Origin of the sequence: uncultured Mailhella sp. (genome assembly GCF_963931295.1) — a bacterium.
Taxonomy (GTDB): domain Bacteria; phylum Desulfobacterota; class Desulfovibrionia; order Desulfovibrionales; family Desulfovibrionaceae; genus Mailhella.
On sequence record NZ_OZ007001.1, the window covers coordinates 169,651 to 227,321 of the forward strand.

General features: G+C 63.5%; 48 protein-coding genes (1 of these 48 running past the window's edge). 37 read left to right on the forward strand and 11 right to left on the reverse strand.

Annotated features, from left to right (window positions below):
• Together ABGT79_RS00795 and ABGT79_RS00800 are read left to right on the forward strand one after the other, a co-directional pair.
• Positions 1–1,076: the 3' portion of a cytochrome c biogenesis protein CcdA gene (locus tag ABGT79_RS00795; protein WP_346664563.1), read on the forward strand. 973 nt of this gene lie to the left of the window's left edge; 1,076 of the gene's 2,049 nt are visible here — the last part of the coding sequence; the start codon falls outside the window, past its left edge; the stop codon is at positions 1,074–1,076.
• A gap of 38 nt (positions 1,077–1,114) precedes the next feature.
• A complete protein-coding gene (locus ABGT79_RS00800) occupies positions 1,115–1,468 on the forward strand; it encodes a hypothetical protein (RefSeq protein WP_294488978.1) in 354 nt (117 codons plus the stop codon).
• Positions 1,469–1,920: 452 nt separating this feature from the next.
• Here the strand turns inward: ABGT79_RS00800 and ABGT79_RS00805 are convergent, their stop codons facing one another.
• On the reverse strand, positions 1,921–2,910 hold the full coding sequence (locus ABGT79_RS00805) for a D-2-hydroxyacid dehydrogenase (protein WP_346664564.1): 990 nt from the start codon (positions 2,908–2,910) through the stop codon (positions 1,921–1,923).
• Between the two features lie 209 nt (positions 2,911–3,119).
• Here ABGT79_RS00805 and ABGT79_RS00810 point away from each other — a divergent pair, with 209 nt between their 5' ends.
• Both ABGT79_RS00810 and ABGT79_RS00815 read left to right on the forward strand, forming a co-directional pair.
• Positions 3,120–4,307, forward strand: coding sequence for an ATP-binding protein (locus tag ABGT79_RS00810; RefSeq protein ID WP_346664565.1), 1,188 nt, complete (start codon positions 3,120–3,122; stop codon positions 4,305–4,307).
• Between the two features lie 120 nt (positions 4,308–4,427).
• Positions 4,428–4,709: a hypothetical protein gene (locus ABGT79_RS00815; RefSeq protein ID WP_346664566.1), complete on the forward strand. Its 282-nt coding sequence runs from the start codon at positions 4,428–4,430 to the stop codon at positions 4,707–4,709.
• 678 nt (positions 4,710–5,387) lie between these two features.
• Here ABGT79_RS00815 and ABGT79_RS00820 read toward each other — a convergent pair.
• Both ABGT79_RS00820 and pyk read right to left on the reverse strand, forming a co-directional pair.
• The gene (locus ABGT79_RS00820; protein WP_346664567.1) at positions 5,388–8,159 is read right to left on the reverse strand and encodes a dynamin family protein; all 2,772 of its coding nucleotides are present in this window, start codon (positions 8,157–8,159) and stop codon (positions 5,388–5,390) included.
• Positions 8,160–8,770: 611 nt separating this feature from the next.
• The gene (pyk, locus tag ABGT79_RS00825; protein ID WP_346664568.1) at positions 8,771–10,192 is read right to left on the reverse strand and encodes a pyruvate kinase; all 1,422 of its coding nucleotides are present in this window, start codon (positions 10,190–10,192) and stop codon (positions 8,771–8,773) included.
• Between the two features lie 418 nt (positions 10,193–10,610).
• Here pyk and ABGT79_RS00830 point away from each other — a divergent pair, with 418 nt between their 5' ends.
• From ABGT79_RS00830 to glpQ, 23 genes are all read left to right on the forward strand, one after another.
• Complete coding sequence (locus ABGT79_RS00830) at positions 10,611–11,102, forward strand: division/cell wall cluster transcriptional repressor MraZ (protein ID WP_346664569.1); 492 nt, start codon at positions 10,611–10,613, stop codon at positions 11,100–11,102.
• Positions 11,103–11,117: 15 nt separating this feature from the next.
• Complete coding sequence (gene rsmH, locus ABGT79_RS00835; protein WP_346664570.1) at positions 11,118–12,146, forward strand: 16S rRNA (cytosine(1402)-N(4))-methyltransferase RsmH; 1,029 nt, start codon at positions 11,118–11,120, stop codon at positions 12,144–12,146.
• Positions 12,143–12,448 (forward strand): hypothetical protein, encoded by a 306-nt coding sequence (locus tag ABGT79_RS00840; RefSeq protein ID WP_294489006.1) that lies wholly within the window; start codon positions 12,143–12,145, stop codon positions 12,446–12,448. The genes rsmH and ABGT79_RS00840 overlap by 4 nt, the downstream gene beginning before the upstream one ends.
• A 36-nt stretch (positions 12,449–12,484) precedes the next feature.
• Entirely contained in the window at positions 12,485–14,629 is a 2,145-nt protein-coding gene (locus tag ABGT79_RS00845; protein ID WP_346664571.1) for a penicillin-binding protein, read from the forward strand.
• Between the two features lie 4 nt (positions 14,630–14,633).
• Positions 14,634–16,148: a UDP-N-acetylmuramoyl-L-alanyl-D-glutamate--2,6-diaminopimelate ligase gene (locus tag ABGT79_RS00850; protein WP_346664572.1), complete on the forward strand. Its 1,515-nt coding sequence runs from the start codon at positions 14,634–14,636 to the stop codon at positions 16,146–16,148.
• Positions 16,148–17,542, forward strand: coding sequence for a UDP-N-acetylmuramoyl-tripeptide--D-alanyl-D-alanine ligase (gene murF / locus ABGT79_RS00855; protein ID WP_346666640.1), 1,395 nt, complete (start codon positions 16,148–16,150; stop codon positions 17,540–17,542). Before ABGT79_RS00850 ends, murF begins: the two co-directional genes overlap by 1 nt.
• On the forward strand, positions 17,532–18,614 hold the full coding sequence (gene mraY / locus ABGT79_RS00860) for a phospho-N-acetylmuramoyl-pentapeptide-transferase (RefSeq protein WP_294489017.1): 1,083 nt from the start codon (positions 17,532–17,534) through the stop codon (positions 18,612–18,614). Before murF ends, mraY begins: the two co-directional genes overlap by 11 nt.
• Positions 18,615–18,625: 11 nt before the next feature.
• Positions 18,626–19,945 (forward strand): UDP-N-acetylmuramoyl-L-alanine--D-glutamate ligase, encoded by a 1,320-nt coding sequence (gene murD / locus ABGT79_RS00865; protein ID WP_346664573.1) that lies wholly within the window; start codon positions 18,626–18,628, stop codon positions 19,943–19,945.
• The gene (ftsW, locus tag ABGT79_RS00870) at positions 19,942–21,072 is read left to right on the forward strand and encodes a putative lipid II flippase FtsW (protein ID WP_346664574.1); all 1,131 of its coding nucleotides are present in this window, start codon (positions 19,942–19,944) and stop codon (positions 21,070–21,072) included. The genes murD and ftsW overlap by 4 nt, the downstream gene beginning before the upstream one ends.
• Positions 21,073–21,074: 2 nt before the next feature.
• Positions 21,075–22,193, forward strand: coding sequence for an undecaprenyldiphospho-muramoylpentapeptide beta-N-acetylglucosaminyltransferase (gene murG, locus ABGT79_RS00875; RefSeq protein WP_346664575.1), 1,119 nt, complete (start codon positions 21,075–21,077; stop codon positions 22,191–22,193).
• Positions 22,194–22,205: 12 nt separating this feature from the next.
• Positions 22,206–23,588, forward strand: a complete 1,383-nt coding sequence (gene murC, locus ABGT79_RS00880; RefSeq protein WP_346664576.1) for a UDP-N-acetylmuramate--L-alanine ligase — start codon at positions 22,206–22,208, stop codon at positions 23,586–23,588.
• A complete protein-coding gene (locus ABGT79_RS00885) occupies positions 23,585–24,523 on the forward strand; it encodes an FAD-binding protein (protein ID WP_346664577.1) in 939 nt (312 codons plus the stop codon). Before murC ends, ABGT79_RS00885 begins: the two co-directional genes overlap by 4 nt.
• The gene (locus ABGT79_RS00890) at positions 24,511–25,434 is read left to right on the forward strand and encodes an FtsQ-type POTRA domain-containing protein (protein ID WP_346664578.1); all 924 of its coding nucleotides are present in this window, start codon (positions 24,511–24,513) and stop codon (positions 25,432–25,434) included. The genes ABGT79_RS00885 and ABGT79_RS00890 overlap by 13 nt, the downstream gene beginning before the upstream one ends.
• Before the next feature lie 178 nt (positions 25,435–25,612).
• The gene (gene ftsA / locus ABGT79_RS00895; protein ID WP_346664579.1) at positions 25,613–26,863 is read left to right on the forward strand and encodes a cell division protein FtsA; all 1,251 of its coding nucleotides are present in this window, start codon (positions 25,613–25,615) and stop codon (positions 26,861–26,863) included.
• Between the two features lie 28 nt (positions 26,864–26,891).
• On the forward strand, positions 26,892–28,151 hold the full coding sequence (ftsZ, locus tag ABGT79_RS00900; RefSeq protein WP_346664580.1) for a cell division protein FtsZ: 1,260 nt from the start codon (positions 26,892–26,894) through the stop codon (positions 28,149–28,151).
• Positions 28,152–28,705: 554 nt separating this feature from the next.
• The gene (locus ABGT79_RS00905; RefSeq protein ID WP_346664581.1) at positions 28,706–29,107 is read left to right on the forward strand and encodes a rhodanese-like domain-containing protein; all 402 of its coding nucleotides are present in this window, start codon (positions 28,706–28,708) and stop codon (positions 29,105–29,107) included.
• A 1,269-nt stretch (positions 29,108–30,376) separates the two neighbouring features.
• The gene (locus ABGT79_RS00910) at positions 30,377–32,392 is read left to right on the forward strand and encodes a proton-conducting transporter membrane subunit (RefSeq protein WP_346664582.1); all 2,016 of its coding nucleotides are present in this window, start codon (positions 30,377–30,379) and stop codon (positions 32,390–32,392) included.
• Positions 32,392–33,321: an NADH-quinone oxidoreductase subunit H gene (locus tag ABGT79_RS00915; protein WP_346664583.1), complete on the forward strand. Its 930-nt coding sequence runs from the start codon at positions 32,392–32,394 to the stop codon at positions 33,319–33,321. Before ABGT79_RS00910 ends, ABGT79_RS00915 begins: the two co-directional genes overlap by 1 nt.
• Before the next feature lie 3 nt (positions 33,322–33,324).
• Complete coding sequence (locus ABGT79_RS00920; RefSeq protein WP_346664584.1) at positions 33,325–33,969, forward strand: hydrogenase-4 component E; 645 nt, start codon at positions 33,325–33,327, stop codon at positions 33,967–33,969.
• Positions 33,970–33,973: 4 nt separating this feature from the next.
• Positions 33,974–35,473 carry a proton-conducting transporter membrane subunit gene (locus ABGT79_RS00925; RefSeq protein WP_346666641.1) on the forward strand — a complete coding sequence of 500 codons (1,500 nt, stop codon included), beginning with the start codon at positions 33,974–33,976 and terminating at the stop codon, positions 35,471–35,473.
• The gene (locus ABGT79_RS00930) at positions 35,473–36,963 is read left to right on the forward strand and encodes an NADH-quinone oxidoreductase subunit C (RefSeq protein WP_346664585.1); all 1,491 of its coding nucleotides are present in this window, start codon (positions 35,473–35,475) and stop codon (positions 36,961–36,963) included. The genes ABGT79_RS00925 and ABGT79_RS00930 overlap by 1 nt, the downstream gene beginning before the upstream one ends.
• 9 nt (positions 36,964–36,972) lie before the next feature.
• Positions 36,973–37,779: a 4Fe-4S dicluster domain-containing protein gene (locus tag ABGT79_RS00935; protein ID WP_346664586.1), complete on the forward strand. Its 807-nt coding sequence runs from the start codon at positions 36,973–36,975 to the stop codon at positions 37,777–37,779.
• An 881-nt stretch (positions 37,780–38,660) separates the two neighbouring features.
• Positions 38,661–39,689, forward strand: coding sequence for a glycerophosphodiester phosphodiesterase (gene glpQ, locus ABGT79_RS00940; RefSeq protein ID WP_346664587.1), 1,029 nt, complete (start codon positions 38,661–38,663; stop codon positions 39,687–39,689).
• Between the two features lie 834 nt (positions 39,690–40,523).
• Here glpQ and ABGT79_RS00945 read toward each other — a convergent pair.
• From ABGT79_RS00945 to ABGT79_RS00955, 3 genes are all read right to left on the reverse strand, one after another.
• Entirely contained in the window at positions 40,524–41,348 is an 825-nt protein-coding gene (locus ABGT79_RS00945) for an EamA family transporter (protein WP_346666642.1), read from the reverse strand.
• Positions 41,349–41,403: 55 nt separating this feature from the next.
• Complete coding sequence (locus tag ABGT79_RS00950) at positions 41,404–42,900, reverse strand: cation diffusion facilitator family transporter (protein WP_346664588.1); 1,497 nt, start codon at positions 42,898–42,900, stop codon at positions 41,404–41,406.
• Positions 42,901–42,976: 76 nt separating this feature from the next.
• Complete coding sequence (locus ABGT79_RS00955) at positions 42,977–43,312, reverse strand: hypothetical protein (protein WP_346664589.1); 336 nt, start codon at positions 43,310–43,312, stop codon at positions 42,977–42,979.
• Positions 43,313–43,331: 19 nt separating this feature from the next.
• Between ABGT79_RS00955 and ABGT79_RS00960 the strand changes: the two genes are divergently transcribed.
• A complete protein-coding gene (locus tag ABGT79_RS00960) occupies positions 43,332–44,084 on the forward strand; it encodes an SDR family oxidoreductase (protein WP_346664590.1) in 753 nt (250 codons plus the stop codon).
• Between the two features lies 1 nt (position 44,085).
• On the opposite strand, the gene ABGT79_RS00965 is transcribed toward ABGT79_RS00960, so the two are convergent.
• A complete protein-coding gene (locus ABGT79_RS00965; protein WP_346664591.1) occupies positions 44,086–44,475 on the reverse strand; it encodes a hypothetical protein in 390 nt (129 codons plus the stop codon).
• Positions 44,476–44,525: 50 nt separating this feature from the next.
• Here ABGT79_RS00965 and ABGT79_RS00970 point away from each other — a divergent pair, with 50 nt between their 5' ends.
• From ABGT79_RS00970 to ABGT79_RS01005, 8 genes are all read left to right on the forward strand, one after another.
• Entirely contained in the window at positions 44,526–44,960 is a 435-nt protein-coding gene (locus ABGT79_RS00970) for a thioesterase family protein (protein WP_346664592.1), read from the forward strand.
• Positions 44,961–45,702: 742 nt separating this feature from the next.
• A complete protein-coding gene (locus tag ABGT79_RS00975; protein WP_346664593.1) occupies positions 45,703–46,446 on the forward strand; it encodes an ABC transporter substrate-binding protein in 744 nt (247 codons plus the stop codon).
• A 159-nt stretch (positions 46,447–46,605) separates the two neighbouring features.
• On the forward strand, positions 46,606–47,280 hold the full coding sequence (locus ABGT79_RS00980) for an amino acid ABC transporter permease (protein ID WP_294488738.1): 675 nt from the start codon (positions 46,606–46,608) through the stop codon (positions 47,278–47,280).
• 14 nt (positions 47,281–47,294) lie between these two features.
• The gene (locus ABGT79_RS00985) at positions 47,295–48,089 is read left to right on the forward strand and encodes an amino acid ABC transporter ATP-binding protein (protein ID WP_346664594.1); all 795 of its coding nucleotides are present in this window, start codon (positions 47,295–47,297) and stop codon (positions 48,087–48,089) included.
• 2 nt (positions 48,090–48,091) lie between these two features.
• Positions 48,092–48,781 (forward strand): amino acid ABC transporter permease, encoded by a 690-nt coding sequence (locus tag ABGT79_RS00990; protein WP_346664595.1) that lies wholly within the window; start codon positions 48,092–48,094, stop codon positions 48,779–48,781.
• A gap of 252 nt (positions 48,782–49,033) precedes the next feature.
• A complete protein-coding gene (lepA, locus tag ABGT79_RS00995; protein ID WP_346664596.1) occupies positions 49,034–50,848 on the forward strand; it encodes a translation elongation factor 4 in 1,815 nt (604 codons plus the stop codon).
• 333 nt (positions 50,849–51,181) lie between these two features.
• The gene (locus ABGT79_RS01000) at positions 51,182–51,751 is read left to right on the forward strand and encodes an N-acetyltransferase family protein (protein WP_346664597.1); all 570 of its coding nucleotides are present in this window, start codon (positions 51,182–51,184) and stop codon (positions 51,749–51,751) included.
• Positions 51,752–51,947: 196 nt separating this feature from the next.
• A complete protein-coding gene (locus ABGT79_RS01005) occupies positions 51,948–52,235 on the forward strand; it encodes a hypothetical protein (protein WP_346664598.1) in 288 nt (95 codons plus the stop codon).
• A gap of 508 nt (positions 52,236–52,743) precedes the next feature.
• Here the strand turns inward: ABGT79_RS01005 and ABGT79_RS01010 are convergent.
• From ABGT79_RS01010 to ABGT79_RS01025, 4 genes are all read right to left on the reverse strand, one after another.
• The gene (locus ABGT79_RS01010) at positions 52,744–53,811 is read right to left on the reverse strand and encodes an LptF/LptG family permease (protein ID WP_346664599.1); all 1,068 of its coding nucleotides are present in this window, start codon (positions 53,809–53,811) and stop codon (positions 52,744–52,746) included.
• Positions 53,808–54,980, reverse strand: a complete 1,173-nt coding sequence (lptF, locus tag ABGT79_RS01015) for an LPS export ABC transporter permease LptF (protein WP_346664600.1) — start codon at positions 54,978–54,980, stop codon at positions 53,808–53,810. Before lptF ends, ABGT79_RS01010 begins: the two co-directional genes overlap by 4 nt.
• Entirely contained in the window at positions 54,977–55,171 is a 195-nt protein-coding gene (locus tag ABGT79_RS01020; protein WP_294488718.1) for a hypothetical protein, read from the reverse strand. The genes lptF and ABGT79_RS01020 overlap by 4 nt, the downstream gene beginning before the upstream one ends.
• A 736-nt stretch (positions 55,172–55,907) precedes the next feature.
• Positions 55,908–56,606, reverse strand: coding sequence for a metal-dependent hydrolase (locus ABGT79_RS01025; RefSeq protein ID WP_346664601.1), 699 nt, complete (start codon positions 56,604–56,606; stop codon positions 55,908–55,910).
• A gap of 248 nt (positions 56,607–56,854) precedes the next feature.
• Here ABGT79_RS01025 and ABGT79_RS01030 point away from each other — a divergent pair, with 248 nt between their 5' ends.
• Positions 56,855–57,562, forward strand: coding sequence for a hypothetical protein (locus ABGT79_RS01030; RefSeq protein WP_346664602.1), 708 nt, complete (start codon positions 56,855–56,857; stop codon positions 57,560–57,562).
• Positions 57,563–57,671: the final 109 nt, after the last annotated feature.

Consider the following 57,671-nt stretch of genomic DNA (forward strand, 5'->3'; position numbering starts at 1 on the left):
TCGCCGCGGGCATTGTGACGTGGTTCGCCATTCTGGCGCTGCTTTCGGGCGTGACCGGCATGTTGTGGGGGCAGCTCTTCCAGAGCAGCGAAGTCATTTTCCTCATGCTGCTCATCGTGTTCAGCATGGGCCTTTCCATGTTCGACGTGTTTCATCTGCCGGTGCTCGATCTGCAGAGTCATCACAGTTCTTCGCCGCGCATGCAGGCCTTCAGCACCGGCATGTTCACCACGCTGCTTGCCACGCCGTGCAGCGGACCTCTGCTCGGCGGCGTGCTGGCCTGGGGCATCACCAAGCCTCTGCCCGTGCTCATGACCATCTTTGCGGCCACGGGCGTGGGCATGGCCGCGCCCTACGTGGTGCTGGCCTGCTACCCGCGGCTCATCCGTTTTCTTCCGCGGCCCGGCGCGTGGTTCAGCGTGCTTGAGCGCGTGCTCGGCTTCCTGCTCATGGGCACGGCCATCTATCTGTTCTCGCTGCTGCCCCCGTCATTGCACGTCAAAACGCTCATCACCCTGCTCGTGGCCGCCACCACGGCCTGGATCTGGGGCCGATGGGGCAGTCTACGCGGCTCCGTCACCCGGCGCATGTTCCTGGGGGCCTTCGCCTTCGGCGCCATTCTGCTTTCCGGCTTCTGGGCCTTCCTGCCCGCACAGAAGGAAATCGTGCCCTGGGTGGAATTCTCGGAAGAGGACTTCCGCGCCAGTCTGGGCAAAAAAGCCATGATCGTGGAATTTACGGCCGACTGGTGTCCGACCTGCAAGGTGCTGGAACGCACCACGCTTGCCGCGCCCAATCTGCTGCCCATTCTGGATCAGTACTCGCTCACCGCCGTCAAGGTGGACATGACCTTCAAGAACAACGCGCATCAGGAGCTGCTCAAGGCGCTCAACAGCGCCAGCATTCCCATGCTGGCCGTGTTCCCGGAAGGGGAAGGCGCCTCCCGGCCCGTAGTTCTGCGCGACATCTACACCACCACCGATCTGCACCTCGCCCTGCGGCAGGCCAAGATTCCGCACAAGCGCATGGTGGAAATGCTCAACCCCGTGAAACTCCTTACCGAACCCAGGGAATAGGCGCGCCCTGTTCCGCAAACCAAGAACACAGGTTTTCTATGAACACGATCAAGACCCTTCCTGAATTCGCCACCCTTTCCGAACTGGAAGTCAACGCCGCTCTCGACGCCTACGACGACTCCGTGGAAGAAGAACATTCCAGCTGCGGCGGCGGAGAAGAAAACACTCCCACCACCGAAAGCCCCATCGTGACCGAAGTGTTCCGCCTCATTCACGCCTACACCGACCGCATGAACACCCTCATTGTGGAAGCCAAGGCGCAGAACAGGGAAATTTCGGAAAACTTCCTTGCCGACATGTTCTCCTTTGAACCGGAAGCGCCCATCGAACGCATCGCCTTCGACTTCGTGACCGACGCCATGCTCGACGAAGACGACGACGAACAGGCGTAACCCTCACGCAAAAAAACGATTCCGACGCCAGGCGCGGCAGAAGGTCAGCTTTCTGCCGCGCTTTTTTTGCGCCCACCGCCGCCCTTCTCAAACGCGTTCGCACTCTTTTTTCGCCTCGCCCTGCGCCTCGGCCCGCCTTCATCCTTCAACGCCCTGCCGCGCACCCCGCCCGGAGACGCCCCGCGCTATCCCACACTCCTGCGCGCCCTTCCCTCGCCCGCTCTCCTCTGCGGCGTTGCGCCCCCGCTCCGGGCCGAACAGCCTCAAGTTCCCTCCGACCATCCGCTTCTCCTGCACGCCGGACGGCTTCCGCGCCGCCGCAAAAAAAAACATCCGCCCGGAACGTGTTCCGAACGGATGCCGCTTGAGATATGTCGTTCACCTCCGACGGCGCAAGGCCTCAGAGCCTGTACGAAGCATGCCGGAAGCGCTTGCGCAAGCTTCCCGGCGAGTCAGCGCTGCGCCTTTGCCTTCAGCCATTCGCGGTTCACCACGTTCTGCGGATTCCCCTCCTTGAAGCGGCGGATGTTCTCCAGCGTGATGGAAATGATGTTGCGCCGCGCGCCGTCGGTCATCCAGGCGATGTGAGGCGTGATGAGCGAATGCGGCGCAGACAGCAGCGGATCGTCTTCCGACGGCGGCTCGCTCTCCAGAACGTCCGCGCCGAAGCCGCCGAGCCTGCCCTCGCGCAGGGCTTCGGCCACGTCCGCGCCGCGCACCACCGGCCCGCGCGCCGTATTGATGATGATCGAACCCGGCTTCATCAGATTCAGAGTCTCGCGGCACACGAGTCCGCGCGTCTCCTCCGTGAGCGGACAGTGCAGGGAAAGCACGTCCGAGCGGCGGAACAGTTCCTCGCGCGACACGAATTCAAAAGGCTCATAGCCCGGCGCAGGCACAGGCCGATGCGCGCAGGCCAGCACCTTCATGCCGAAGGCGTGCCCTATATCCGCCACGCGCCTGCCCAGATTGCCGAAGCCGAAAATGCCCAGCGTCCTGCCCGTGAGTTCCACCTGCGGCGTGAGCGCGTAGCAGAAATCCTCGCTGCGGGCCCAGTCGCCGCGGCGCACGCTCGCGTCGTGCAGCGCCGTGTGCCGACACAGTTCCAGAAGCAGCGCAAACACATGCTGCGCCACGGCGTCCGTGCCGTAGGCGGGCGTGTTGCACACCGGTATGCCCCGCTCCCCGGCCGCCTGAAGATCCACAATGTTCGTGCCCGCGGCGGTCACGGCTATGCAGCGAAGCGTCGGCAGCGCGTCCATGAGCGCGGCGTCCACCACAGCCTTGTTCACCACCAGAATTTCCGCTCCGGCAAAGCGTTTTGCCACAAGGTCCGCCGGCGTGCGGTCGTACACGGTCCAGTTGTCCGCGCCGTCGGCCAGAGGCCACGGCTCTTCCATGCCCGCGCGCAGCGTATATCCGTCAAGCACCACAATATTCATGTTTCCTCCCCGGCGCACTGAGCCGCCGTTTCCTCTTCTGCTTGTGCCACAGCCGCAGGCACAGTGCAAGTGTTCCGCAAAAAAACGTTCCCACCCCTCGCCGCGACTTCAAAAAAGACGCCCCGCCCCCTGATTCCGCCGCCGAACGCTCTTGCATCACGCCACGCCCTGCCCTATACTTGCCGAAAATTTTCAAAGGTGATCTTTCCATGAATTCCCAGCCTCTTTCCAGCATCCAGCTGCGCAGTCTCGTTGTTTTCCGCAACATCCTTTCCGATCCCGTCGTCTCCCGGCTCCAGACGCTGCTCGACGCCGACGTTTCCGACACCGCCGCCTGCGTCAACGCCTACTGCGACTTCGCCGCCGCCCTCTTCGCTCACGGCGACGATCTGAGCACCTATCTGCTGAACCTCATCATGGAAGACGAGAACATCTACATGCTGCAAAGCTGCGGCAGCACGCCCGTGTCCCCCTTCCTTTCCGAATGCCTCGCCCACGAACTCGAATTTCTGCAGTCCCTCGGCGCGTTCGACGGCTCCGCCATCCGCGAGTCCCTCGACTTCTCCGGCTTCCTGCCCCGCTGGAAGAACAGCAATCCCGACTTCGCCTCGGCCTATCATGAACGCATCGCCACCATTCACGCCAGAGGCTACGGCATGTTTGCCCAGTACCGCATGTTCATCGTGAAGGACGGCCAGCTCGTGCCCGTGCGTCATCCCGATCCGCAGACTCTGGAACAGCTTCCCGGCTACGAACTCGAACGTTCCAAGGTCATCGCCAACACCGAAGCCCTTCTTGCCGGGCAGCCCGCCAACAACGTTCTGCTCTACGGCGACGCGGGCACGGGCAAGAGCAGCACGGTGAAGGCCATCGTGAACGCCTACTGGGACAAGGGCCTGCGCCTCGTGGAAGTGAAAAAGAATCAGCTCTATCAGATTCCGGACATCACCGAAGCGCTGTCCCGCAATCCGCTCAAGTTCATCCTGTTCATCGACGATCTGAGCTTCAGCAGCAACGACAACGACTTCGCCGCCCTTAAAGCGATACTTGAAGGAAGCGTGAACGGACACAGCGGCAACTTTGTGGTGTACGCCACCAGCAACCGCCGTCACCTCATCAAGGAAAGCTGGGAAGACCGCTCCGGCAGCGATCTGCACGAAAGCGACACCAGACAGGAACTCATGTCGCTTTCCGCGCGCTTCGGCCTCACCATCACCTTCTTCCGGCCCGACAAGGAACGCTATCTCGACATCGTTCACAAGCTGGCCGCCCAGTACGGCATCAACATGCCGCAGGAACAGCTCGACATCCGCGCCGAAGCCCACGCCACCCGCAACGGCGGCCGCAGCCCGCGCGTAGCCAAGCAGTTCATCGAGCTCACCAAGTCCGGCATCTGACGCAAAAAACTCGGAAAACACGATGCCGGGGGCTTTTCCCCGGCATTTCCGGGCTCCGGCCCTTCCTTCAGCCTTTCGGCGCGGCTGATCCGATCACGCGCCGCGCCTTGCGAGGATCTCATGAAACGCGCCGCTCTTCTTTCGTGTCTCGCCCTGCTGCTTGCTTCGTGCAGCACCAGCACCACCAGCAACGTCGTCTCCTATGACGCCCAGGGGCGGGAAGTTTCCAGCACGACCACCAGCCAGACCACCAACGACACCGCCGTCAAGGCCCGTGAGCTGGGCCGCGAAGTGAAGGAAGACGTCATCTCCGGCTACGAATGGACCAGAGACAAAACCATTGAGGGCTATCACTGGGTGAAGGAAAAGGCGCAGTCCCGCGAAAGCGCGCCGAAAAAGTAACGCAGCCGAGAGAAACACGGCAGCGCTCCCACTGCGCTCCGGCTGTCCGGCCTGCCGGAAAACGGTTTCAGCGACACCGGCAGCGATTCCCCGCACGAAGCCTTCGCTTCCGCCGCGCCGCACGCTTCCGGCTGCCGCGAGTGTTCCGCGAAACGCTCCGATGACGCAAGACGTCAGGATTTTCAGCAGAGGCCCGTCCTTTTTTCAGGATGCGGCCTCTTTTTCGTGCGAGCGCCGACGCTGCGTCCCGTGAGGCTCCACACCTTCCCTGGCGCAAGCCTGAGGTTTCGCGGCATCGGAAACGCTTCCCCCGCGAAAAAAGCCTCCTCTTTTCGCGCATCACGGCCCGTCAAGCGAAGGAGGACGCAACACAACGCAGGGCGGCCGCCATCGTGACCCGCGCGGCGGACATCGGCATGTCGCCGCGGGAAAACATACTGCCTCCGCCGCTGCCGCCGCCTGCCCCGGCCCCGCGATGTCGCCGGGGCCGCAGAAAGGAGAGCCGCTTTTCCCGCCCCGCCGCCGCATCCCGGCATCGTGCCTCGTCAAACGGCAGAAAGGTTGACGCGGTCATGGCTCTTGAGGCCGCCCGTGCTTTGAGCACCGCTTCGGGCAATGCTCGATCAACGCTCGGGCAAGATTCAGACGACGCTCAGGCAAGGACCGAAGGTCGGCCCCCTAATTTCCGGACGATTCCAGCGCCGTTTCCAGCTGCGCGGCAAGACGAAGCGTCTCCTGCGCGCGCGATTCCACGCCGGAACGGATTTTCCTCAGCACGCCGAGATAGGCGGAAAGCGCCGAACTTTCTTCGGCCAGCACCGCAAGCGCGGGCACGAAACCTTCGCTCACGGCCTTGCCGTAGGCCGAGGTCAGCTCTTCAAGATTCTGGGAAAGCAGTTCGTTGAGCCGGGCGCGCTGACTCTTCACCCAGCGGCGCACGACCTCTTCCTTGCGCTCCATGAAAATGCGGCGGCAGCGCGAAGGATTGCCGAACTTCATGAGCGTCCACACCACGCTTCCCACCACGGCCACGGGCAGCACGGCCCACCAGCCCATGTTTCCGAGCACGATGCCCAGCCCCAGACCGCCGCCGCGCCGGATGGCCAGGCCCACGGCCACAAGCCCCACCTTCTTCATGATGGAATTCGCGTTCACCAGCCAGCGCTCGCGACTGAACGGCACGTCCGCCATGGATTGCAGATCCACGTCGTCCACGGCCACGGCGTCGAGACAGAGCACCGAAATTTCCCGCATCCGCTCGCCGAACTGACGCAGTTTCTCGTTCCAGTCCTTCTGCACGTCGCGGCGTCCGGCAAGAAGCTCTTCCAGCGACTCGCGGGCGATCCGCGGCACTTCCTCCTCATCGAAGCGCTTCCAGTTCTTCGCCCGGAACATGCCGGTATAGCCGAGCGAGTCGGCGTGCTTGTTCGCCGCGTCCATGATGCGCAGCACAATGGTTTCCTGCCAGCCGTCGAGCGCGCGCTCCTGCTCCTTGCGCCAGGCCTCCACGTCCACGGAAGCCGCGCTCACCACGGACCACGCCTGACTCGAACAGCTCTTCATGACCTCGTCAAGCCGGGCGACGTGCTCGAAGAGAAGCTGCTCGTGCCGCGCGTCGGGCAGGCGGCCGAGCTCGTGCGACAGAAAACGCTCTGCGCCCTCGCGCGAAGCGCGGACGATCTCCCGGCCCCGGCTCCGGATGCGGGCCTCGTGCTCCTCGCGACCGGCGTTCTTCTCCGAGGCCGCCTTTTCCACCAGCGCACAGAGCTTCTGAAAGCCCGCGCCTCCGCTGCGCCGCGGTCCGGCGCAGCGCTGTTCCATGGCCTCGCGGGCGTTCAGTTCCAGAAGATCCAGCACGCGCATACCGCAGGCGGACGCCGTGTTCATGAGAAGACGAGCCCTTTCCATGGCTTCGCCGCGGCTCTCTTTTTCGTTCAGCCTGTCCGCGCCGGTCACCACGCCGATCACCGCCGCCGCGCGCCCGGAACGCGCAAGCTGACGCAAAAGCTCCTGCTCCGACGACGATTCCGGCCTGCGAGCGTCCATGACGAAGAGCAGGCAGTCCGCGGCAAGGCATTCCTCAAACGCCAGATAGTTCTGTACCGGATCCGTGGCATTCAGTCCCGGCGTGTCCACCAGCACCAGGCCGTGCTTGAGAATGTCGGCAGGCAGTTCCGCCTCCACGCGCGCGGCAAACAAACTTCCCTTTTCCGAGGCGGAAAGAAAATCCCGCAGACGCTCCGGCGAGTCCAGAATCTCGTCTTCCCTCGGCGGCAGCTCGCGGCTCAGCACTTCCAGCCGCTCGCACAGCTCGCCCCGGCCTTCCTCGCCGCGGCAGCATTCCACAAGACGCGCGCACTCGTCGCCCGTGAGAAAGCGCACACGGCCGCCGAATTGCCTGCCCCACGAAAAACGCGCCACGGCCGCCGTTTCCGGCACGGATTCACGCACCGGCGAATACTCGCCGCCGAGCAGCGCGTTCACGAGCGAACTCTTGCCACGCTTTCCTTCGCCCACCACCACCAGCGTGAAGGGCTGCTCCGCCATGAGACGCCGAAAATCGCCGACCCCGCGGGCAAGCTCCACGTCTCCGCCATCGAGCGCGGAGCGCTCCAGGCGTTCCGCCTCGGCCGCCGCCCTCTCAAAGCCGGACGCCACCGACATGTCCCGCAACGACGGTGAAAACAGGGAAAACAGCCGCTGCCGACGCAGATCGCGCAGATAGCGCGCCGCCACGTCGTACTGATCCGCGGCGGAATTCGCCACGTCGCTGCACACCGCGCCCGCCCCGGAAAGCATGGACGAGAGCGCCGCCATCTGACGCCGCAGCACCGGAGACAGCCGTCCCCCGGGCTCCGGCCGACGCTGCGCCACCCCGCCCTGCATGACGACGCCCCGCGTGTCCTCTTCCGTTTCGGTTCCGAACACGCTTTCCCATTCCGCCACGCCCGGCAGCAGACGCATGGTGCGCCCCAGCCGCTCCATGACGCGACGACGGCCCGCCGCGTCTTCCGAAAGCGCGCGGCACACCACGGCGGCGTAGGCCGGCGAAAGTTCCCGCACCGCTTCGGCATAGGTTTCGGCCTTGTCCGGCGAAAGCGAGGCCAGATCCTCGGAAAGTCGGCGGTCGGCCTCAAACTGCTCCGGAGACAGCGGCTCCTGAAGCAGCGCCGCGTGAAAATGCGTCTGCAGCACGAAGAAACGATGTTCCGCCTCGCTTCCGGCCGCGCCGTCGACCTGAGCCTGCGGCGCAAACACTTCTTCCAGTGCGTCGGACGCCCGACGCCATGCTTCGGGCGAGAGGCGTCCGCCCTCCTGCGCCGCCGAGGCGAGAAGCACCACCAGCCTGTCTTCGGCCGACAGCGTCGGCGCAGAGGCGTCGGGAAGCGGCGGCATGATGTCCGAAGCCGTCACGGTCCTGTCCGAAACGGCAGCAGTCTTTTTTTCCATAGGCGTCCGCCTTCAGCAAAGTTCGTCCCTTTCGGGAACGGTCTTCATGATGCGCGCAGTCCCGCTGCGGCGAACCGCATATTCCGCGCGGCGGGCGGGGCCCCGGCGCTGCGGAGCGAAACGGGCCTGTTGCGCGCTGCAATTTCAGGCCGCATGCGGGCTGTTCATCTTTTGTTGTAGCACAGCACAAAGGAAAGTCACAACCACAAACATGCCCCTCCCTCCGGCAGAAGGCTCCTCACGCGCCGCGCCGCAGTTGCAGGCCGCGCGAGTGGCCGCGCCGATGCGCTTCTCACAGAGCCGGACGCGCCATCGAGCGCCGGAACAGGACGCCAAAGAGCCGTTGCCCTCGGGCAGTGCGCCCTTTCCGCCTTCCTCCCGCGCCTTCCGTTTTTCCGGCATACCCTTGTTTTCTTACCGCAACATTACGGCATCCGTCCCGCGGTCATCAAAAAAATCAGTTCCGCCCCTGATCGCCGGGCAAAAAAAAACGCCCCTTGCGGGGCGCGTCCTTTGTGTGCGCGCAGGTCGGCATATCCGGCGCTGCGGCGCGAAAGGCACCGGAGGGAAATATTTCCCTCCGGCAGAACCCGGGGCAGGCCCCGAAGTTCCTACTTGTGATAGATCTTCACCAGGTTGGTGCGGCGCTTCTGCTCGCCGGGAGCGTATTCGCCGGCGGTAATGACTACGTCCTGACCCATGGGGAACTTGCTGCTCGTGGCAATGAAGTTCTGCACGCGGCGCAGATGAGAAATGCTGCTGTCGCTCACGGGAATGAAGTAGGGCTGCACGCCCCAGACGAAGTTGAGCGCGTGTTCCACCACGGAGTTGGAGGTCAGCGCATAGATGGTCTGAGCAGGACGGCATTCGGCCAGCATGCGGGCCGCGCCGCCGGTCACGGAATGGGCCACGATGGCGCAGGCGTTCTCGGTTCTGGCGAGCAGGCAGGCGGTGTAGGCCAGGAAGCGGGAAGTGTCGGTCTCGTCCTTGGGAGGTTCGAGTCTGCGGGTGGCGAGCAGGTACTTTTCCGCCTCGTCGGTGATCTTGCGCATGTAGCGCACGGCCTCGATGGGATAGTTGCCCGCGGCGGTTTCGTCGGAGAGCATGACGCAGTCGGCGCCGTCAAGCACGGCGTTGGCCACGTCGGTCACTTCCGCGCGGGTGGGCACGGGCGTGTTCACCATGGAAAGCAGCATCTGCGTGGCCACGATGACGGGCTTGCCCGCACGGTTGCAGGTGTGAATGATGTGCTTCTGCAGCGCCGGAAGTTCGGGCATGGGGCATTCCACGCCGAGATCGCCGCGGGCCACCATGACGATGTCGGTCGCGGCCACGATGGCGTCGAGGTTATCCACGGCGGCGTTCTGACGTTCCAGCTTGGCGACCACGGGAATGTCGTCGCGGCCGTAGGAATGCAGCAGAGCCTTTATCTGATGCACGTCCTCCACGGTCTGCACGAAGGAAATGGCCACGGCGTCCACGCCGAGTTCCATGCCGAGGGCCAGCTTTTCGCGGTCCTGATCGGTGATGGCGGGCAGCGCCAGCGACTTGCCGGGCAGCGCGAGGCCCTTGCGGGAGGAAATGGCGCCGCCTTCCTGCGCCACCATGATGAAGCGCTCGTCCTCCACCTTTTCCTCAATGCAGAAGCGCAGGCCGCCGTCGGCCAGCACCAGGGTGTCTCCGGGAACAAGGGCGGAAAGAATGCGCGGATGATCGAAGGGAATGAAGGGCAGCTCTTCCTTTTCCCTGCGCTCGCGGCCGAGAATGAGCTTGTCGCCGCGGTGCAGTTCGATGCGGCCTTCGGGCAGAATGCCGATGCGGATCTTGGGTCCGGGCAGATCCTGCATGATGGTCAGCGGACGGCCGCATTCCTTTTCGATTTCGCGGATGTTGGAAACCACGCCGCGGAAGAAGTCGGGATCGCCGTGGGAGAAGTTGAGGCGGAATACGGAAACGCCCGCGTCGGCCAGCTGGGCAAGCTTTTCACGATCGCAGCTGGCGGGGCCGATGGTGGCAACAATTTTGGTACGCATAAAAATTCCTTTCCTTAAAAGAGAAGCACGGATGACGGACTCAGCCTGCGGAGGACGAAAAACCCGCTTTTCCTCCTCACGCCCGTCGCTGTGCGGGCATTCTGCCTCTTTTTTCAAAAAAAGTCGAGAGAGTCCGGCCGCGCGTTTTTCTCCCGGTCCGCCCTCCCCGAAATTCGACGAAAACGCGCCCTCCGGCTCCGCGCGTCGCTCCCTTTTTTCGCGAATGCAACACGCCGCGCGCCCCCTGTTTTTCGCCGCAAAAAAAGCCGCCGGTGAACCAGCGCAGGGAAAAAAGTTGTAACACTTTCCATTAGTCACATGATTTTCACAGGTTGTCACATTCCTTCCCGCTTTCGGCCTTGACAGTTTCCGTTTTATGGGCAAATAGTGGGAAAAAGTGGCAGAAAGTGGAACAGGCATGGTTTTCAGAGGCAGATACCCGCGCAGTCTCGACCCGAAAGGCCGTCTGACGCTTCCGCCGGAATTCCGCGACGCCCTCGCTTCTCAGGGAGCGGGCAGCGCGGCAGCCGATGGGGCTTCTTCGTCCGCGTCCGGCGCGTCCTTCGTGCTCACCACCTACGACGGATGCCTCGTGGCCTTTTCGTGGAACGACTGGGTGGAGCTGGAAGAAAAATTCATGCGCATTCCCAACCCTTCCCCGAAGGTGCGCGCCTTCCGCCGTCTCGTGATAGGCGGCGCGGAAACGCACACCCCCGACGCCCACGGCCGCATTCTGCTTTCTCCCGACCACCGAGCCTACGCCGGTCTGGACAGGGAAGCCACAATTCTCGGCCTCGTGGACCGCTTTGAAATCTGGAACCCCGCCGCCCTGCGCGCCTCCATGTCCTCGGAAAACCTGGAAGGCGTTACCGAGGAACTCGCCGCAAGCGGCATTGATTTTTCCCTTTAGCCCGCAGTCTCCGCCATGATTCGTCATACGCAGCAACATTCCGCCGTCACCGCCGCAAACGCCCGGCACGTCTCCGTGCTTCTCAACGAAGTGCTCGACGCGCTCGCTCCGCGCCCGGGCGGCCGCTATCTCGACGGCACGCTCGGTCTGGCCGGACACTCCTCGGCGCTCATGGAACGCGCCGAAGGCAAGGCCATGCTCTGCGGGCTCGACAGGGATCCGCAGGCGCTCGAACGCGCCGCGCAGCGCCTTGCCCCCTACGGCGAGAACTGCCGGCTCTTTTCGCTGGAATACGCCTCCTTTGCCGACGCCCTCGACGCCCTCGGCTGGGATACCGTGGACGGCGCGCTGCTCGACATCGGCGTGTCCTCGCTGCAGCTCGACGTGGCCGACCGCGGCTTCTCCCTGCACGACGACGCGCCCCTCGACATGCGCATGGACATGGGCAGTCTTTCCTCTGCGGGAAGAGAGCCCTGGATGCAGTCGGCGCGCACCGTGGTGAACATGGCGGACGTGAACACCCTGCGGCACCTTATTGAAACCTATGGAGAAGATCCGCAGGCGCCGCGCATTGCGCGGGCCATCGTGGAGGCGCGGCAGAAAGCGCCCATCGAAACCACGGGGCAGCTTGCGGACATCGTGCGGCGCGCCTATCCCGCCAAATGGCGGGCCGAAGCGCGCAATCATCCGGCCACGCGCACCTTTCAGGCGATTCGCATGGTCGTCAACGACGAACTCGGACAGCTCGAACGTTTCCTCGACGCCATTCTTCCCCGCCTCTCCGTGGGCGGCAGACTGGCCATCATCACCTTCCACTCGCTGGAAGACCGCATCGTGAAGCAGCGGTTCCGGCAGTGGAGCACCGACTGCCTCTGCCCGCCGCATCTGCCGCGCTGCGTGTGCGGTCATCACGCAGAGGTTGCGCTCCTCACGAAGAAACCCATCGTTCCGGGAAGGGACGAACTTCTCATAAACCCGAGATCCGGCAGCGCCAAACTCCGCGTCGTGGAAAAGCTGCCGCCGTTCAAGAAGGAGCTGTCATGAATTCGCACACCGCTACGCTCGGTTCCGGAGGCTGGTTCCTCATGCTGATTGTCTCCATTCTGTTCAGCCTGATCATGGGCGTCGCCCTCACCTGGCTGAGCATCGACAGGAGCGACACCGCCTACACCATTCAGAAAATGCAGCGCCAGACCGAATCGGCCCGCGCCCACGTGGCCAAGCTGGAAGTCGAACGCGACAGCCTGCTCTCTCCCTACGTTCTCGGAAAAACCGCCGAACAGCTCGGCATGAGCATGGCCGATCCCGGCCAGATCCGCCGCCTCAAACCTTCCAGCCAAGACTAGCGAATGCGCCCGAACAGCTCCTCTTCGTCTTCCCGCATGTCGTCGGGAAGACGCCGCACCAATCGCCGCATCATTCAGAGTCAGCCCTCCGCCTCCCAAGGCAAAGGGCTGTTCTCGCGCTTGCGCGCGCGCTGGCGCTGGCTGCTCGGGCAGCGTTTTCACTACGCCGCCGCCCTCTTCGTGGTCTGCTGGGTGCTGCTCTGGTTCCGCGCCTTCGAGGTGCAGGTGCTGCTCGGCCCCGTGTACAGCGACATGGCCGAGCGTCAGCACACCTACACCGAAGTCATTGAAGGCGCGCGCGGCAGCATTCTCGACAGAAACGGACGCGTGCTCGCCCGCAGCGTGGCCTGCCAGTCGGTGTACGCCAATCCGCGCGTCATGGAAGACATCAACGATGCGGCGAAGCGCCTCGCTCCGCTTCTGCACCGGAGCGAAGCCGATCTCGCCGCCGTGTTCCGCAAGAACAAGGCATTCATCTGGCTGGAACGAAAGGTGGACGACGCCACCGCCACCGCCATTCAGAAGGAAGGCATTCCGGGCATCGGCCTCTCGCGCGAGTTTGAACGCGTGTACCCCTACCGTCATCTTGCCGGACAGCTTCTCGGCTTCGTGGGCGTGGACAGCCACGGCCTTGAAGGCGTGGAGCTCGCCTACGACGACAGACTCCGCGGCACCAGCGTGAAGAGCCGCGTCTCCCGCAACGCCGCCGAACAGATCCTCAACAACGAACGCGACGACGCTGCCGAACAGCGCGGCGAAGACATCACCCTCACCCTCGACGTGCAGGTGCAGTTCATCGCCGAAGACGTGCTCGCCGACGCCGTGCGCTCCTCAGGCGCGCGCTGGGGCGGCGTGCTCGTTTCCGAAGTGGCCACCGGCGAAATTCTCGCCTGGGCGCAGTATCCGTTCTTCAACCCCAACAACTATCGCGAGGCGAGTTCCTCCATCTACAGAAACCGCCTCGCCGGCGACAGCCTCGAACCCGGCTCCACCTTCAAGCCCATTCTCATGGCCGCCGCCCTCGAAGAAAAGCTCGTCACCCCGAACACCAAAATCTTCTGCGAAAACGGCGTGTGGCGCACCCGCTACGCTCCCATCCGCGACGACACCCACGCCTACGGCGAACTTACCGCCACCGAAATCATTTCCCGTTCGAGCAACATCGGCATGGCCAAAATCGGCCTCATGCTCGGCGCGCAGAAATTCCATTCCTACCTCGACCGGCTCGGATTCGGACAGCGCACCGGCATCGGCATTCACGAAAGCCGCGGCATCCTGCGCGCCCCGAGAGACTGGAGCGAGCTCGACCTCATGTCCACCTCCTTCGGTCAGAGCCTTTCCGTCACCGGCATCCAGATGCTTCAGGCCTACACCATCCTTGCCGACGGCGGCGAATTCCGCCCCCTGAGCCTCGTCATGGACGAACCAGGTCAGAACACCACCTCCGCCGCGGGTCAGCGCATCTTTTCCAAAAGAACCACCCGCACCGTGCTCAAAATGATGGAGGAAACCGTGGACGGCAACGGCACCGGCACGAGGGCCCGCATTCCCGGCGTGCGCGTGGCCGGCAAGACCGGCACCGCCCAGAAGGCCGATCACTCCGGCAAGGGCTACAGCCGCAAGCGTCTGGCTTCGTTCGGCGGCATCGTGCCTGCCGACGATCCGCGCTACGTCATCTACGTCATGCTCGACGAGCCCACCACCACGGGCTACGGCGGCGCCATCGCCGCGCCCGTGTTCCAGAAGGTGGCCTCCCGCACCCTGGCCTACAACGGCTATCTGCCCGACGTGACCTTCGCCCTGGCCGAAAAGGAACAGGAAAGAAAGCTCACCCCCGCCCAGCTCGCCCAGCGCAAGAAAGACGCCATCTACCTCGCGAACCTCGCCAAATACCGCGCCGAAAAGGCCAAAAAGGAACGCGAACGCGCTCAGAAAATGGCCGGCAAGGCTGCGGCTGCCGGGGTCAACGTCATGCCCAATCTGCGGGGGTTCACCCTCCGCAAAACCATAGAAACCTGCGTGGCGCGCGGCATTGTTCCCACCATGGAAGGCAACGGAACCTTCGTGCTCCGTCAGAGTCCTCCGCCGGGAACGCGCATCACCGACGACAGCACCTGTACCGTCTGGCTCACAGACACTCCGCCCCTTTCCGAAGCGAAGACACCCCCTTCAAAGGAGTAAGCCCATGCGCGTAACCTCTGCCCAGCTCTGCGACGAGCTTCGTAAACAACTCCGCACCATTCAGACCGATTCCCGTCTCGTCGCCGAAGGCGATGTCTTCGTGGCCCTTCCCCCCGCCGTTCCCGGGGAACGCAGCAAGACCGCAAGCCACATCCGCATGGCGCTGGAAAAGGGGGCCTGGGCCATCGTGGCTTCCGAGCGCACCGTGGAACGCATGAAGCTCAATCTGCGCGGCGACAGAAATCACGCCTGGCTGCTCGTTTCCGACGTGCGCGCCCAGCTCGGCATTCTCGCCGCGGCCCGCTTCGGCACCGAAAATCTCGACTTCCCGGTCATCGCCGTCACGGGAACCAACGGCAAGACCACCTGCGCCTATCTGCTCGAACACCTCTATCGTTCGCACGGACTTCCCGTGGGCGTCATGGGCACCATCAGCTACCGCTGGCCCGGTCACGACGAACCCGCGCCCCTCACCACGCCCGGCTGCCTCACCCTGCACCGCTCCCTCGCCGCCATGCGCGACGCCGGCGTCAAGGCCGCCATCATGGAAGTCTCGTCCCATTCCATCGATCAGAAGCGCATCGCGGGCATCAACTTCAGCGCCGCGGCCTTCACCAATCTCACGCAGGATCATCTCGACTACCACAAGACCATGGAAAACTACTTTCTCGCCAAGCGCGCCCTCTTTGCCGACGCGCCGAAGAAGGACAAGGTCATGGTCGTGAACAACGACGACCCCTACGGTCACCGTCTGCTCGAAGAATTTCCGCAGGCTCTCGGCTTCGGTCTGCGCACGCCCCTTGCCGGACGCCCCTTCCTGCTCGCCGACGTGCGCCGCGCCGACACCGAAGGCCTTTCCCTGCACTTCTACTGGCAGAAAAGCCGCGACGAGCGCCTCGACTGGGAAATGCACAGTCCGCTCATCGGCCTGCACAACGCAAGCAACCTTTCCACGGTGTGCGGCCTTGCGCTTTCGCTGGGCTTTTCCGTGGAGGATCTCGCCTGCCTTGAAGGCTTCATGGGCGTGCCGGGACGTCTGGAACGCATTCGAGTGCCCGGCGCGGACAAGCCCTGGCTGCCCGGCGCGGGAACCGGCATCTTCGTGGACTACGCCCACACCCCCGACGCTTTGACCAACGTGCTCAAGACCCTCGCCCACGCGCGCTTCAACCGCATCATCACGGTGTTCGGCTGCGGCGGCGACAGAGACCGCACCAAGCGCGCGCCCATGGGCCGCGCCGTGGCGGAACTTTCCGACATCGCCATCGTGACCTCCGACAATCCGCGCACCGAAGATCCCGAGCGCATCATCGACGACATCATGCCCGGCCTCGAAGGCGCAAAGGAAGTGCATCGCGAAAGCGACCGCCGCAAGGCGCTGGAACTGGCCGTGAGCCTGCTCAGGCCCGGCGACGCCCTGCTCGTGGCGGGCAAGGGGCATGAAAACTATCAGATCATCGGAACCGTGAAACATCACTTCAGTGATCAGGAAATACTCAAGGAGCTTGTCTCGTGCTGATGACGCTGAAGGCGGCCGCAGAAGCCGCCCATGCCAAGGTGCTCAATCCCGCCGACGTTCTGCTGCGCGGCGCCTGTTCCGACAACCGCGAAGTGAAGGAAGGCGATCTGTTCGTGGCCATTGTCGGCGAACGCGCGGACGGTCACGACTTTGCCGCCGCGGCCGTGAAGGCCGGAGCGGCCGCCGTGCTTGCCGAACGCGATCCCTTTCACGGCGAGCCCGCAGCCCCCGTGCTTCTCGCGGACAACAGCGTGCAGGCGCTCGGATGCATAGGTCACGCCTGGCGCGCATCCTTTGCGGGCCGCGTGGCGGGCATCACCGGCACGGCGGGCAAGACCACCACCAAGGAGCTGCTGGCGCACATTCTTTCCATGCGCGGCAAGACCGCCAGAAACCGCATGAACCTCAACTCGCAGATAGGCATGCCCATCTCCATGATGGCCGCCGACGGCGACGAAATGTTCTGGGTCATGGAAGCGGGCATCAGCCATCCGAACGACATGGACGAACTCGGCCCGATCATGGAGCCGGATCTTGCCATCATTCTCAACGTGGGGCCGGGGCACGCTCTCGGCCTCGGCGGCAAGGGCACGGCCTACTACAAGTCGCGCCTGCTTGCACACATCAGAAAGGGCGGGCTCGCCCTCGTGAGCGCCGACTACGAAGACCTCGTGCGCGAAGCGCGCGCCCTGCGGCCCGATGCGGTGTTCTTTTCCACCAAGGGCAAGCCGGTGCCGTTCCGCGCAGGCTATCTCGGGCTTGACGAAAAGGGCCGGGGGAACTACCGTCTCTGGCTTGACGGCGAGGAGCTCGACGTTTCCTGCGCCCTTTCCGGCCCCTATGCCGCGGAAAACATCATTGCCGCGGCGGCCGCGGCCCGTCTGTTCGGGCTGAGCGCCGAGGAGATCCGCAAGGGCGTGGAAAGCGCGCCCTTCCCCGCCCAGCGCTTTGCCAGGCTCGACGTGCCCGGCTGGACCGTCATCGACGACACGTACAACGCCAATCCCCTTTCCGCCTCCCGCATGATCGAGGCCGCGGCAGAACTTGCCAAAGGCCGGACCTTCGTGTGCGTCATGGGCGCCATGGGAGAACTCGGCGACGTGGCCGCCGCCGAACACAGAACCCTGGGCCGCACCCTGGCCCGCGCCGGATGCGCGGCCGTGTTCTGGACCGGCGAGCACGCCGAAGAGGTGAAGGAAGGTCTTGACGAGGAACGTTTTCCGGGCTTCTTTGCCGACGTGCCGAAGCCCGAGGACTTTCTGCCCGCACTCAGGCGCTGGGAGGACGGCCGTCGCGACGACAAAAGCGGCCTCGTGCTCTTCAAGGGCTCGCGGGTCAACCGGATGGAACGTCTCGTAACCCTCTTCACGGAAGAGAAATCCCATGCTCTATAACCTTCTTGTGCCCTTCAGTCAGGACATCTCCCTGCTGAACGTGTTCCGCTACATCACGTTCCGTTCCGCCGGGGCGCTCATCTTCGCGCTGCTGTTCACCATCATCACGGGCCCGTGGTTTCTGAAAAAGCTCACGGCCCTCAAGGTGGGACAGCCCATTCTCTCCTACGTGCCCGAACATCAGGCCAAGGCCGGAACCCCCACCATGGGCGGCCTGCTCATCATGGCCGGGGTCATCTTCTCCACGCTGCTGTGGGCCGATCTCTCCAACGTGTACATCTGGCTCACCCTGCTCGTGTTCGTGGGCTTCGGCGTGGTCGGCTTTGTGGACGACTACACCAAAATACGCCACCATGAGAACAAGGGCCTCTCCCCCCGCGCCAAAATGCTCGGCCTCATCGTGGTCTCCGTGGCCGCCATCAGCCTGCTGCTCATGGAACCCGCCTATTCCAGCCGCCTTTCCGTGCCCTTCTTCAAGCAGTTCATGCCCGACCTCGGCGTGTTCTACGTGGTCTTCGCCGTGGTGGTGCTCATCGCCTCCTCGAACGCCGTCAACCTCACCGACGGACTCGACGGCCTGGCCATTCTGCCCGCGGTCATGTGCTTCATGGTCTATGCCATCTTCATTTATGTAGCGGGCCACGCGAGTTTCGCCCAGTATCTGCAGGTGCCCGCCGTGCCGGGCGTGGGCGAAGTCACCGTGCTGTGCTGCGCCCTCATGGGCGCGGGCCTCGGCTTTCTGTGGTTCAACTGCTTCCCCGCACAGGTCTTCATGGGCGACGTGGGTTCCCTCAGCCTCGGCGGCGTGCTCGGCTTTCTTGCCGTGCTCTGCAAGCAGGAACTCATTCTCGTGGTCGCAGGCGGCGTGTTCGTCATGGAAACCGTGTCCGTCATCATGCAGGTCGGCTTCTTCAAGGCCACGCACGGCAGGCGTCTTTTCCGCATGACGCCGCTGCATCATCATTTCCAGAAGGGAGATCATCCGCTGCCGGAATCCAAGATCATCGTCCGGTTCTGGATCATTTCCGTGCTTCTCGCCATCATATCCCTTTCCGTTCTCAAACTCCGCTGAGGAATGCCGTCATGAGTCCTCTTGATCTTTCTCATCGCCGCGTCGCCGTCATAGGCGCAGGCAGAAGCGGTCGCGCCGCCGTCCGTCTGCTGCGCGAACTCGGCGCGGACGTGCGCCTGCTCGAAAAGAAGCCGGATCAGATGCCCGCGGATTTTTCCGCCTGGCTTGATGAAAACCATGTGCCCGTCTTCGGCGGTGAACACGCTCCCGCCTACTTTGAGGGCGTGGATCTCGTCATTCCGAGCCCCGCTGCGGCAAAGGCCGTGATCGAGCCTCTCCTGCCCGTGCGCGAAGACGGCTCGAAGGCCGAAATCATGGCCGAAACCGAACTTGCCTGGAGGCTGCTCGACGGCGAGCCCGTGATCGGCGTCACCGGCACGAGCGGCAAGACCACCACCACGAGCCTCTGTTCCGCCATGCTCGAAGCCCACGGTCTGCGCGTGTTCACGGGCGGCAACATCGGCGTGCCCCTCTCCGAATACGTGCTCGGCAGACGCCGCGGCGAACCGAAGGCCGACGTCATCGTGCTGGAGCTCTCGAGCTTCCAGCTTCAGACGTGCAGCTCCCTGCATCCGCGCGTGGGCATTCTGCTCAACATTTCCGAGAACCATCTCGACTTCCACAAGGACATGAAGGAATACACCGACGCCAAAATGAACCTCTTCGCCCGGCAGACCGAAAGCGACACGGCCATTCTTTCGCCCTCGCTCTCCCGCCTGCCCGGCGAATACGGCATGAAGGCCCGCGTGGCATTCCTCACGCCCGGCGCCCGCCCCTTCCCGGAGACACGCCTCATCGGCGCGCACAACCAGAGCAACGCCGAAGCCGCCTTCATGGCCGCCTCGATCTTCGGCGTCACCCGCGAGGAAGCCGCCCGCGCCATGCGCGAATTCACGCCCATCGCCCACCGGCTTGAGCACATCGCCGACATAGACGGCGTGCAGTACGTGAACGATTCCAAATGCACCACCATCGAGGCGCTCAAGGTGGCGCTTCGCGCCTTCGACAGGCCCGTGGTGCTGCTTGCCGGCGGCAAGTTCAAGGGCGGCGACGTGGAAGGCATGCGGCCGCTCATCAAGGAACACGTGCGCGCCGTGGCCCTCTACGGCGCCTCGCGCGAGCACTTCGAGCCCGCGTGGAAGGACGTGGCGCCCGTCACCTGGGACGAAACCATGGATCTCGCCCTCGCCCGCGCCCGCGGCATCGCGCAGAAAGGCGACGCCGTGCTGCTCGCTCCCGCCACTTCCAGCTACGATCAGTACAAGAACTACATCGAGCGCGGCAATCACTTCCGCGCCCTGGTGAACGCCATGCGGGAAGAGAAGGCATGAACCTGCGCAAGAAAAAACAACCCGCGCCCGAACAGACACTGCCCCCCGGGCCGGTGGACTGGTGGCTGCTCGCACTGCTGCTTCTGCTGCTGTGCGTGGGTCTTGTGGCCGTGCTTTCCGCAAGCGGCCCCATCAGTCAGCGCACCTACAACGAATCCTATCACTTCTTCCACCGTCAGCTCCAGACCATGCTTCTCGGCGGCGTGTTCGTGGCCCTCATCTGCTGGCTGCCGCGCTGGTTCATCAACAAGCTGCACTACTGGGGCATAGGCGTGGTGCTCGTGCTGCTCGCCCTCTGCCCCATCATCGGCCCCAGGATCAACGGCGCTCAGCGCTGGCTCGACTTCCACTTCATGATGGTGCAGCCCATGGAATTCGCCCGCGTGGCGCTCGTCATGTATCTGGCCTACTTCATGAGCTCCAAGCAGGCCATGATCCGCGAATTCAGCCGCGGCCTGCTGCCGCCCACGCTCATCACCCTCGTCATGTGCCTGCTGCTGCTCATGCAGCCCGACCTCGGCGGCACCATCATCATGCTGGCCATCCTCTTCTTCATGTGCCTCGGCGGCGGCACCAGAGGCGGCTATCTCATCATGGTTCTCATTCTCGCCGCCGTGCTCGTCGTCGCCCTCATCATCGTGGAGCCCTACCGCTGGGCCCGATGGACCGCCTACCTCGAACCCTTCGCCAACGCCCGCGGCTCCGGCTATCAGATAGTCCAGAGCCTGCTTGCCTTAGGATCCGGCGGTATCTTCGGCGTGGGGCTCGGCGGCAGCATTCAGAAAACCGTCTATCTGCCCGAAGCCCACAACGACTTCATCATGTCCGTCATCGGCGAAGAAACCGGATTCGTGGGCATCACCGTGGTCATGGTGCTGTTTGCGCTCTTTTTCTATCGCTGCTATCGTGTGGTGCTCGGTCAGAGAAATCTGCGCGACAGGCTCTCCGCCTACGGGCTCACGCTCATCATCGCGCTGAGCTTTCTGCTCAACATGGCCGTCATTCTCGGCAATGTTCCCCCCAAGGGCATTGCCATGCCCTTCATCAGCTACGGCGGCAGCAGTCTGCTTGCAAACATGATCTGCGCCGGTCTGCTGCTCAACTATTCGCGAACCGCTCGGGAGTAAGCATGGCTCTTCGCATCATCATCACCACCGGCGGCACGGGCGGTCACATCTTCCCCGCGCTCGCCGTCATCGAAGCGCTCAAAAAGCGCAGACCCGACGTCGAAGTTCTCTTCGTGGGCGGCGAATACGGCCCGGAACGCGATCTCGTGCAGCGCGCCGGCGTGCGCTTTGAAGGCCTGCCCGTGCGCGGCTTCATCGGCCGCGGCCTGAAGGCCGTTTCCGCCATGGCCGCCATGAGCCTCGGCGTGCTGCGCGCCATGGGCATAGTGCGCCGCTTCCACCCCGACGCCGTCATGGGCTTCGGCGGATACGCAGGCTTCGCCGCCGTGCTCGCCGCCCGTCTCATGCGCCGCCCCTGCGCCCTGCACGAACAGAACGCCGTCGCCGGCGCGGCCAACCGCATTCTCGGCAGGCTCGTCGATCGCGTGTGCCTCTCCTGGGATCAGCCCGCCGTGGGCGCCAGCTTTCCCCACGAGGTCTGCGTGCTCACGGGCAATCCCATCCGCGGCGGCATCGCGGCCCTCGGATCGGCCGAACGCGAAAGGCACGCCGCCCCGCGTCTTCTCGTCATGGGCGGCTCGCAGGGAGCCCGCGCCATCAACAACATGGTGACATCCATGCTGCCCGAGCTGCGAAAGGCGGGCATCGACCTTCTGCATCAGACCGGCGCGAACGAATACGACGACGTGCGCCGCCGCTACCTCGAAGCGGGCATATCCGCCGAGGAAACCGACCGCATCGTTCACCCCTTCATTCACGACATGGCAAAGGCCTACGCCGAATGCGATCTCGCGCTCTGCCGCGCCGGAGCCACCAGCATGGCGGAACTTGCCGCCACGGGCACGCCCGCGGTGTTCATTCCCTTCCCCTTCGCCGCGCACGATCATCAGACCGGCAACGCCCGCGCCATGCAGGAAGCGGGCGGAGCCGTGCTGCTGCCCCAGAAGGACGCCGAAAAGCTCGCCGCGGAAGGCAAACTCGCCCCCATGCTCATTGATCTGCTCAACGACGAAGCGCGTCTTGCCGCCATGCGCAAGGGCGCGCTCTCCCTGGCCCGCCCCGACGCCGCCGACGCCGTGGCCGCGCAACTTCTGGCCCTCGCGGGCGACACCTCCAAATAATCCGGGATATTCATGAACAACAAGATTCGCGCCATTCACATGATAGGCATAGGCGGCTCCGGCATGAGCGGCATCGCCGAAGTGCTCCTCAACCTCGGCTACAGCGTTCACGGCTCCGACCTTGCCAACAGCGCCACGGTGCAGCGTCTGCGCAGCCTCGGCGCGGTGATTCACCTCGGTCACGCCGCCGAAAACCTCGGCGACGCGCAGGTGGTGGTGCGCTCCTCCGCCGTTTCCGACTACAACCCCGAAGTGCAGGCCGCCCGCGAACGCGGCATTCCGGTGATCCCCCGCGCGGAAATGCTCGCCGAACTCATGCGTCTGCGCACGGGCATCGCCGTGGCCGGAACCCACGGCAAGACCACCACGACCTCCCTCACCGCCGCCATCTTCGACGCCGCCGGTCTCGATCCCACGGTCATCATCGGCGGCCTGCTCAACGCCTACCGCTCCAACGGTCACCTCGGTCAGGGCGAATACCTCATCGCCGAATCCGACGAATCCGACGGCTCCTTCCTGTGCCTGTTCCCCATCATCAACGTGGTCACCAACGTGGACTACGACCACATCGACCACTACGGCACCCAGGACGCCATCGACGACGCCTTCGTCGCCTTCATGAACAAGGTGCCCTTCTACGGCATGAACGTCATCTGCGCCGACGATCCCGGCGTGCGCCGTCTCATTCCCCGCATCAAGCGCCCGTTCGTGACCTACGGCTTCGGGCGCGACTGCCGCATCCGCGGCGAAATTCTCGAATGCGGAGCCGTGAACCGCTTCGACGTGTGGCTGCGCGGCCGCGACGGCGAGAAGAAGCTGCTTTCCAACGTCACTCTCGCCCAGCCCGGACGCCACAACATCCTGAACGCCCTCGCCGCCATCGGCGTGGCCCTTCAGGCCGGCATCGCGCCCGAAAAGTGCGTCGAAGGTCTGGCTGCCTTCTCCGGCGTGGGCCGCCGCTTCGAGCTCAAGGGCGAAAAGAACGGCGTGACCGTCATCGACGACTACGGTCATCATCCCACGGAAATCCAGGCCACCATCCGCACCGCGCGTCAGGTGTTTCCGGGCCGCCGCCTCGTCATGGTGTTCCAGCCGCACCGCTTCTCCCGCACGCAGGCCCTGTTCGGCGAATTCTGCCAGACCTTCGGCAACGTGGACAAGCTCTATCTCACCGAAATCTATCCCGCAAGCGAATCCCCCATTCCCGGCGTGAACGGAGTGAACCTCGCGCTCGGCATCCGTCAGTTCTCCAAGACCGACGTATGCTACAAGCCAAACTTCGACGAAGTGGTGGAAGCGCTCAAGACCGATCTTCGTCCCGGCGACGTGCTCATCACCCAGGGCGCGGGCAGCGTGACCACCGTGGGCCCCCGAGTGCTGGAGAACATGGCGTGAACATCATAGACAGACCTGCCCTCGCTCCGCTCACCACTCTGGGCATAGGCGGCCGCGCCCTTGCGGAAATACGCCTCGACGCCCCGGAAGACTGCCTGCGCCTGCCTGAGGCGCTTGCCGCCGTCGGGGGCTTTGTGCGCGTGCTCGGCGGCGGGAGCAATCTGCTTGTTCACGACGGCGATCTGCCGTTTACGGTGCTGCGTCCGCTCTTCGGAGCCAAGGGGCCCGACGGGCGGCCCGCCGAACCTGAAATTCTCGGCGAAGAGGACGGCCCGGACGGCAGACGCGTGCTCATCCGCGCGGGCTCCGGCATGCGGGTTCCGCATCTTCTCGCCTGGTGCGCGGCGCGCGATCTTGCGGGACTCGAAGGCCTGGTGGGCGTGCCCGGCCGCCTCGGCGGAGCCGTGGCCATGAACGCCGGAGCCTACGGGTGCAGCACCGCGCCGCTCATGCGCTCGCTCGACGTGTTCACCCCGGAAAAGGGCCTGCACACGCTCTCCCCCGAAGGCTGGAAGGCCGCCTACCGGCACTTTTCCCTTGTGGAACCCTGCGCGTGGTACATGAGCGTGTCCGTCACGCTTTCCCTGCGCAGGGCGGAGCCCGGCAGCGTGCGCGCCGTCATGAAGGAAAACTTTCTGCGCAAGAAAAGCGGTCAGCCCGTACATGAACACACGGCGGGCTGCGTGTTCCAGAACCCCGAAGGACAGTCCGCCGGACGCCTGCTCGACGCGGCGGGCATGAAGGGCAGAAGGCGCGGAGCCATGTTCTTTTCGCCCATGCACGCCAACTTCCTCGCCCACGACATGAAGTGCGGCGTGCCTGGCCTCTGCGAGGACGCGCTTTTTCTCATCCGCGAGGCGCAGCGCGCCGTGCGCGCAATATTCGGCGTGGAACTCGTCATGGAAGTCAAGGAGTGGTCGTCATGTCCCTGCTGAACGGCAATCACTCCCGCCGCAATTCCTATTCGCAGCGCCGAAAAAGCGTGTCGGAAGCGCCTTCGCGCGCAAAGAAGTCCGGCGGCAACCGCCGCAGGAGCGCCGCGCCCGCAAAAAAATCATCGCGCCGGTCAAAGCTCCGTCTGCCCGCCGTGCATGTAAGCTCCCGCGGCGTGCTTCTCGCGCTTCGCGTCGTGCTCGCCCTCGCCCTGGTGGGACTCTTCTTTTTCGGCGCGGGCCTCGGCCTCGTCAAGGCCTACAACTTCTGCACCACCAGCGACTATTTCGCCGTCACAAGCATACGCGTCACCGGCAACTCGCAGGTGAAGACCGAAGACATTCTCAACGCCTGCGGCCTGCGCAAGGGCGAAAACAGCCTTCTTGTGAACGTTCACAAGGCCGAACAGAAGCTCGTGGACAATCCGTGGATCGAAAACGTATCCATCCGGCGCGAGCTGCCGGGCTCGTTCACCATCACGGTGAAGGAGCGCGTGCCGCTGTTCTGCGCCCGCAAGGACAACACCCTCTATTACATCAACGCCGCCGGCGAGATCATCGCGCCCGTGTCTGCGGACAATTTCCGCTCCCTGCCGGTGCTGGAAATAGGCCCCGGCGGCGACGAAGCCCTGCCCATGGTGGCCGAGTTCGTGGAAGAGTTTCGGCACGCGGGTTTTCCCTTTGACATATCCCAGATTTCATGGATACGATTGAGCGCGGGCGGAGGCTTTGAACTGTACTGGGAAACGCGAAGGCTCCGCCTGAGTATCGGCGTCGAGAACTGGAAGGACAATCTCAGACGCATCGCTTCGGTGGTTACGGACATTGAAAAAAGGAAGGAAACAGTCATGGTCACCAGCATCCGCGCAGCCGACGGGCAGGTGTGGATGACAAAGGCCGAAGACCAGGAATAGCCCCCTTTTCCATCATAACGGAACGCTGGCTCCAAGAGCCTCCGACGCCTTGCGGCAGACTGGTTATCCGGCAAAAAAATGCTGGACAATTCGTCATTTTTGTGCTGCTTTTTTCAAGTCTATATTTAAACGAGGCATCTCCTTTCACAGGTATGCTCAGGTCATGGGGAGCTTATCAATGCCAAAATCCGAACTCATCGTCGGCCTTGACATAGGCACGACAAAAATCTGCGCCGTTGTCGGCGAACCCTCCGAAAACGGAATAGATATCATCGGGATAGGCACAAGTCCCTCCAACGGCCTGCGCAAGGGCGTGGTGGTCAACATCGATCAGACGGTACAGTCCATCCGCAAGGCCGTGGAGGAGGCCGAACTCATGGCCGGATGCGAAATCAAGTCGGTGTACGCGGGCATCGCGGGCAGCCACATCAAGGGCGTGAACAGTCACGGCGTCATCGCCATCAAGGGCGGCGGCGAAGTCACCCAGCATGATGTCGATCGCGTGCTCGACGCCGCCAAGGCCGTGGCCATCCCCATGGATCGCGAAGTCATCCACATTCTGCCCCAGGGCTACATCGTGGACGAACAGCGCGGCATCGCCAATCCCATCGGCATGTCCGGCGTGCGTCTCGAAGCCAACGTGCATATCGTCACCGGCGCGGTCACGTCCGCGCAGAACATCATCCGCTCCTGCAACAGAAGCGATCTTGACGTCTCCGACATCGTGCTCGAATCCCTGGCGTCCTCGAAGTCGGTGCTCACCGAGGAAGAACGCGAAATCGGCGTCGCCATCGTGGACATCGGCGGCGGCACCAGCGACATCGCCATCTTCACCAACAACGCCATCAAGCACACCGGCGCCGTGGCGCTCGGCGGCAACAATCTCACCAGCGACATCGCTTTCGGCCTGCGCACTTCCATTTCCGCGGCCGACAAGATAAAAATCAAATACGGCTGCGCCCTCACCGACATGGTCCGTCCCGACGAGACCATCGAAGTGCCGGGCGTGGGAGGGCGGCCTTCCCGCACGGTGGAACGCCGCGTCCTTGCGGAAATCTGCGAACCGCGCATGGAGGAAATCCTTGCGCTTGTGTATCAGGAGCTGGAACATTCCGGGCTCAAGCGGCAGCTTGGCGCGGGCGTCGTTCTCACGGGCGGCGCGGCACTCATTCCCGGCTGTGCGGAACTTGCGGAAGAAATCTTCCAGCTCCCCACCCGGCTGGGGTATCCCCGCAACGTGGGCGGCCTGAAAGACGTCATCAACAACCCCAAGTTCGCCACGGCCGTAGGCCTGCTTTTCTATGGGGCGGAAAAGGAAAATGAAGACGCTCCCGTGCGTTTTGCGAGCGCCCCCTCTTCCGCTGCCGAATCCAGCCTGTTCCACGGGGTGTGGGAACGCATGAAGCGCTGGTTCGGAGATATTCGTTAATCTGTCGAACACCCGGAGACATGCTATTATGGACGATATGGTTCCCGATACAGAACAGGCCGCAAAGATCAAGGTCATAGGCGTGGGCGGCGGCGGCGGAAACGCCGTGCAGAACATGATCAACTCCCGCCTCGAAGGCGTCTCCTTCATCTGCGCCAACACCGATATGCAGGCCCTCTCCCGTTCCCTCGCCGAAGAGCACATCCAGCTCGGCAAGGAACTCACGAGGGGTCTCGGCGCCGGCGCAAAGCCCGAAGTCGGACAGGCCGCCGCCGAAGAAAGCGTGGAAGACATCCGCAAGGTCATCGACGGCGCCGACATGGTGTTCGTCACCGCGGGCATGGGCGGCGGCACCGGCACCGGCGCGGCTCCCGTCATCGCCAAGGTGGCCAAGGAAAAAGGCGTGCTCACCGTGGGCGTGGTCACCAAGCCCTTCCGCTTTGAAGGCGAAAAGCGCATGAAAGCCGCCCTCAAGGGCATTGAAGAGCTCAAGCAGCACGTGGACAGCCTGGTCATCATTCCCAACGACCGCCTGCTCGCCATTGCGCCCAAGAACGCCAAAGTCACCGAAATGCTCAAAAAGGCCGACGACGTGCTCTACGACGCCGTGCGCGGCGTGACCGACCTCATCACCAAGCCCGGTCTCATCAACGCCGACTTCGCCGACGTGCGCACCGTCATGAGCCGACAGGGCATGGCCCTCATGGGCGAAGGCCGCGCCTCGGGCGACAACCGCGCCCTCGACGCCGCCAAACGCGCCATCACCAGCCCCCTGCTCGAAGACCTCTCCATTACGGGATGCAAGGCCATGCTGGTCAACATCACCGCCAATGAGGACATCGGCATGGACGAATTCAGCTCCGCCGCGTCCTACATCGAAGAGGCCGCCCGGGGAGCCAACGGCGAAGATCCCGAAATCGTGGTCGCCATGTCGCTGGATGAAAGCTGCGGCGAAGAAATCCGCATCACCGTCATCGCCACCGGCATCGAACCCGAAGCCGAAAAGCCCAACAAGACCGGCACCGGCACCGTGGTCACCATGAACGGCGGCCACGACCAGAACGTGCCTCCCGTGGTCCAGGGCTACCCCACCCGCCCGCGCCATACCCGCGATCCGCACGACATCCTCGCCAGACCCAAACTCTACAGCGAATATCCGCAGGACGATACCGATATCCCCGCCTACCTGCGCTTCCAGGAAAAGGCAAAGCAGTACCAGGAACCGGCCGAAGACTTCACCATAGAAGAAGACGACAGCCCCGCCTACCTGCGCAAACAAAATCACTAACCCCCAAGCCTCCGGTCAAAAGCCGGAGGCTTTTTTTGAAGAGAGAGGGGGAGAGATGCGGGGGAAGGAGGAACCCCTTTTGAAAAAGGGCTTTCCTCCTTCCCCCGCACCCCCATCCTCCTTCCTGAAACTTTTGTTTGTGAGGGGAACAGGCTCATGAGCGGGGGCCGGCGGGGCGTGCTGTTCCCAACTCCAGGGCAAAAAACGAGAGGAAAAGATTCGGGAAATGCCGCCTGAGACATGATGCATGAAGCGTAATGAAGACAGGAAAACGTCGTCGCTCCTGCATTCGTCCGTCAAAACGCGGCAAAATGAGAGAATCCGAGGCATGTTGCGGCGTGAAACAGGGCGGAAAGAAAATGTTACATTGCTGAAAATCCGCATGCCGCAAGGGATACAGGGACGATGCGGAGCAAATTCCCTGTCCGTCCTCTTGCGTATCGCAAAAAAGTCCGGCATAGAGGATTCTCGGCCATCGGCGAACATTCTGCCGATAAAAACACTGCAACCTCAAGATGTTACAGGGACAGCTCCGCTGTCTTCAAGGAGGAACCATGAAACTTGCCCGCTTCGGCGTAACTCTTCTTCTCGCCGTCACGCTTTTCGTCTCCCCCTGCTTTGCCGCCGATCTTCCCCAGTCCGGCAGCCTCACCCCGGCCCAGACCACGGAACTCGTGAATGACCTCGGCGACGACCTTGTGGTTCTCGACGTGAGAACTGAGGCGGAATTCCACGACGGCCACGTCAAAGGAGCCATCAACATTCCCGTGGAAGAGCTCGTCTCCCGCATTCAGGAAGTGCCGGAAGGCAAACCCATGCTCATCATCTGCCGTTCCGGCCACCGCGCCTCCATTGCCTTCAAGATTCTGCGCGAACAGGGCCGTTCCACCGATCAGGTGTGGTATCTCACCGGCTATACCGACTACAGCTCCGGCGCGCCGCGCTTCTACAGATAACCTTCGTGCATGAGCCTCGGGGCTCCGCAGCAATTCCGTCGGGGGGAACCTTCCCCCCGATTTTTCTCCGCTCAAAACGCCAGCCCCGCCTCACTCCGCAACACTCCTCCGCCCCTTCATTCTCCGGCACGCCTGCCCACAGCTTCCTTTTTCCCCCCAAAAAAACCCGCTCGCTATTTTCTCCACTGCTCCGACTCTCTTTTCCCGGAGCGATATTTTCTTCCCTCGAGTGCCTCCATTTCCCGTTTGCGCAAGACACGCTCTTCGGCCTGCGGGACTTGCACGACGGCGGCTGCGTTAACGCCGGAAGTGAATTCCGACTACGCGCTGCCGTCGGCCGGGCTCCTGACGTCGCCCGGGGCCCCAGTGCGTTGAAAGACGGCCTTCCGGCAGGCACTCCCCCCCTTCGCCCTTCGCTTCGGGCGTAATTTTCCCGTTCCCCCTGTCCTGCCGATCCGGCGAAGCCGGGAGGCAGAAACAGGGGGGCGCGGGGGGAATTATTTCTGACCTTGCAGACTTCCGAAAAACGCACAGCCCCGTTTGCGCAAGACACGCTTTTCGGCCTGCGGGACTTGCACGACGGCGACTGCGTTTAACGCCGGAAATGAATTCCGGCTACGCGCTGCCGTCGGCCGGGCTCCTGATGTCGCCCGGGGCCCCAGTGCGTTGAAAAACGGCCTTCCGGCATGCACTCTCCCCCTTGCCCTTGGCTTCGGGCATAATCTTCCCGTTCACCCTGTCCTGCCGGACCGGCGAAGCCGGGAGGCAGAAACAGGGGGGCGCGGGGGGAATTATTTCTGACCTTGCAGACTTCCGAAAAACGCACAGCCCCGTTTGCGCAAGACACGCTTTTCGGCCTGCGGGACTTGCACGACGGCGACTGCGTTTAACGCCGGAAATGAATTCCGGCTACGCGCTGCCGTCGGCCGGGCTCCTGATGTCGCCCGGGGCCCCAGTGCGTTGAAAAACGGCCTTCCGGCATGCACTCTCCCCCTTGCCCTTGGCTTCGGGCATAATCTTCCCGTTCACCCTGTCCTGCCGGACCGGCGAAGCCGGGAGGCAGAAACAGGGGGGCGCGGGGGGAATTATTTCCCCCGCATGCCTTTTCTGCCTTTCAGCCTTTCCCATTTGCTGAAAAGTGCTGGGGCGTGCGTTTTTTTAGAAATGGGGCGGTCTGGTGTCTTGCGTTTTCGGGGCAACGGGTCTAACGTTTGGCCGCCTTTGCGTCTTTATTCATGCGGGGCGCACACGTTCAGACTCGGGGAATTTATGGAAACGTTTCTTCTGGCACTTCTGCTCATGGCGGCGGGGGCGCTGCTTACGGGCGCGATTGCGCTGCGTCCGGTGAGTGCAGGCACGAACAGGACCGCCAACTTCATTGGTCCGGCCTGTGCGGCTGCGGCCTGCATGCTCGGCGCATACGGTCTTTTTTCCGGCGGCTGGAGCAGCGCGGAGAGCTTCATGCTCCCCTGGGGGCTTCCGTTCGGCGCGTTTGCGTTCGGTCTGGACCCGCTCTCCCGTCTTTTTCTGCTGCCCGTGTTTGCGCTGGGCTTCACCTGTGCGCTTTCCGGGTGCATTTCGCTGCGGCACAGCGATCCGGCCGAGCACAATCTCGGCGCGCACTGGCTTTTCTATCTGCTTCTGCTGCTCGGCATGACCTGCGTGATGACCGCACGGGACGCGCTTTTCTTCATGCTCTCGTGGGAGATCATGTCGCTCTCTCCGTTCTTCCTCATCGACTTCAACGACCGCGACAGTCAGGTGCAGGACGCATCCTGGGTCTATCTGGTGGCCGCGCATCTCGGCGCGGTGCTGCTCATCGCCTTTTTCGCTCTGCTCTGGCAGCAGAGCGGCTCCACGCTGTTCGCCGTCATGGCCGCCAAGGCTCCCGCGCACGTCACTGCGCTGTTTCTGCTGGCGCTCTTCGGCTTCGGCGCAAAGGCCGGTCTCGCGCCTCTGCACGTCTGGCTTCCGGAAGCCCATCCCGCCGCGCCGAGTCACGTTTCCGCCCTGCTCTCCGGCGCCATGCTCAACGCCGGTCTTTACGGCATCATCCGCTCCTTCGACTTCTTCGGCCCGGCGCAGTCCCTGCCCGGCTGGTGGGGCTGGCTGCTCATGGCCGTGGGCATTCTCACCGCTCTCATGGGCATTCTGAAAGCCCTCGGGCAGAGCAATCTCAAGCGTCTGCTCGCCTACTCCAGCGTGGAAAACATGGGCCTCATGGTCATGGGAGCAGGCATCGGGCTTGTGGGCATACACAGCGGCAGCGCCTGGGCCGCCGCTCTCGGCTTTGCCGGATGTCTCTTCCACATGCTCAACCACTCCGCCTTCAAGGGCCTGCTTTTCCTGTGCGCGGGCGAAGTGCTGCACGCCGCAGGCACCGTCAACATGACCGCCCTCGGCGGCGTGCAGCAGCGAATGCCCATGCTGGGCGCTCTCTTCGCCCTCGGCGCGGCTTCCATTGCCTGCCTGCCTCCCTTCAACGGCTTTGCCGGTGAATTCGTCCTCTCCCTCTCCATGCTCCGCTCCCTTGAACTCCCCGGGATGGAACAGAAAATCGCCATGCTCGCCTGTCTCACCGGTCTCATGCTCACCAGCGGCCTTGCCGCCGCCGTGTACGCCAAGGCCTACGGCATGACCTTCCTCGGTCAGCCCCGCTCCGAAGCGGCCGCACACCTGCACGCGCCGGAAAATCGTCTGCTCCTGCCCCTCTGCCTTCCCGCGGCCGCCTGCGTTCTCGGCGGACTGTTCGCTCCCTGGGCCTTCAGCATGATTCAGCCCACGCTGGACTTCATTCCCGTCATGCACGCGGGCCTCATTCAGCCCGCGGCAGGCGTCATCGACGCCACGGAAACGCTGCTCGGCAAGATCTCTCTGTTCGGCGGCGCGGCCCTTGTGCTCGTGCTCCTTCTGCTTCTCGTGCGCCGGGCGCTGCTCGCAAGGCGCGGCGTCAGACGCGGCCCGGTGTGGGGATGCGGCTACCAGTATGGCACGCCCCGCATTCAGTACACCCCCGCCTCCTTCGTGGAGCCCGCCGCCCGCATCTTCGGCTCCGTCATGGGCACCACCGTGTCCGCGCAAAAGCCCGAAGGCTTCTTCCCCGCGCCCGTCTCCCTCGACGCGGACGCCCCGGACGTGGTGCGCAGCCGCTTCTACACGCCCATTTTCCAGTGGACCGAACGCGCCTGCAACACCCTCAAAATTCTCCAGAACGGCCGGGTCAACATGTATATTCTCTACATCCTCGTCACGCTGGTGGCGCTTCTCATCTGGGGGATAGCATAATGAACCTCTGGCTCTATCTCGCCGAGCTTACCCTCGCGCTTGTTCTTGCGCCGCTCGCCCTCGGCATCGTCAACCGCGTGAAGGCCAAGTTTGCCGGAAGACGCGGCAAGCCCCTGCTCCAGCTCTACTACGACCTCGCCAAGCTCATCCGCAAAGGCGAAGTGCTCGGCAACGGCACTACCTGGGTATTCATTGCAGGCCCCGCCGTGGCCCTGGCTTCCTCCGCAGCCGCGCTTGCCCTGATCCCCCTCGGCGGCGTATCCTCTCCCTTCGCCTTCCAGGGCGACTTCATCCTCTGCGCCTATTTGCTCGGCATGGGCCGCTTTGCCACCATTCTCGCCGCCCTCGACACGGGGTCTCCCTTCGAGGGCATGGGAGCAAGCCGCGAAGCCCTGTTCGGCGCACTCGCCGAACCCGTGCTCTTTCTTGCGCTGCTCGCCGTAGTCACCGCCGCGGAGAGCCTCGGCGTGCAGAAGGAACTCTCCCTCTCCACTCTCTTCAACGGATTCGCCCCGCAGGCCTGGCTCAGCGGCCGACCGGAACTTGTCATGCTCGTATTCGTCATGGGCGTGCTCCTGCTCGTGGAAAACTGCCGCATTCCCGTGGACGATCCCACCACGCACCTTGAGCTCACCATGATTCACGAAGTCATGGTGCTCGATCACTCCGGACCCAACCTCGCCTTCGTGCTTTACGGTTCCGCCATCAAGCTGTGCCTGTTCTCCTCTCTGCTCACGGGACTCGTCCTTCCGGTCATGCCCGTCTGGGCGCACACGCTCTGCTCCCTGCTCGGACTCTTCCTTGCCGCGTGCGCCGTGGGCGTCATCGAATCCGTCATGGCGCGCCTGCGCATGCATGTCGTACCCGCGCTCATCGGTCTCGCCGGCTCCGTCGCCGCCTTCGTTCTCATTCTGACCCTGGTTCGGTAGCCTATGTCCTCGCTCTTCCAGTTCGTCATTCTGCTGCTGCTCATCACCGACCTCATCATGCTCTGGTCGGGACGCATTCTCATGCTCATACGCCTCTCCGCCGTGCAGGGCGTACTGCTCGCCGCGCTGCTGCTCCTGCCCGTGAACGGAGGCCTCGACGCCGAACACGTTTTCCTTGCCGCGGCGGTGTTCGCCCTCAAGGGTGTGGGCTTCCCCGTCTTTCTCCGGCACGTCTGCCACAAGCTCGGCATCGAACCCATGGTGCGCCCCAGACTCGGCCGCATGTATCCCATGGCCGCCGGACTCGCCGGACTCGCCTTCTCCCTCTGGCTCGAAGGGCGCATTCCGGCCGTGGTCGATCTCTTTCCGCCGCTGCTCTTTCCCGTGGCTCTCACCACGCTTTTCTGCGGCCTCATCCTCGTGGTGGGCTGCGCCAAGGCCCTCGCTCAGGTCACGGGCTACCTCGTGGTGGAAAACGGCATCTTCATTCTCGGCATTCCCCTCATGACCGAAGGTTCGGTCTGGTTTGAACTCAGCATCCTGCTCGACGTCTTCGCCGCCGTGTTCGTCATGGCCATCGCCATCAACCACATCAGCAGCGCCTTCGATTCCATCGACGTGGCGCGCTTCCGCAACCTGAGAGACTGACATGATCCTCGCCCTGCTTCTTCTCGTTCCGCTTCTGGCCGGACTTCTCATGCTCATTCCCGGGTCGTGGCCCCGCCGCGGTCTGCTCGCGGTCACCGCCGTCGCGCATCTGGCCCTCGCCTCGCTCACATTGCGCGACCTGCTTGGCGGCAGGCATCCCTCGGCCCTCTTCGGCCTGCTTCAGCCCGACATGCTCGGCACGGTCTTTCTCATGCTCGCCGCCGTGCTCTTCACTGCGGCATCCTTCTATGCCGTGGGCTACCTGCGCGACGAAGACAAAAAACACGTCAAGCGCGACATCCAGAAAGGCCAGCTCTTCACCAACGCCCCGGAAACGCGCTTTCTCTCCTGCCTGTGCTTCTTCGTGGCCGCCATGACGCTCGTCACCACCACCGCCAATCTCGGCGCGCTCTGGGTCGGCATCGAACTCACCACCCTCGCCAGCGCGCCGCTCATCTATTTTCACCGGCATCAGAGCTCCATGGAAGCCACCTGGAAATATCTCATGATCTGCTCGGTGGGCATCGCCCTTGCGCTGCTCGGCAACATTCTCATGAGCGTGGCCTTCCACAATCCCGCCGCGTCCGCCGTCGAAGGCATGGATCAGCTTTCCGCCTTCATGGCGAGCGCCCGCGGCATCGAGGGCACGGATCGCGTGCTCTGGCTCAAGGCCGCCTTCATCTTTCTGCTTGTGGGCTACGGCACCAAAATGGGCCTCGCGCCCCTGCACACCTGGCTGCCGGACGCCCACAGTCAGGCGCCCTCCATGGTGTCGGGCCTGCTTTCCGGCGCGCTGCTCAACTGCGCCCTGCTCGGCATTCTGCGCGGGCATCAGATCATGCAGGCCGCGGGCCTCGGCGAGTTCAGCGGCAAGCTGCTTGTGTTCTTCGGCCTGCTCTCCATGATCACCGCCGCGGTGTTCATCGTGGGTCAGGGCCACTACAAGCGCCTGCTCGCCTACTCCAGCGTGGAACACATGGGCATTCTCGCCCTGGCCTTCGGCGTGGGCGGCAGCGCCCTGTTCGGCGGCATGCTCCACGCCGTGTGTCACTCCCTCACCAAGTGCATGCTCTTTCTCGTGGCGGGCAACATTCTTACCCGCTACCATTCCCTGTCGAGCTACGACGTGCGCGGCCTCAGACAGGACATGCCTCTCTCGGGCGCGCTCTGGACGGCAGGTTTCCTTGCCATCGTGGGTTCGCCGCCCTTCGGCCTGTTCGTCAGCGAATTCATCATTCTGAAGGGTCTCTTCGCCCATGCCGGGCTCGCCGTGGCCCTCGTGTATCTCGCCGCGCTCGCCGTCATTTTCATCGGCATGTCCATTCCCGTGCTGCGCATGGCACAGGGCACGCCCCCGCACGACGTGCCCAGGGACTACCACGAATCCCTGTTCAGCGTGCTGCCGCCCGCCGCGCTGTGCCTCGTGGCCCTCGGACTCGGCCTCGCCGTGCCCGACTGGCTTGTGGAAACGCTCAACCGCGCCGCCGCGCTTCTGGGGGCCTGATGTTCAACTACAGAGAATCCATCGCCTGGAACGACATTCCCGTCATCGACATGGACGCGCTTTGCGCCTCGGTCTCGGAGCGCTGCCGCAAAGGCTGGCGTCTGCTGGCGTTTTTTGGCGTGCCCGATCCAAAGGGCACGGAAGTTCTGTGCATTCTAGCCGACGCCTCGGCCCGTCTGCTCGACGCCATGCGCGCCCGCCCGGGCCGCGCCTACGACGCGCTCACGCCGCACTGCCCGCAGGCGCATCTTTTTGAACGCGAGCTCTTCGAGACCTGGGGCATCGAACCCAGGGGGCACCCGTGGCTCAAGCCCGTGCGCTTCCGCCCGCAGGAAAACGGGCCGCGCTCGTCGCGCCCCGGCCCCGCCCAGACCGACTACTACCGCGTGGAAGGCGCCGAAGTGCATGAAGTGGCCGTGGGCCCCGTGCATGCGGGCGTCATCGAACCCGGACACTTCCGCTTTCAGTGCTACGGCGAAAACGTGATGCATCTGGAAATCGAGCTCGGCTTTCAGCATCGCGACGCGGAACATCTCATTCTGCACTCTCCGGCAAAGCTCGTGCTGCCGCTCATGGAGAACATTGCGGGCGACACGGCCGTGGGGCACGCCACGGCGTACTGCACGGTGCTGGAGCGGCTTTGCGGGGTGAAGATCACGAACCGGGCGCATCTTCTGCGGCGTCTGGCGCTGGAGCTCGAACGCCTGGCCAACCATACCCGCGATCTCGGAGCCATCGGCGGCGACACGGGTTTTCTGCCCACCTCGGCATGGAACGGACGCATTACCGGCGACTTTCTCAACATCACGGCGGAGCTTTGCGGCAGCCGCTTCGGGCGCAACCTGCTCTGCCCCGGCGGGATGAAGTGGGACGCCGACGCCGAGCTTTGCCGCTCGCTCATCACGAAGCTGCGGGCGGCCTATCGCGACGCGCGCGCCTCGGTGGACGTGATGCTGGAAACCTCAAGCGTGCTTGCAAGACTCACGGGCACGGGCAAGGTGTCGTTTGAAGACGCCCGCGCGCGCGGCCTCGTGGGCATGGCGGCTCGCGCCTGCGGCGTGTCCGTGGACGCGCGCATGGACTGGCCGCTCTGCGATCTCGACAACGGCGCGCTGCACAAGCGCATGCGCACCACCGGCGACGTGCTTGCCCGCACGCTTCTGCGCAGCGACGAACTGAACGATTCCGCAGCCTCGGCCGAAACCGATCTCATGCAGCTCGGCTTTTCGTGCGGCGAGGAGCCGTGCCGCGTTTCGCTGCCCGCCATGCCTGCGTCGCGGCTTGCGGTGGCGCAGGTGGAAGGCTGGCGCGGCGAAGTGTGCCACGTGGGCGTTACCGCGGAAAACGGCGACTGGCTCGCCTACAAGATTGTGGATCCGTCCTTCCACAACTGGACGGGTCTTGCCATGGCCCTGCGCGGCGAGCAGATTTCCGACTTTCCGCTGTGCAACAAGAGCTTCAACCTGTCCTACTGCGGGCACGATCTGTAAGGAAACGCCATGTTGAACATCATCAGGGAACGCCTGCATCAGGGCTTCCGCACGCTGAACTATCCTTTTGTGTCGCCCGCCATCAGCCCGCGCTTTGCCGGACTCCCCTCGCTCACGGCCACATCCTGCAAGGGCTGCGAAAGCCGCGCCTGTCTGGCCGCCTGCCCCACGGGAGCCGTGCGTCTTGCCGCTTCCGGCCCGGAAATCGACATGGGTCGATGCCTGTTCTGCCGCGCCTGCGAATCGTCGTGCCCGGAGCACAAGATCATCTTCACCCATGAGCACCGACTGGCCGCCTACAGCCGCGAGGCGCTCATCGTGCGCGGCCCCGCCGCCGGCGAGGGCGTCGAACAGCCCGGCATCCTGCAGGCTCGGGGAGAGCAGAAGCGCGATCTGTCGATGTTTTCCCGCTCGCTCAAGCTGCGCGAAGTGAGCGCGGGCGGCTGCATGGCCTGCGAGGCCGACGTCAACGTGCTCGGCACGCTCGTGTACGATCTCGGCCGCTTCGGCATCGAGTACGCGGCCTCTCCCCGTCACGCCGACGGCATTCTCGTCACCGGCCCGGTGACGGAAAACATGCGTCAGGCCCTGCTCGACACCTGGGAAGCCGTGCCCGAACCGAAAATCGTCATTGCCGTGGGCGTGTGCGCCATTTCCGGCGGCGTGTTCTGCAAGAGCCGCGAAGGGTGCGGAGGCGTGGATTCCGTGCTGCCCGAGGGCTCGGTGGACGTCTATGTGCCGGGCTGCCCGCCCAATCCCTGGACCATCCTCGACGGCATTCTCTCCGTGGCCTGGAAAAAGCGCATGGCACGGTAGCGAACGCGGGGCCCGCTTCCGGCCCCCGCTTTCGGCGGGCGCTTCCGCTGCGCTCCGGCCGGGATTCGACCGGAATCCGGCGTCCGCCTTTTTCGCCTCCTTTTGCCGCGGCGCACCTTCCTTCGCTGCCCGCAGCCGACCGCTGCCGCGCATTCCGGAGAGGGATCGCCCACGCATGCATGCGCTGCGTCTTGGCCCCGGCAGGAAAACCGACTGCCGAGCCTTTTCGCCCGTTCCGCCGCCTTTCGCACCCGCTGTTGCCTTCTGCAATCTTCGTCGCCTCTTTGCCGGTTCACACTCTCTCGCTGCGCCGGCCAGCCGCTGCGCCCTTTTCCGACGAGGACTTACCGGCCCGCCTCTGCACGCGCTGCGTCCGACCTCGGCATCTGCGGCGTCTTTTCCCCGCGCCTTCTGTTCGCGACCGCCGTTGACTTCTGCGCTCTTCCTTCCCTTTTGCCGCGTCACGCGCTCACGCTGAGTCGTTCTTCCAGCGCGGGCTTCGCCCCCGGAGCCTTTCTTCCGCCGAGATTTTGCGTCCGCCGCGCGTTTGCACCCGAGATGATCCCCCCTGCCGCATGTCCGGTGCCGCGCCCTTCTCCCGCAACGCTCGGGCCCTGCGCCTCTTGCCCCGACGAAGACCAGAGTCATGCACTTTTCCGCACCTCCGAGCCGCGAGGCTGCGGAACCAACGCACACGGTCTCTTTTTTTTACCTCCAAGCCCTTTCTTAACCAGTACAAAACTCCCTTGTTGCAGAGGCTTCACAAAAAGATTGCGCCCCTTGTCTGGACGAAACCCGCGCGACATGATATGGGGAACTCAATCCGGCATGCGCAATCACGCGCCGCGCGTCCGGTTCACCCTCTTTCAGGAGTAGCATTCATGCGAAAAGCGCTTCTTGCCCAGGCCCTCGCCCTGACTCTTCTGCTGCCTCTTACCGCCGTCGCCGCCGACTACCGGCCCGACGTGGCGGCGCATCGCGGCGCGAGCGGCTATCTGCCCGAGCACACCCTGCCCGCCAAGGCCATGGCCTACGCCATGGGCGTGGACTACGTGGAACAGGACGTCGTCATGACCAAGGACGGCAAACTCATGGTCATGCACGACATTCTCGTGGACACCACCACCGACGTGGCCAAGAAGTTTCCCGATCGCCATCGCAAGAACGGACGCTACTACTCTTCCGACTTCACCTACGACGAACTGCGCACCCTGCGCGTGACCGAACGCTTTGATCCCAAGACCGGCAAGGCCGTGTTTCCCGGCCGCTTCCCCGATTCGCCCATCGGCTATCAGATTCCCTCCCTGGAAGAGGAATTCTATCAGGTGCAGGGCCTGAACAAGTCCACGGGCCGCAACGTGGGCGTGTACGTGGAAGTGAAGGAACCCGATTTCTTCATGAATCAGGGTCTCGACATTCTCAAGGCCACCATCGACACCATGACGAAGTTCGGCTACAACTCCCCGGACAGCAAGGCCATTCTGCAGATTTTCGACTATGAGGCCGTGATCCGCGCCCGCGAGCTCGGCTGGAAGGGACAGCTCTGCATGCTGGTCACCGCGGGCGGCCAGGGCGCCAAGGACGACAAGGCCCGTCACAAGTGGCTGACCACGCCTGAAGGCATCAAGGAAGTGTCCAAGTACGCCACCATCTACGCGCCGAACTTCAATCTGCTCGCCGTGCCTACGGCCGACGGCAAGAGCTACACGCTGTCCAACCTCGGCGATCTGGCCCGTCAGAACGGCATGAAGCTGCATTCCTGGACGCTGCGCAAGGATTCCCTGCCCAAGGGCTTCAAGGACTTCAACGAAGTGCTCGACGTGTCCTTCAAGAAGCTCAAGGTGGACGGCATGTTCTCCGACTTCCCGGACCTGCTGGTGGAATACCTCAAGGCCAACAACCTTCGCTGAATCATTCGCCGACGCCCAACGGACAGCGCACACTCCCCGCGCTTCCGGCGGATAAAGCCATGACTCGCAGGCCGATCCCTTTTCCGGGGTCGGCCTTCTTTTTTGGTCCTGCGCCTGCGCCGGGCCGGAGGGGAGGCCCGCGCCATGATGAGACAAAGCCCCGGAGGCAAGACGCGCCCGTTGCGGCAGCGCTTTGCAGGACAAAAGGAAGCCCCGCAAGAAGCCGCACCGAAGGGAAGCGAAGCACCCGGAACGCCCGCTCCGATCCGCACTCCGGCCCCGCGAGCCGAGAACGCGACCGGCCCGGCCTCAGCCTCCGCACTGCCCTGAAAGCCGCCCCGACCTCTGCCCCGGTACTGCCCGGAAAGCCCCGTGCAGCGGCTCGGCGATATGCCCGTCCGGGCGGGCTCGCCTTCGCCGCACATTCGAGCAGACAGGGGCAGCATCTCTGTTCGCTCCGGATTCTCCCCGCGCTCCGGTTCCGAAAGTTGCCATCTCCCCCTCCGCGTTCCGCACTCCGCTTCAGCCCCTTTCCCCGCAGCCGTCCCCCGCGTCCGGCCCCGCGGACAAAAAAAAGCCCCGGAGGCCCGGGGCGAAGCATGAAGAAGGAAAACGAAGCCGGTTGAACCGCCCCACCGCCGGAACATGACCAGGCCGGGGCACGACACTTCGGAACATGACCAGGCGCAGGGGCGCAAAGATCACGGAAGACGGGAGGGCAGAAAACAGAAGCGGCGGACCAAAGACGGCCCGCCGCTCCCAAAAACGCGGAAAAACGCCGAAGAACTCCGCCAGCAACGCGGCAGACGTGCGGCGCGCAGAATTGCGGTCTGTTCAGGAACTTTTCGCGTTGCGCATCACAAGCAGCGACGCCGCAATGATGAGCGCCAGCGCGCACCACTGCCGCCCCGAAAGCACCTCGCCGAGAATGAGGAATCCGAACAGCGCGGCGGCCGCCGGTTCCAGACTCATGAGCACGCCGTAGGCCTGCGGCGGCACGATGCGCAGCGCCACGATTTCCAGCCCGTAGGGCAGCGCCGAGGCCAGAAAGCCCACCGCAAACGCCAGCGGCAGCACGTCGGCAATGACGTCGGGCTGAAAAAGAAGCGTGCCTTCCGCAAGAACCGCCCAGGGCACGGCCACCACCGTAGCCGCCAGCATGCCCCACGCGGCCACGCTCACGCCGCCCACGCCCGCGCGGCGGCCGAACACGATGTATCCCGCCCAACCCGCAGCCGCGGCCAGCGCAAAGGCAATGCCCGCCGGGTCTATCCCCGCATCGAGCCCCGACCACGGCAGAATAAGCAGCAGTCCGGCCACGGCGAGCACTACGCCGAGAAAGTCCGTCCAGCGGCGCGAAGCGCACACGGCCACCATCAGCGGCCCGGAAAATTCCACGGCCACGGCCACGCCCTGCGGAACGCGGGCAATGGCCTGGTAGAAACAGCCGTTCATGAACACAATGGCCACGCCGTACACGAGCACGCTTTTCCACTCCTGCCTGCGCGGCATGTGACGCCAGGGCCGCAGCCCCGCAAAAAGCAGCAGCGTGGCGCAGGCAAGGCGCAGCGCCACCGTGACTTCCGGCCCCACCTTCATCATGAGGAACTTGGCCTCGGACGTGCCGAGCTGCGTGGATGTGATGGACACCAGCAGCATAAGCACGCCGAGATACGGCCCTCCGACATGTCGCGCAAGGAAAGACACGGGCGAGTTACTTGGCAGGCCGGGGTTCCACGTGAATGACGATCTGTCCCACGCCGGGCAATCCGGAGCGGATTTCGTCTTCCAGACGCGAGGCAAGCTCGTGACCTTCGCCCACCGTGGCCGCGTCGGAACGGCAATGGAAGGTCACGGTCGTGCCTTCGTCGCCGTTGTACACGTGCAGATGATGCGCGTCGCCCAGAGGAGAATCCTGAAGGGCCTTGTCCACCACCTTCTTCACTTCTTCCAGATTCACGGGATGCGCGTCGCAGTGCGAACGGCCGCCCCTCGGCTCCATGTGCGAGACCACATACACCGCGCCCACGCGACGACGCAGATCCGTTTCATAGGCCGTCACCTTTTCATGCGCTTCGGCAAGCGGCATGTCGTCGGGCAGTTCGATGTGCACTTCCACGTGCATGCCGTCATCCTGCATGACGAGGCGCAGATTGTGAATCATGAGGCCGTGCAGCGACGCCAGACGATACGACGTGGCGTAGAAATCGCGATGGTTTTCCTCTTCCGGCTCCATGTGAACCGTGGTTTCGGCATCGGGCAGCACTCCGCGCACCACGTTTTCCAGCATGGTGGAAATTTCATGCGCCATGTCCACGCGCAGATCGGAAGGCACGGACACCACAAGTTCCACGAAGTGCCGCGCGCCGCTTTCCCTCACGCGCACGCTGCGGGCGGCATACGCGGGCGCGTTGGCCGCAAGGGCCGCGCGCACAAGACGCGCCTGTTCGCTCATGCCGCCGTCCATGAGCGTGAGCACCGCGTTGCGCGCCATGTTCCAGCTCACCATGAGCACAATGCCCGCCACGCCCAGCGCGGCCACGGCGTCGGCCTTGGTGAGCGCATGGTACAGCAGGGAATCAGGTTCGGCAAACGACGCCAGTCCCACGCAGGTCAGGCCCGCAAGCACCACCGCCGACGACCATATGTCGGTCGTGAAGTGCATGGCGTCGGCCTCCAGCGCCTGCGACTTGTGTTCCCGCGCCACCCTGCGCAGCATGGCCGAACGGCTGATGTCCACCGCCAGAGAAATAATCACCACCGCAAAGGCCCACCACGACGGCTCCACCGGCCCGGCCGAAAAGAACAGCCGCTCCAGGGCCTCGATGATGATCCACGCGCACGTGACGAGCAGCAGCACGGTTTCCGCGAGCGCGGCCAGACTCTCGGCCTTGCCGTGTCCGTAGGGATGCCGCTCGTCCGCCGGCTGCGCCGATATGCGCACCGCAAGACACGTGATGCCCGCGGCCACGAAGTCAAGCGTGCTGTGCAGCGCTTCCGAAAGAAGACCCAGGCTGTTGGTGGATATGCCCGCCACCAGCTTGATGACCGTCAGGAGCGCCGACCAGAGCACCGAAGAGGCGGCGGCCTTCTTCTTGGCGGCGTCGGCCAGTGCGGCCTCTTCCGCGGCGCGGCGTTCCTGTTCCAGTTTTTCCTGTTCGACCCTCTCCAGATCGGCGAGCGTCGTATCATGGTTATTGCTGTTGTCCATGAGCATCATCTCTTATGATAGAAAGTTCTCTGTTCCAAAGAACAGGACATCCTTTTAATAAGGCAAAAAATCGGAGTCAAGCGCCGGCCTCCCCATTTTTTTTCAAAAAATCCGCGGAACTTGCCCCCGTCGGAGAACTCGTGCGGACGCTTTTCCCGAAGAGACCGTCATTCCCATAAAGAAATTCTCCGCCGCCATGCAGACGAAAGATGCAGCACGCTCCGGCTTCTGCGTTGTCAAAGGTGTGCCGCGCCCGTTTTTGAAACTTTTTTGTTTCAAAGCGTGCCGTCATGCTGGCGGACGCCTCCCTGCCGGTCCGCGCCCGTTGCGCTCTCCCCGGGGACAATGCGTCTTCGGCGCGCATCCGGTTGCCTTGGCCCGTCAAAACGGCTATCGTTGCGGCGTTCATCATTTACAGCAAGGAGTGTTCCATGCCCAAGCACATTCTCATCACCGGCGCCACATCGGGCTTCGGCCTGGCCACCGCACGTCTCTTCGCCGCCGAAGGCTGGCACGTGGCCGGCACGGGCCGCAGAGCCGAACGTCTCGACGCCCTGCATCAGGAACTCGGCGACGCCTTTCTGCCCCTTCCCCTCGACATGCGCGACAGAGAAGCCGTGACCGAGACCCTGGGCAATCTGCCCGGCGAATGGAACGACGTGGACGTGCTTCTCAACAACGCCGGAGCCGCGCTCGGTCTGGAGCCGGCGCAGGAGTGCAGCCTCGACGACTGGGATGCCATGGTCGACACCAACATCAAGGGCCTGCTCTACGCCACGCGTGCAGTTCTGCCCGGCATGGTGGCGCGCAATCGCGGTCACATCGTCATGCTGGGCTCCGTGGCGGGCAACTATCCCTATGCGGGCGGCAACGTGTACTGCGGCTCCAAGGCGTTCGTGAAGCAGTTCAGCCTCGCCCTGCGCGCCGATCTGCTCGGCACCAACGTCCACGTGACCAACATCGAACCCGGCCTCGCGGAAAGCGAGTTTTCCATCGTGCGCTTCCACGGCGACACGCAGAAGGCCGCGAACGTCTATGAAGGCACGAGCCCCATCACCCCGCAGGACATCGCCGAAACGGTGTTCTGGGTGACCCATCGTCCGACGCACATCAACATCAACCGCGTGGAAATCATGCCCATCTGCCAGTGCCCGAGCGGCCCGCTGGTAAAAAAAGGCATGTAGTTCAAAAGCGCGCGGCCGGGAAACACTCATGGCCGGGTGCTCTTTTGTCGCGCACCGCATCCGGGCGGTTGAACGGCTTGTCCGCAAGGCGCATCCTGCGTCTGCGGCATGACGCGCCTTGCACGGCAAAACCGCCGACGCCGCCTGTTTGACGCAGAGCGGCAGAGGGCGCAACGGTCACGACCGCCGTTTTCGGGCGGCGCTCCCCTTTGGCGGGCGAACATCTGCGGCCCGGGCCCTCGTTTTCGATGCCGACGCCTCCGGCCGCCTTCCCGCCGCCTCGCTGCGCAAACGACGCGCCGTGGCTTTTTGCGCTTTCTCTTTTCTGCGCGCTGCGCCGCTCGAGGCAACGCCGACGCCCCGCGCCGACATTTCCCATCAGCGCCAGCATTTTCCGTCATCGCCGACGTTTTCCATCATTCCAGAAACAAGGACGCTTCCATGGAAGAAACCTTTGCCGAAGTCTGGCTTCCACACTACGTTTCCTATGGCGAAACCGACGCCATGGGCGTAGTGTATTACGCCGAATACATTCACTTTTTTGAACGCGCCCGCGGGGCCATGTGTCGTGAGGCCGGGCTCGGCTACGGCAAGATTGAAGAAGCGGGCTTCATGCTGCCCGTGCGCGAGGTTGAATGCCGCTATCGTTCCCCCGCGCATTACGACGATCACGTGCAGATTCACGCCCGCATCACGGAGTGGCGTCGGGCCTCGGTGCGCTTCCGCTACGAAATCTACAACGAAGACCGCACCAAACTGCTCTGTGAAGGCATGACCCTGCACGCCGTGGTCAACCGCGAAGGGCGTCCCGTGGCCGTGCCCGAATGGATCAAGGAAAAGCTCTCCGGCACGAAGTGCGACGCGGAAGGCGACTAGCCTTCTGCCGGACGCGGATTTCCGGCAAAACCGCGTCCGGCAGAAAACGCCCCGGCCTGCGCCGCAGCAACGCTCCCCAGGTGCGGCGCTTCCGGATGACGCCGAGTTTCCGCTCTCCCCGCACCCGTCTCACGCGCCGCAAAACGCCGCCCCTTCGCCGACGCTGATATTCTGCCGCAAAGGCTCTCCCCCGCCGGGGGAAGAATGCGGAGCGCGGCGTCATGTTCTCCAAGACCGTGGGGAGATGCCCCCCGAATGTCGCCCCTGACGCCTCCGGCAACAGCAAGGCAAACAGGAACTTCCCCGCGGAGTGTCCCTGCCGGGTACTCCTCGCGCTCTTCCCTCCGGCAGCGTCGGCCATTCCCAAGTCCGCGGACTGCCGAAACATCCGCCGCGCAGGTTCCCCGGTTCTCCGCACTTTGCCGGTCGCAGGCGCGATCCCGGCTCAATTCCCCGACTTTTGCGCCTGTTCGACGCAGCGCCCCGCCTTCGCCGCGGCAGCGCCATCCCGCAACGACACGAATCTCCGCGCCCCTCTCCCCCTCTCCAGGCCCGCAGCGCCGCCGAACACGTCGCTCCGCCCCGCCACCGCGCTCTTCCGGTCTCTGACTCTTTCCCCGTTCGCCTGCGACTTCTCCCTTTTCCCGAAGCCGCCCTCCGCTTCGTATTGCCTCTCAGGCTTTTTTTCTATATATTCCCTCGCAGGAAAAATCATCACTTTCAATCTTTTCGTGAGGCTCACATGAAACGTCTTTCCTGCTTCCTTGCGGCCTTCGCCGTGCTCTGCATGGCCGTCGGCGCTCAGGCGAAAACCTACGTCAACGGCATCGACGCCAACTATCCTCCCTTCGCCTACGTCGGCGAAGACGGCAAGCCTGCCGGCTTCGACGTGGATTCCATGGACTGGATCGCCAAGCACATGGGCTTTGAAGTCACGCATCAGCCCATGGACTGGGACGGCATCGTGCCCGCCCTCATGAACAAGAAGATCGACATGGTCTGCTCCGGCATGAGCGTTTCCCCCGAACGCGCCGCCGTGGTCGCCTTCTCCGAACCCTACTACTCCATCAAGAAGGTCATTCTCGTTCCCGCCGACTCCAAGCTCACCGCCGATCAGGCCATTCACGGCCCCACCAAGCTCGGCGTGCAGCGCGGCACCAACGAACATGAACTGCTCGAGACCAAGAAGGTCGAAGAAAAGCTCTCCTACGAACTGCGCTTCTACGATTCCGCGCCCCTCGCCGTGGAAGACCTGCTCAACGGCCGCATCGAAGCCATCGCCCTCGACAGCGCTCCCGCCAACGACGCCATCAACAAGGGCAAGCCCGTCAAGATCGTGGGCACCTTCGCCCCCGACGACGACTTCGCCGTCGCCATCCGCAAGGACGACAAGGAACTGCTCAACCTCGTGAACGAAGGCTACCGCAAGCTGAAGGCCGATCCCTACTGGAAGGAACTTCAGGCCAAGTACCTCTCCAACAAGTAATACGCCGCGTCCCGGGAGACCGGCTGTCCGGTCTCCTTTTTTATTGCTCATCCCGCGCCTTGCCCGGTTTCCGGGCCGGGCGCGCGCTCATGCCGGGCCCCCGGCCTTCACAGGCCGCGCGGCCGCAGCATGCATTCCTCATCCATACCGGGTTCAACAGTGCATATTCTTTCCACCATCATCGAAGCCTTCCCCTACATCCTTGAAGGCACGCTGGTCACCGTGGTGCTGGTGGCGGGAGCTCTTTCCCTGGGCTTCTGCCTCGGCGTGCCCATGGCGGTCGCGCAGGTGTACGCCCCCAAACCCGCCGCCCTGCTCGTCAGCTTCTATGTATGGTTCTTCCGCGGCGTGCCCGTTCTGCTCCTGCTCTTCCTCTTCTACTACGGCCTGTTCGGCCTCATCGGTCTCGACGTCGGCACCATAGGCGCTTCCTGCATCGTGCTCGGCATGACCAGCGCCGCCTATCAGTCCCAGATATTCCGCGGGGCCATCATGTCCCTGCCCGCCGGTCAGCTCAAGGCCGGGCGCGCCCTCGGCATGACCGACTTCCAGACCATTCGGCACGTCATTCTTCCTCAGGCTCTCAGGCTGTCCATTCCCGGATGGTCCAACGAATATTCCATCCTGCTCAAGGACTCCGCCATGTGCTTCGCCCTGGGCACTCCCGAAATCATGGCGCGCACCCACTTTGTGGCGTCCCGCACCTACGAGCACCTGCCCCTCTACATCACCGCCGGACTCATCTATTTCGCCATCACCATGGCGGGCGTGACCCTGCTCCGCCGCCTCGAACGAAAAGCCCGCATCCCCGGCTACAGCAACTCCGGCATGTGATGCCGGGAGACACCATGAACGCTCCTCAGAACGACACCCCCATTCTTCGCGCGGAACACTTCACCAAGTATCTTACCGGACGCAAAATCCTCGACGACTGCTCCATCAGCATGCGTCCGGGCGACGTCAAAGTGCTCATCGGCCCGTCCGGCGCGGGCAAGAGCACCTTTCTGCAGTGCATCAACTGCCTGCTCGAACCCGATCAGGGCGAAATCTGGCTCGGCGACCGCAAGGTCGATTTCAAAAACACTAGAGAGCTCTACGATCTGCGTCAGCACGTGGGCATGATCTTTCAGGAATTCAACCTGTTCGATCACCTCACCGCCGAACGCAACGTCGCCCTCGCCCTGCGCAAGGTGCGCGGCATGAGCCGCGCCGACGCCCTCGAACGCGCTCACGTGGAACTCGCCCGCGTGGGCCTCGAAGACAAGGCAAAACTCTATCCCGCTCAGCTCTCCGGCGGTCAGAAACAGCGCGTCGCCATCGCCCGCGCCCTGGCCATGGATCCCACCATCCTGCTGCTCGACGAACCCACCTCCGCCCTCGATCCCGAACTCGTGGGCGAAGTGCTCACCGTCATTCGCGATCTCGCGGCCCACGGCATGCCCATGATCATGGTCACTCATCAGATGGAATTCGCCCGCGCCGTGGCTACCGAAATTCTCTTCATGGAGGCCGGCCGCGTCATCGAACAGGGTTCCCCCGAAGAACTCCTCGCTCCCGGCGCCCAGACCCGCACCCAGGACTTCTGCACCCGCCTCTTTGAACTTTGCGGCGAGGCCGAACCCGCCCCGGAGGCTCAGAACTGATCATGTTCGATTTTCTCGATCCCACCTTCCTCACCACCCGCGTCATGCCCTACCTCGACCGCGGCCTCATGATGAGTCTCCAGCTCATTATTCCCGCCTCGCTCATAGGGGGCTTCATCGGCGTGGTCATGGGCGTCATGCGCGTGTTCGGCACCCCCTGGATGAAGCGCGGCACCGACGCCGTGGTGGCCGTCATCCGCGGCGTGCCCCTCACCGTGCAGCTCATGATCCTCTATTTCGGTCTGCCCAGCCTCCCCGGCGTGAAGATCTATCTTTCCCCCTACGCCGCCGCCCTCATCGGCTTCATCGTGTGTACGGCGTCCTATCAGTCGGAATACGTGCGCGGCGCTCTGCTTTCCATCCGGCAGGGGCAGATCAAGGCCGCGCAGGCCCTCGGCATGACAAGGTGGCAAACCATCTGGTCCGTCATCGTGCCCCAGGCCGTGCGCCGCGCCCTGCCCGGCTGCGGCAATGAAATCATCTACCTCATCAAATATTCCTCTCTGGCGTACATCGTCACCTGCATCGAACTCACCGGCGAAGCCAAGGTGCTCGTCTCCCGCACCTTCCGTCCCACGGAAGTCTATCTCGTGGCCGCCTGCTACTACCTCGTCATGGTGAGCGCCGCCACCTGGCTCCTCGCCAAGCTCGAAAAGAAGCTGTCCATTCCCGGATTCGGCGCGCAAAAATAGCGGCGCGGCAATCTTCCGCGGCTCTTTGCCCCGCCTCGCCCATTCCCGCCGAGCTTCGCCGAGCCCGCCCGGTTTGCTCCGGCCCGGTTCACGTCGTCCGGTCACGACTGTCCGGTTCGCTTCACCCCGAGGCTCCGGCTGCTGCTCCGGCAACGGCGCGCTCAGGCAACGCGCCCCTTGAAGAGAGACGCCTCACGCGCTACCATGGTTTCTTGCGGTGAAACACGCCGTCAACTTCTACCCCCAAGACGCATGACCTCACTCGATCGTATCCGTAATTTCTGCATCATCGCCCACATCGACCACGGCAAGTCCACCCTCGCCGACCGCATCCTTGAATACACCGGTCTGGTGAGCGCCCGCGAGGCCCGCGATCAGTACCTCGACAAAATGGATCTCGAACGCGAGCGCGGCATCACCATCAAGGCGCAGACCGTGCGCATTCCCTACACCGATAAGGACGGCTCCGAGTACGTGCTGAACCTCATCGACACCCCCGGCCACGTGGACTTCGGCTATGAGGTGTCGCGCTCCCTGGCCGCCTGCGAAGGCGCGCTGCTCGTGGTGGACGCCACCCAGGGCGTGGAAGCCCAGACCCTCGCCAACGTCTATATGGCGCTCGATCACAATCACGAAATCGTGCCCATTCTCAACAAGATAGACCTGCCGAGCGCCGATCCCGACCGCGTGCGCCAGGAAATCGAAGACACCATCGGCCTCGACTGCACCGATTCCGTGGACGTTTCCGCCAAAACCGGCCTCAACATCGACAAGGTGCTCGACGCCATCGTGCATCGGCTGCCCGCGCCCAAAGGCGACCGCAGCGCGCCGCTCAAGGCCCTCATCTTCGATTCCTGGTACGACAGCTATCAGGGCGTGGTGGTGCTCTTCCGCGTCATGGAGGGCACCCTCAAGCTCGGCGACATGATTCACCTCATGGCCGGCAACCGCGATTATGAAGTGGTGCGTCTCGGCGTGTTCTCCCCCGGCGTGGTGGACGTAAAGGAACTCGCCGCCGGCGAAGTGGGCTTCCTGTGCGCCAACATCAAGGAACTCGGCCACGCCCGCGTGGGCGACACCATCACCCTGCGCGACAACCCCGCCGACGAGCCCGTGCCCGGCTTCAAGGAAGTCAAGCCCATGGTGTTCTGCGGCCTCTACCCCACCGACGCCGCCGACTACGAAAACCTCAAGACCGCGCTCGAAAAGCTCCAGCTCAACGACGCCGCCTTCTCCTACGAACCCGAAACCTCTTCGGCCCTCGGCTTCGGCTTCCGCTGCGGCTTCCTCGGCCTGCTCCACATGGAAATCATCCAGGAGCGCCTTGAACGCGAATTTCAGGTGGAACTCATCGCCACTGCGCCGTCCGTCATCTACAAGGTGGACACCACCGACGGCAAAACCCTCACCATCGACAACCCCGCCAAGTTCCCCGACGGCTCCAAAATCAAGGCCCTCTACGAACCCTACGTGCGCATGGATATCCACGTTCCCACCGAATTCGTGGGCAACGTGCTCAAGCTCTGCGAAGAAAAACGCGGCATCCAGAAGAATCTCGGATTCATTACCACCAACCGCGCCGTCATCACCTACGACCTGCCCTTTGCGGAAATCGTGTTCGACTTCTTCGACAAGCTCAAATCCGGAACCCGACGCGCTATCTCAGAGTACTATACCCCCATCGACTACCGCGAATCCAACCTCGTCAAGCTCGACATCCTGCTGAACGGCGCGCCCGTGGACGCCCTCGCCGTCATCGTTCACAAGGACAACGCCTATCCCTACGGCCGCGCCCTCGCCCTCAAACTCAAACGCACCATCCCGCGCCAGATGTTCGAGGTCGCCATCCAGGCCGCCATCGGCAATAAGGTCATCGCCCGCGAAACCGTCTCCGCCTACCGCAAGGACGTGCTCGCCAAATGCTACGGCGGCGACATCACCCGTAAACGCAAGCTCCTCGAAAAACAGAAGGAAGGCAAAAAACGCATGAAACGCATGGGCAACGTCGAACTGCCCCAGGAAGCCTTCCTCGCCGCCCTCAAAGTCGGCGACGACGGGGGGAAGTAAGAGAGAGAGAGATGGATTGATTGGCGGGGGAAGGAGAAACCCTTTTGAAAAAGGGCTTTTCTCCTTCCTCCGCACCCCCATCCTCTTTCCGAAAACTTTTTATTTTTCAGTACGTGGGGCGCAGGCGTCGCGGCCCTTTTCCTGCCGCGTCCCATCAAGCGCCCCGGTCAAGCCACTCCCTCAGGGCGCGGCCTCCCCGGCTTTTTCTCTTCCCCGCAGAGGCAGCCGCAGCCACGCCGGCAGCGTCCGCGCATTCCCTCCCCCCCCCCAAAAAAAACGCCGAGTCTCCGATCAGACGCCCCATCCCGAAACACTGCGTTGCAGAAGGCACTCATGAACGACATTCGCATCCGCACGGCAACCACGGCCGACGTTCCGGCCATGCTGAACATCTACGCGCCCTACGTGCAGAACACGGCCATCAGCTTTGAGTACGACGTGCCCACCCTTCAGGACTTTGAAGGAAGACTCGCCCACACCCTCGCCCGCTACCCATGGCTCGCCGCCGAACAGAACGGCGACGTTCTCGGCTACGCCTACGCCTCGGCCTTCCACCCGCGCAAGGCCTACCAGTGGTGCGCCGAAGCCTCCATCTACCTGGCGCAGAACGCACGCGGCCGCGGCCTCGGAGCCATGCTCTACAACTGCCTCGAATCCCTGCTGAAAAAACAGGGAATCCTGCTGCTCTACGCCTGCATCGCCCGCCCGCCCAAAGAGGACGAACACCTCACCCTCGCCAGCATCCACTTCCATACCCGCATGGGCTTCCATACCGTGGGAGAATTCCCCCGCTGCGGCTTCAAGTTCAACCGCTGGTACGACATGGTCTGGATGGAAAAACGCCTCGCCGAACCCTCCGACCCTCCGCAGCCCTTCACCCCGTTTTCTGAAATAGAAGATTAGGAAGAAAGAGAGAGGGGGAGAGATGCGGGGGAAGGAGGAACCCCTTTTGAAAAAGGGCTTTCCTCCTTCCCCCGCCCCCCCCATCCTCCTTCCTAAAACTTTTATTATGGACGAAGAATTTCCGATAAGATAGGATGCAAACCTATCCTGTTCATTGTTTCGCAACATTGAAACAAAGCCTGTCCGGGAACGCGCCATGAAAAACATCCATGTTTCCGCCCTGTGTCTGACGGTCGCTCTTCTCCTGCCCGCCGCCCCTTCTTCGGCAGGCCATCTCTACTGTGACGACTACGGCAACTGCACCGGTTACACGGATGACGGCGAGTCCATACGTCTCTACACCGATGACTATGGAAACACCACCGGAACCATAGGCGACAGCTCCGTGCGTCTCTACTCCGACGACTACGGCAATACCACGGGCTCCATCGGCTCGGACAGCTTCCGCTCCTACTCCGATGACTATGGAAATACCGACTGGTAAAACCTTCTCTGCCTTTTCATTCCCCGCGTCCTTGCCCTCCGTCCCCCGCACATCTGGAAATATTTTCCTTTAACACGACTGTCCTGCGCAGGCCGGACAGGAGTCGGCCACCGCAGGTGGGAGCGACATGCGAGAGCTTCGGCATCCGCCACGTCCCGTTTGCGCAAGACACGCCGGGCGGCCTTCGGGACTTGCACGACGGGCATTGCGTTTAACGCCGGAAGTGAATTCCGGCTACTTTGCCCGTCGGCCGGGCTCCTGACGTCGCCGGGGCCCCAGTGCGTTGAAAAAACGCCTTCTGGAATACACTCCCCCCTTCGCCCTCTGCTTCGGGCATAATCTTCCCGTTCACCCTGTCCTGCCGAACCGGCGAAGCCGGGAGGCAGAATCAGGGGGGTGCGGGGGGAATTATTTCCCCCGCATGCCTTTTCTGCCTTTCCGAGCGAAAAAAACGCGGACCGGGGCGAGCCGATCCGCGCTGGTTGCCGGATGTAGGGGGGGGGGAGAATCAGCGTCGGACGCTGACGAGGTAGAGTCTGCCTACGGCGATGAGGAGCAGGACGGTATCGGGGCCCCAGGCGGCCATGAAGGGGGGGAGGGCTCCGCGCTGGCCCAGGGATTCGCCGAACATGGTGAGGGCGTACATGATGAAGGTACCCGCCATGCTGATGGCCACGGCGATGTAGATATTGGGAAAGCGGGAAACGATGGCAGCGCCGAGCACGGCCATGACCACGAGGGAGACGGCGTAGGCGATTTTTCCGTGCCACACGGTGCGCAGTCCGTCCACGTTGGAGCCTGCCGCGCCGAGCTGGTTGATGGCGTCGCCGAGCTGCCAGAGCGGGAGCTGCTGCAGGTTGTTGGATTCCGTGGAGAAGAAGAGTTCCGGATCCTGATGCAGGGGCAGTTCCAGTCGGGGAAGGCTTTCTCTCTGATAGGTATCGGGATAGAGGCGCACGGCGTCGGCGGCCACCCATCCGTTTTCGCTGCCCTTCACGCGGGGGGCGCGCACGATGACGTCCACGTCGGAACCGCCGTCCCGGACGTGGAAGGCGGAAAAGCCGGAACCTTCGCCGTCGGCTCTGAGCGTTTTCACGGACACGGTCCAGCCGCTTTCCATGAACCACACGTCGTCGAGGGTACGGTCGTCGAGGTTCTTCTTGCGCACCTCTTCCTGCCATATCTGCTGGGAATAGCGTTCGCCCTGCACGGCGAGCAGCTGAGAGCAGCAGAACTGCACGACGCCCCAGAACACGCCGCACATGACCAGAATGACGGCCACTGTGGCAAAGGAAATGCCGCCGGCGTGGAGGGCCGTGAGTTCACGGCTGCCGCCCATGAGGCAGAGGGTGACCACGGTGGCCAGCAGGAACACGGCGGGCAGGATCTGCGCGATGATGGAAGGCAGGCGCACGCCGAAGTACTGGAGCACCAGACCTATGCCGGAGCCCGCTTCAATGAAGATGTCCACGCGTTCCACGATGTCGGTGAGCAGGTAGATGCCCACGCCGAGGCCCATGATGAGCAGCAGCAGGCGGGCGTGCCGCAGGAAGATGTATCGGAAAAGCAGGCTCATTGCTCGGCCTCCTTCTTCTTTTTGCGGCTCTTGCGGGAATTCCAGTATTCGGTGATGCGCGGCATGCGCTCCTGTGCGGCGAGCCGCAGGCCGTAGAGGCCCATCAGCAGAAAGACCGCGTTGGGAACCCACAGGCCGATGGCCGGATCAAGATCGCCGCTTTCGCCGAGACTGATGCCCAGCATGAGCAGGCTGTAATACACGAGGAACAGAAGCAGCGCCATGAGCACGCCGGTCTGCTGCTTGAGGCCCTGAAACGACGTGGCAATGGGTATGACGAAGATGCACAGCACCACGCAGGCGATGGGAAACACGTGACGCTTGTGCCGTTCCACCACTATTTTGCGGGCCATGCGCGGATCGGTCTTCTGGAGCTCGCGTTCGTTCTGGGTGTCGTAGAGGCGGGCCCAGGTGTATTCCTTGGGCTTGACCGGGCCCATGTCCACGCCCTGGAACAGAGAGTCGAAGCTCAGGCGCACGGCGTATTCCTGAAAGCCCATGACCGAGAGCGCATTATCCTTTTCGGTGTAGCTGCGGCCGTTCTTGAGCAGAAAGATGAGTTCGCCGTTTTCGTAGTCGGCGTCGAGGCTGCCGTCGGGAGCAAGAATGGTCATGGTGGTGTCGGCGGCGCGCCGGTCTTCGACCATCACGCCGGCCATGGTGCCGGTGACGGGATCCACCTTGCGCGCAAACATGACCATGTTGGGCACGTCCTTGTTGAATACGCCGGGCTGCACCACCACGCGGGCGCTGCTGCTCGCGATGTCCAGCACTTCGGAACGAAAATGTCCCATGCCCCAGGCCTGCCAGTACACGGAAATCCAGAAGCCGAGCAGCGCGCAGAGCACGGAAAAGAGGAGCGGCGCGGGCAGCATCTGATACAGGCTCACGCCGCCCGCCTTGAGGGCGACGAGTTCCCTGTCTGTGCTCATGCGCAAAAAGGTGAGGAAGACCGCCAGCATGCAGGCGATGGGGCAGATGATGAGCAGAAAGAACGGGCTCAGATATCCGAACAGGCGCAGGGTATCCCAGATGCTCAGCTCAAGACCGAGGAGCATGTCGCGCAGCTGGAGCGCGCGGCCCATGAGGATGAACAGCAGGAGCACGGCCATGGACAGAAAAAACGTCTTGGCGTGCTCCAGGAACAGGCGTCGCTGGAGAAGATTCATGCGACGCCCTCGTCGGACTTGAGCGAAAGCAGTCTTTCCAGCGCCTCCTGATCGAGGGGCGAAAGATTGAAGCGCGCGCCGGCGCTGTCCAGAAGCTCGGCGGCGTCCGCGCCGGGGCAGTCGCGTCTGCGTTCCAGAATATAGGCAAGGGCGCGGCGTATCAGTTCTTCGTGCTGCATAACGGTGGCCATAGGCGTCTCCCCATGCGTCAGTCTTCGGCCGCGGCGGGACGCCGCAGCGGAACCAACCCATGATAACCCTTTTCGGAAAAATGATGAAGCGGGAAAAGCCCCTCTTCCCCGGCGGAAAAAACTCCGCGCTGAAGGACATCCGGGAAGCGGACCTGCACATGCCGGAAGCCTCGCACTGCGGGAGTCCGGGCCCGGGGCGCGCACGGCCCGCGCCGGAACATTGCCGCCCGCGTTCCGCCCGCGTCGTCGGCGTCCGACGCTTCCCGAAACGCGGATGAGGCCTCGCCGCAGAACGAGCCTGACGCCCGAACGCCGGATGCCGCACGCCGGGCATTTGCGCCGCGCGAAAGCGCCTTCCGCCGCCCGGGCATCCCACGCGGGAGACGCTCAAAGCAGCGCAGAGAGCGGAGCGCCAAGGCTGTCTCAGTGCCGCCCGCTCACGCCTTCCGCCGGAACATTGCCGCCGGACTCTCCTGCGGGCAGGATGCTCCCGCCGAAGGGCGATCAGGCAGGCCCTCGACGACGACACGCCGGGCGTCCGAGGAGGGGGATCCTTCCGCCCGCGTCTGCCGACAACGGGCAAGGCAGACAAGACTGCGCGGGGCATCGACGTTTTGCAGGACCGACGCCCGGGCGCAGCATCGTCCGCGGCCGAGGAGATGCGTCCCTCATGCCGCGGAGAGTCGGCCCCGCCTCCGGGAACAGGCCCGGGAGGCGGGGCATCCGAGTGCCGAAATCAGTCCAGCACCACCATCTCGTTGGGCTCGATCACCAGCGGACGGCAGGTCGGAGCAAATTCCTTCAGCGATTCCACGAACAGATCGGCGTTCTGCGCCAGCACCGGGAAGGTGCGGTAGTGCATGGGCATGGCCACGGGCGCGCCGAGCAGGCCCGCCGCCTTGGCGGCCAGCTTGCCGTCCATGGTGAACACGCCGCCGATGGGCAGCAGCGCAAGATCAAGATTGAAGCGGTCGGCAATGAGCGTCATGTCGCCGAACAGGCCGGTGTCGCCGGCGTGGTACACGGTGTGTCCGCCCGGCATTTCCACCACATATCCCACAGGAGAGCCCATGGCCGCGGAATGGAACGCCTGCGTCATGGTGAGCCTGGTTCCCTTGAATTCCAGCGTGCCGTCCACGTTGCCGCCCATGCCGTAGTTGATGATCTGACCTTCCGGCACGCCGCGTTCGCGGAAGTAGCCCACAAGGTCGGCGATGCAGTACAGCATGGCTCCGGTGGTGCGCACGATTTCCACGGTCTGCCCCATGTGATCGCCGTGATCGTGCGTCAGGGCCACAATGTCGGGACGGGGGATTTCGCGCCAGTCGGGCGCAAAGCGATTGCCTTCAAAAAACGGATCGAAAAGAACGGACACGCCGTTTTCACTGAGCATGACGTTGGAATGGCCATACCAGGTAATATGCAGCTGAGACATGATTCCTCCACGGGTAAGGGGGAAAGGGAAGAAGCAACTTCCCGAGGACTCCTCCGCAAAAACGAAGGGGACGGAAACGGTTTTTTCCTTTTAATATCACCTCGGCTCACGGTCAAGCCGTAAGCGGCCCCCGAGCCTTGACAAAAATCCCGACGCCGGGCAACTCTCGAAGGGCTTCGCAGCGCACGGAGTTCATCTCCGGGCCGCGCCGCTTCCGAGCGGCCCTGCCGCGACGCAAGGAGTTCGCCATGCGCCCAGTTCTTCCCCTGCTTCTCACGCTTCTGCTCTGCCTTCCCCTTTCCGCCCGCGCCTTCGACGACGGTGTGGATTCCCTCAAGTTTTCCGCGCCCGACGGCTTCACCGAACTCACCGATCGCGAGTCCGACCTTTTTCTCGACACCGAAAAAAACGCCGTGCGTCACGGTCGGCTCGTGAAGATGTATCTGCCGCAGTACATGGCGCATCAGTACCGCTACGGCAGCCGCGACGCCGTCACGAGGCAGGTGCTCATCTGCGCCATGGAAGGCCAGAACCGCCCCCTGGATCAGAAGGACGCCGAACTGCTGGCCCGCTCCACGGAAGGACTTTTCATCGGCTTTTCGCGCATACCGCGCAGCCGCACCGACACCCCGGCGCAGGAGCTGGAAAACCGTCAGAAGGCCCTCGAACGCGCGCTCTCCACGGGCACGCCCCTGCTGGTGGATTCCGTGCGCACGTCGAGCGCGTTTCTGTACACCAGTCTCATCCACTTTAATATGATGGAACGCGGCCCCAAAAGCTGGCTTTCCACGGCCGTGGCCACCGCCGTGGTTCCCGTGAAGGACACCGTGCTCTTCGTCACCGTCAGCTCCATTCTCGGCAACGACGCCCCCGAACCCCACCTCGACTGGGTGAAGGAAACCGCCACCTCCTTCGCCGACATGATCGTGCGCGGCAACAAGCCAGAAAAAAAATAATCCCGCGCGGACAGCGAATCGTTCCGACGGCGACGTTTTCGACGACGGCGGCCCGGCAGACGCCTCTTCCGCGAGCAGACGAATTTTCTCCCCGCAGAGGCCCCGCTCT

Bases quoted from the DNA above. Each gene is read 5' to 3' on its own strand.
- ABGT79_RS01010 (WP_346664599.1), bottom strand. From the start codon at position 53,811: ATGAGCCTGCTTTTCCGATACATCTTCCTGCGGCACGCCCGCCTGCTG.
- ABGT79_RS01000 (WP_346664597.1), top strand. From the start codon at position 51,182: ATGAACGACATTCGCATCCGCACGGCAACCACGGCCGACGTTCCGGCC.
- ABGT79_RS00930 (WP_346664585.1), top strand. From the start codon at position 35,473: ATGTTCAACTACAGAGAATCCATCGCCTGGAACGACATTCCCGTCATC.
- ABGT79_RS00890 (WP_346664578.1), top strand. From the start codon at position 24,511: ATGTCCCTGCTGAACGGCAATCACTCCCGCCGCAATTCCTATTCGCAG.
- ABGT79_RS00935 (WP_346664586.1), top strand. From the start codon at position 36,973: ATGTTGAACATCATCAGGGAACGCCTGCATCAGGGCTTCCGCACGCTG.
- lepA (WP_346664596.1), top strand. From the start codon at position 49,034: ATGACCTCACTCGATCGTATCCGTAATTTCTGCATCATCGCCCACATC.
- ftsW (WP_346664574.1), top strand. From the start codon at position 19,942: ATGAACCTGCGCAAGAAAAAACAACCCGCGCCCGAACAGACACTGCCC.
- ABGT79_RS00905 (WP_346664581.1), top strand. From the start codon at position 28,706: ATGAAACTTGCCCGCTTCGGCGTAACTCTTCTTCTCGCCGTCACGCTT.
- ABGT79_RS00850 (WP_346664572.1), top strand. From the start codon at position 14,634: ATGCGCGTAACCTCTGCCCAGCTCTGCGACGAGCTTCGTAAACAACTC.
- ABGT79_RS00945 (WP_346666642.1), bottom strand. From the start codon at position 41,348: ATGCTGCTGGTGTCCATCACATCCACGCAGCTCGGCACGTCCGAGGCC.
- pyk (WP_346664568.1), bottom strand. From the start codon at position 10,192: ATGCGTACCAAAATTGTTGCCACCATCGGCCCCGCCAGCTGCGATCGT.
- ABGT79_RS00970 (WP_346664592.1), top strand. From the start codon at position 44,526: ATGGAAGAAACCTTTGCCGAAGTCTGGCTTCCACACTACGTTTCCTAT.
- ABGT79_RS00830 (WP_346664569.1), top strand. From the start codon at position 10,611: ATGGTTTTCAGAGGCAGATACCCGCGCAGTCTCGACCCGAAAGGCCGT.
- ABGT79_RS01020 (WP_294488718.1), bottom strand. From the start codon at position 55,171: ATGGCCACCGTTATGCAGCACGAAGAACTGATACGCCGCGCCCTTGCC.
- lptF (WP_346664600.1), bottom strand. From the start codon at position 54,980: ATGAATCTTCTCCAGCGACGCCTGTTCCTGGAGCACGCCAAGACGTTT.
- ABGT79_RS01025 (WP_346664601.1), bottom strand. From the start codon at position 56,606: ATGTCTCAGCTGCATATTACCTGGTATGGCCATTCCAACGTCATGCTC.
- ABGT79_RS00975 (WP_346664593.1), top strand. From the start codon at position 45,703: ATGAAACGTCTTTCCTGCTTCCTTGCGGCCTTCGCCGTGCTCTGCATG.
- ABGT79_RS00815 (WP_346664566.1), top strand. From the start codon at position 4,428: ATGAAACGCGCCGCTCTTCTTTCGTGTCTCGCCCTGCTGCTTGCTTCG.
- ABGT79_RS00915 (WP_346664583.1), top strand. From the start codon at position 32,392: ATGAACCTCTGGCTCTATCTCGCCGAGCTTACCCTCGCGCTTGTTCTT.
- ABGT79_RS00810 (WP_346664565.1), top strand. From the start codon at position 3,120: ATGAATTCCCAGCCTCTTTCCAGCATCCAGCTGCGCAGTCTCGTTGTT.
- ABGT79_RS00990 (WP_346664595.1), top strand. From the start codon at position 48,092: ATGTTCGATTTTCTCGATCCCACCTTCCTCACCACCCGCGTCATGCCC.
- mraY (WP_294489017.1), top strand. From the start codon at position 17,532: ATGCTCTATAACCTTCTTGTGCCCTTCAGTCAGGACATCTCCCTGCTG.
- ABGT79_RS00950 (WP_346664588.1), bottom strand. From the start codon at position 42,900: ATGGACAACAGCAATAACCATGATACGACGCTCGCCGATCTGGAGAGG.
- murF (WP_346666640.1), top strand. From the start codon at position 16,148: ATGACGCTGAAGGCGGCCGCAGAAGCCGCCCATGCCAAGGTGCTCAAT.
- murD (WP_346664573.1), top strand. From the start codon at position 18,626: ATGAGTCCTCTTGATCTTTCTCATCGCCGCGTCGCCGTCATAGGCGCA.
- ftsA (WP_346664579.1), top strand. From the start codon at position 25,613: ATGCCAAAATCCGAACTCATCGTCGGCCTTGACATAGGCACGACAAAA.
- ABGT79_RS00820 (WP_346664567.1), bottom strand. From the start codon at position 8,159: ATGGAAAAAAAGACTGCTGCCGTTTCGGACAGGACCGTGACGGCTTCG.
- ABGT79_RS00920 (WP_346664584.1), top strand. From the start codon at position 33,325: ATGTCCTCGCTCTTCCAGTTCGTCATTCTGCTGCTGCTCATCACCGAC.
- ABGT79_RS00960 (WP_346664590.1), top strand. From the start codon at position 43,332: ATGCCCAAGCACATTCTCATCACCGGCGCCACATCGGGCTTCGGCCTG.
- ABGT79_RS00800 (WP_294488978.1), top strand. From the start codon at position 1,115: ATGAACACGATCAAGACCCTTCCTGAATTCGCCACCCTTTCCGAACTG.
- ftsZ (WP_346664580.1), top strand. From the start codon at position 26,892: ATGGACGATATGGTTCCCGATACAGAACAGGCCGCAAAGATCAAGGTC.
- glpQ (WP_346664587.1), top strand. From the start codon at position 38,661: ATGCGAAAAGCGCTTCTTGCCCAGGCCCTCGCCCTGACTCTTCTGCTG.
- ABGT79_RS00955 (WP_346664589.1), bottom strand. From the start codon at position 43,312: ATGATGAACGCCGCAACGATAGCCGTTTTGACGGGCCAAGGCAACCGG.
- ABGT79_RS00985 (WP_346664594.1), top strand. From the start codon at position 47,295: ATGAACGCTCCTCAGAACGACACCCCCATTCTTCGCGCGGAACACTTC.
- ABGT79_RS01005 (WP_346664598.1), top strand. From the start codon at position 51,948: ATGAAAAACATCCATGTTTCCGCCCTGTGTCTGACGGTCGCTCTTCTC.
- ABGT79_RS00845 (WP_346664571.1), top strand. From the start codon at position 12,485: ATGTCGTCGGGAAGACGCCGCACCAATCGCCGCATCATTCAGAGTCAG.
- ABGT79_RS00965 (WP_346664591.1), bottom strand. From the start codon at position 44,475: ATGCTGGCGCTGATGGGAAATGTCGGCGCGGGGCGTCGGCGTTGCCTC.
- ABGT79_RS00910 (WP_346664582.1), top strand. From the start codon at position 30,377: ATGGAAACGTTTCTTCTGGCACTTCTGCTCATGGCGGCGGGGGCGCTG.
- ABGT79_RS00805 (WP_346664564.1), bottom strand. From the start codon at position 2,910: ATGAATATTGTGGTGCTTGACGGATATACGCTGCGCGCGGGCATGGAA.
- murG (WP_346664575.1), top strand. From the start codon at position 21,075: ATGGCTCTTCGCATCATCATCACCACCGGCGGCACGGGCGGTCACATC.
- ABGT79_RS00840 (WP_294489006.1), top strand. From the start codon at position 12,143: ATGAATTCGCACACCGCTACGCTCGGTTCCGGAGGCTGGTTCCTCATG.
- rsmH (WP_346664570.1), top strand. From the start codon at position 11,118: ATGATTCGTCATACGCAGCAACATTCCGCCGTCACCGCCGCAAACGCC.
- murC (WP_346664576.1), top strand. From the start codon at position 22,206: ATGAACAACAAGATTCGCGCCATTCACATGATAGGCATAGGCGGCTCC.
- ABGT79_RS01030 (WP_346664602.1), top strand. From the start codon at position 56,855: ATGCGCCCAGTTCTTCCCCTGCTTCTCACGCTTCTGCTCTGCCTTCCC.